This is a genomic window from Micromonospora sp. bgisy143, assembly GCF_057708145.1.
Genome location: NZ_JBYIRN010000022.1, coordinates 1 through 55139 on the forward strand (window position 1 = coordinate 1; position 55139 = coordinate 55139).

The 55139-nt window shown below is 71.9% G+C and carries 61 protein-coding genes and 1 riboswitch (1 of these 62 running past the window's edge); of the genes, 27 read left to right on the top strand and 34 right to left on the bottom strand.

Annotation, left to right across the window (positions count from 1 at the left end; all coding sequences use genetic code 11):
- Positions 1-268, bottom strand: a 268-nt coding sequence (locus AC3EN4_RS23065; RefSeq protein WP_435207781.1) for an NTP transferase domain-containing protein, incomplete at its 3' end; no start/stop codon positions are given.
- A 72-nt stretch (positions 269-340) separates the two neighbouring features.
- Complete coding sequence (locus AC3EN4_RS23070; protein WP_435207782.1) at positions 341-1075, bottom strand: SDR family oxidoreductase; 735 nt, start codon at positions 1073-1075, stop codon at positions 341-343.
- A 140-nt stretch (positions 1076-1215) separates the two neighbouring features.
- On the opposite strand from AC3EN4_RS23070, the gene AC3EN4_RS23075 reads away from it, so the two are divergent.
- Positions 1216-1701: an RrF2 family transcriptional regulator gene (locus AC3EN4_RS23075; RefSeq protein ID WP_435207783.1), complete on the top strand. Its 486-nt coding sequence runs from the start codon at positions 1216-1218 to the stop codon at positions 1699-1701.
- Between the two features lie 43 nt (positions 1702-1744).
- On the opposite strand, the gene AC3EN4_RS23080 is transcribed toward AC3EN4_RS23075, so the two are convergent.
- Complete coding sequence (locus AC3EN4_RS23080; protein WP_435207784.1) at positions 1745-3298, bottom strand: ArnT family glycosyltransferase; 1554 nt, start codon at positions 3296-3298, stop codon at positions 1745-1747.
- A 110-nt stretch (positions 3299-3408) separates the two neighbouring features.
- On the opposite strand from AC3EN4_RS23080, the gene AC3EN4_RS23085 reads away from it, so the two are divergent.
- The 3 genes from AC3EN4_RS23085 (at position 3409) to AC3EN4_RS23095 (ending at position 5688) form a co-directional block, all read left to right on the top strand.
- The gene (locus AC3EN4_RS23085; protein ID WP_435207785.1) at positions 3409-4431 is read left to right on the top strand and encodes an aldo/keto reductase; all 1023 of its coding nucleotides are present in this window, start codon (positions 3409-3411) and stop codon (positions 4429-4431) included.
- On the top strand, positions 4428-4934 hold the full coding sequence (locus AC3EN4_RS23090) for a mycothiol transferase (protein ID WP_435207786.1): 507 nt from the start codon (positions 4428-4430) through the stop codon (positions 4932-4934). The genes AC3EN4_RS23085 and AC3EN4_RS23090 overlap by 4 nt, the downstream gene beginning before the upstream one ends.
- Before the next feature lie 118 nt (positions 4935-5052).
- A complete protein-coding gene (locus tag AC3EN4_RS23095; RefSeq protein ID WP_435207787.1) occupies positions 5053-5688 on the top strand; it encodes a GNAT family N-acetyltransferase in 636 nt (211 codons plus the stop codon).
- Here AC3EN4_RS23095 and AC3EN4_RS23100 read toward each other — a convergent pair.
- Complete coding sequence (locus tag AC3EN4_RS23100; protein WP_435207788.1) at positions 5641-5904, bottom strand: flavin reductase; 264 nt, start codon at positions 5902-5904, stop codon at positions 5641-5643. The genes AC3EN4_RS23095 and AC3EN4_RS23100 overlap by 48 nt on opposite strands.
- 197 nt (positions 5905-6101) lie before the next feature.
- On the opposite strand from AC3EN4_RS23100, the gene AC3EN4_RS23105 reads away from it, so the two are divergent.
- Positions 6102-6872: a DUF5753 domain-containing protein gene (locus tag AC3EN4_RS23105; protein WP_435207789.1), complete on the top strand. Its 771-nt coding sequence runs from the start codon at positions 6102-6104 to the stop codon at positions 6870-6872.
- Complete coding sequence (locus AC3EN4_RS23110) at positions 6863-7054, top strand: DUF397 domain-containing protein (protein ID WP_435207790.1); 192 nt, start codon at positions 6863-6865, stop codon at positions 7052-7054. The genes AC3EN4_RS23105 and AC3EN4_RS23110 overlap by 10 nt, the downstream gene beginning before the upstream one ends.
- A gap of 23 nt (positions 7055-7077) precedes the next feature.
- On the opposite strand, the gene AC3EN4_RS23115 is transcribed toward AC3EN4_RS23110, so the two are convergent.
- Positions 7078-7278: a hypothetical protein gene (locus AC3EN4_RS23115; RefSeq protein WP_435207791.1), complete on the bottom strand. Its 201-nt coding sequence runs from the start codon at positions 7276-7278 to the stop codon at positions 7078-7080.
- Positions 7279-7292: 14 nt separating this feature from the next.
- Between AC3EN4_RS23115 and AC3EN4_RS23120 the strand changes: the two genes are divergently transcribed.
- On the top strand, positions 7293-7703 hold the full coding sequence (locus AC3EN4_RS23120) for a MarR family winged helix-turn-helix transcriptional regulator (protein ID WP_435207792.1): 411 nt from the start codon (positions 7293-7295) through the stop codon (positions 7701-7703).
- A 21-nt stretch (positions 7704-7724) separates the two neighbouring features.
- Here the strand turns inward: AC3EN4_RS23120 and AC3EN4_RS23125 are convergent, their stop codons facing one another.
- Positions 7725-9896: a HelD family protein gene (locus tag AC3EN4_RS23125; protein WP_435207793.1), complete on the bottom strand. Its 2172-nt coding sequence runs from the start codon at positions 9894-9896 to the stop codon at positions 7725-7727.
- A gap of 386 nt (positions 9897-10282) precedes the next feature.
- On the opposite strand from AC3EN4_RS23125, the gene AC3EN4_RS23130 reads away from it, so the two are divergent.
- The 5 genes from AC3EN4_RS23130 to AC3EN4_RS23150 all read left to right on the top strand — a co-directional run bounded on the left by AC3EN4_RS23130 (position 10283) and on the right by AC3EN4_RS23150 (position 13995).
- The gene (locus AC3EN4_RS23130) at positions 10283-10813 is read left to right on the top strand and encodes a DUF2087 domain-containing protein (RefSeq protein ID WP_435207794.1); all 531 of its coding nucleotides are present in this window, start codon (positions 10283-10285) and stop codon (positions 10811-10813) included.
- Positions 10810-11325 carry a GNAT family N-acetyltransferase gene (locus tag AC3EN4_RS23135; protein ID WP_435207795.1) on the top strand — a complete coding sequence of 172 codons (516 nt, stop codon included), beginning with the start codon at positions 10810-10812 and terminating at the stop codon, positions 11323-11325. The genes AC3EN4_RS23130 and AC3EN4_RS23135 overlap by 4 nt, the downstream gene beginning before the upstream one ends.
- 67 nt (positions 11326-11392) lie before the next feature.
- The gene (locus tag AC3EN4_RS23140; protein ID WP_435207867.1) at positions 11393-11818 is read left to right on the top strand and encodes an Hsp20/alpha crystallin family protein; all 426 of its coding nucleotides are present in this window, start codon (positions 11393-11395) and stop codon (positions 11816-11818) included.
- Between the two features lie 303 nt (positions 11819-12121).
- On the top strand, positions 12122-13120 hold the full coding sequence (locus tag AC3EN4_RS23145) for a tyrosine-type recombinase/integrase (protein ID WP_435207796.1): 999 nt from the start codon (positions 12122-12124) through the stop codon (positions 13118-13120).
- A 29-nt stretch (positions 13121-13149) separates the two neighbouring features.
- Positions 13150-13995 carry an LLM class flavin-dependent oxidoreductase gene (locus AC3EN4_RS23150; RefSeq protein ID WP_435207797.1) on the top strand — a complete coding sequence of 282 codons (846 nt, stop codon included), beginning with the start codon at positions 13150-13152 and terminating at the stop codon, positions 13993-13995.
- A 134-nt stretch (positions 13996-14129) separates the two neighbouring features.
- Here the strand turns inward: AC3EN4_RS23150 and AC3EN4_RS23155 are convergent, their stop codons facing one another.
- Together AC3EN4_RS23155 and AC3EN4_RS23160 are read right to left on the bottom strand one after the other, a co-directional pair.
- On the bottom strand, positions 14130-14498 hold the full coding sequence (locus AC3EN4_RS23155; protein WP_435207798.1) for a VOC family protein: 369 nt from the start codon (positions 14496-14498) through the stop codon (positions 14130-14132).
- Between the two features lie 44 nt (positions 14499-14542).
- A complete protein-coding gene (locus AC3EN4_RS23160) occupies positions 14543-16246 on the bottom strand; it encodes an acyl-CoA dehydrogenase family protein (RefSeq protein WP_435207799.1) in 1704 nt (567 codons plus the stop codon).
- A gap of 125 nt (positions 16247-16371) precedes the next feature.
- On the opposite strand from AC3EN4_RS23160, the gene AC3EN4_RS23165 reads away from it, so the two are divergent.
- From AC3EN4_RS23165 to AC3EN4_RS23175, 3 genes are read left to right on the top strand one after another with little or no spacing between them, the layout of a single operon-like run.
- Positions 16372-16830 carry an Rv0361 family membrane protein gene (locus tag AC3EN4_RS23165; protein ID WP_435207800.1) on the top strand — a complete coding sequence of 153 codons (459 nt, stop codon included), beginning with the start codon at positions 16372-16374 and terminating at the stop codon, positions 16828-16830.
- Positions 16817-18004, top strand: coding sequence for a low temperature requirement protein A (locus AC3EN4_RS23170; RefSeq protein ID WP_435207801.1), 1188 nt, complete (start codon positions 16817-16819; stop codon positions 18002-18004). Before AC3EN4_RS23165 ends, AC3EN4_RS23170 begins: the two co-directional genes overlap by 14 nt.
- A complete protein-coding gene (locus AC3EN4_RS23175; RefSeq protein WP_435207802.1) occupies positions 18001-19203 on the top strand; it encodes a low temperature requirement protein A in 1203 nt (400 codons plus the stop codon). Before AC3EN4_RS23170 ends, AC3EN4_RS23175 begins: the two co-directional genes overlap by 4 nt.
- Here AC3EN4_RS23175 and AC3EN4_RS23180 read toward each other — a convergent pair.
- The 5 genes from AC3EN4_RS23180 to AC3EN4_RS23200 all read right to left on the bottom strand — a co-directional run bounded on the left by AC3EN4_RS23180 (position 19170) and on the right by AC3EN4_RS23200 (position 23799).
- Positions 19170-19886, bottom strand: a complete 717-nt coding sequence (locus AC3EN4_RS23180) for a thymidine kinase (RefSeq protein ID WP_422740320.1) — start codon at positions 19884-19886, stop codon at positions 19170-19172. The two genes, AC3EN4_RS23175 and AC3EN4_RS23180, sit on opposite strands and share 34 nt — an antisense overlap.
- Positions 19887-19942: 56 nt before the next feature.
- A complete protein-coding gene (locus AC3EN4_RS23185; RefSeq protein WP_435207803.1) occupies positions 19943-21334 on the bottom strand; it encodes an MFS transporter in 1392 nt (463 codons plus the stop codon).
- A 21-nt stretch (positions 21335-21355) separates the two neighbouring features.
- Positions 21356-22123 (bottom strand): glycerophosphodiester phosphodiesterase family protein, encoded by a 768-nt coding sequence (locus AC3EN4_RS23190; protein WP_435207804.1) that lies wholly within the window; start codon positions 22121-22123, stop codon positions 21356-21358.
- Between the two features lie 113 nt (positions 22124-22236).
- Complete coding sequence (locus AC3EN4_RS23195) at positions 22237-22806, bottom strand: hypothetical protein (RefSeq protein ID WP_435207805.1); 570 nt, start codon at positions 22804-22806, stop codon at positions 22237-22239.
- Positions 22807-23034: 228 nt separating this feature from the next.
- Positions 23035-23799 carry a lysophospholipid acyltransferase family protein gene (locus tag AC3EN4_RS23200; RefSeq protein ID WP_435207806.1) on the bottom strand — a complete coding sequence of 255 codons (765 nt, stop codon included), beginning with the start codon at positions 23797-23799 and terminating at the stop codon, positions 23035-23037.
- Between the two features lie 164 nt (positions 23800-23963).
- Between AC3EN4_RS23200 and AC3EN4_RS23205 the strand changes: the two genes are divergently transcribed.
- From AC3EN4_RS23205 to AC3EN4_RS23220, 4 genes are all read left to right on the top strand, one after another.
- Entirely contained in the window at positions 23964-25379 is a 1416-nt protein-coding gene (locus AC3EN4_RS23205; RefSeq protein ID WP_435207807.1) for a cytochrome ubiquinol oxidase subunit I, read from the top strand.
- Positions 25380-25393: 14 nt separating this feature from the next.
- Positions 25394-26392, top strand: coding sequence for a cytochrome d ubiquinol oxidase subunit II (gene cydB, locus AC3EN4_RS23210; protein ID WP_422740314.1), 999 nt, complete (start codon positions 25394-25396; stop codon positions 26390-26392).
- Between the two features lie 170 nt (positions 26393-26562).
- Entirely contained in the window at positions 26563-27741 is a 1179-nt protein-coding gene (locus AC3EN4_RS23215) for a GNAT family N-acetyltransferase (RefSeq protein ID WP_435207808.1), read from the top strand.
- A 40-nt stretch (positions 27742-27781) separates the two neighbouring features.
- A complete protein-coding gene (locus tag AC3EN4_RS23220; RefSeq protein ID WP_435207809.1) occupies positions 27782-28969 on the top strand; it encodes a WD40 repeat domain-containing protein in 1188 nt (395 codons plus the stop codon).
- A 13-nt stretch (positions 28970-28982) separates the two neighbouring features.
- Here AC3EN4_RS23220 and AC3EN4_RS23225 read toward each other — a convergent pair whose 3' ends face one another.
- A complete protein-coding gene (locus tag AC3EN4_RS23225) occupies positions 28983-29414 on the bottom strand; it encodes a MarR family winged helix-turn-helix transcriptional regulator (RefSeq protein ID WP_435207810.1) in 432 nt (143 codons plus the stop codon).
- 95 nt (positions 29415-29509) lie between these two features.
- Here AC3EN4_RS23225 and AC3EN4_RS23230 point away from each other — a divergent pair, with 95 nt between their 5' ends.
- Positions 29510-29962: a MarR family winged helix-turn-helix transcriptional regulator gene (locus AC3EN4_RS23230; RefSeq protein ID WP_435207811.1), complete on the top strand. Its 453-nt coding sequence runs from the start codon at positions 29510-29512 to the stop codon at positions 29960-29962.
- Between the two features lie 60 nt (positions 29963-30022).
- Here AC3EN4_RS23230 and AC3EN4_RS23235 read toward each other — a convergent pair whose 3' ends face one another.
- Together AC3EN4_RS23235 and AC3EN4_RS23240 are read right to left on the bottom strand one after the other, a co-directional pair.
- A complete protein-coding gene (locus tag AC3EN4_RS23235) occupies positions 30023-30712 on the bottom strand; it encodes a hypothetical protein (RefSeq protein ID WP_435207812.1) in 690 nt (229 codons plus the stop codon).
- Between the two features lie 73 nt (positions 30713-30785).
- The gene (locus AC3EN4_RS23240; protein ID WP_435207813.1) at positions 30786-31247 is read right to left on the bottom strand and encodes a peroxiredoxin; all 462 of its coding nucleotides are present in this window, start codon (positions 31245-31247) and stop codon (positions 30786-30788) included.
- A gap of 162 nt (positions 31248-31409) precedes the next feature.
- On the opposite strand from AC3EN4_RS23240, the gene AC3EN4_RS23245 reads away from it, so the two are divergent.
- Positions 31410-32138, top strand: coding sequence for an SDR family NAD(P)-dependent oxidoreductase (locus tag AC3EN4_RS23245; protein WP_435207814.1), 729 nt, complete (start codon positions 31410-31412; stop codon positions 32136-32138).
- A 42-nt stretch (positions 32139-32180) separates the two neighbouring features.
- Here AC3EN4_RS23245 and AC3EN4_RS23250 read toward each other — a convergent pair whose 3' ends face one another.
- The 3 genes from AC3EN4_RS23250 to zwf form a co-directional block, all read right to left on the bottom strand.
- Positions 32181-32306 (bottom strand): MFS transporter small subunit, encoded by a 126-nt coding sequence (locus AC3EN4_RS23250; RefSeq protein ID WP_422740306.1) that lies wholly within the window; start codon positions 32304-32306, stop codon positions 32181-32183.
- Positions 32303-33709 carry an OFA family MFS transporter gene (locus tag AC3EN4_RS23255; protein WP_435207815.1) on the bottom strand — a complete coding sequence of 469 codons (1407 nt, stop codon included), beginning with the start codon at positions 33707-33709 and terminating at the stop codon, positions 32303-32305. Before AC3EN4_RS23255 ends, AC3EN4_RS23250 begins: the two co-directional genes overlap by 4 nt.
- A 128-nt stretch (positions 33710-33837) precedes the next feature.
- Positions 33838-35217, bottom strand: a complete 1380-nt coding sequence (zwf, locus tag AC3EN4_RS23260; protein ID WP_435207816.1) for a glucose-6-phosphate dehydrogenase — start codon at positions 35215-35217, stop codon at positions 33838-33840.
- Positions 35218-35387: 170 nt separating this feature from the next.
- Here zwf and AC3EN4_RS23265 point away from each other — a divergent pair, with 170 nt between their 5' ends.
- Positions 35388-36191 (top strand): alpha/beta fold hydrolase, encoded by an 804-nt coding sequence (locus tag AC3EN4_RS23265; RefSeq protein WP_435207817.1) that lies wholly within the window; start codon positions 35388-35390, stop codon positions 36189-36191.
- A 5-nt stretch (positions 36192-36196) separates the two neighbouring features.
- Positions 36197-36784, top strand: coding sequence for a DinB family protein (locus AC3EN4_RS23270; RefSeq protein WP_435207818.1), 588 nt, complete (start codon positions 36197-36199; stop codon positions 36782-36784).
- An 82-nt stretch (positions 36785-36866) separates the two neighbouring features.
- Here AC3EN4_RS23270 and AC3EN4_RS23275 read toward each other — a convergent pair whose 3' ends face one another.
- The gene (locus tag AC3EN4_RS23275; RefSeq protein WP_435207819.1) at positions 36867-37712 is read right to left on the bottom strand and encodes an SCO4651 family lipoprotein; all 846 of its coding nucleotides are present in this window, start codon (positions 37710-37712) and stop codon (positions 36867-36869) included.
- A 546-nt stretch (positions 37713-38258) separates the two neighbouring features.
- On the opposite strand from AC3EN4_RS23275, the gene AC3EN4_RS23280 reads away from it, so the two are divergent.
- Entirely contained in the window at positions 38259-39257 is a 999-nt protein-coding gene (locus AC3EN4_RS23280) for a tyrosine-type recombinase/integrase (RefSeq protein ID WP_435207820.1), read from the top strand.
- A 6-nt stretch (positions 39258-39263) separates the two neighbouring features.
- Here AC3EN4_RS23280 and AC3EN4_RS23285 read toward each other — a convergent pair whose 3' ends face one another.
- Positions 39264-40067 (bottom strand): MBL fold metallo-hydrolase, encoded by an 804-nt coding sequence (locus AC3EN4_RS23285; protein WP_435207821.1) that lies wholly within the window; start codon positions 40065-40067, stop codon positions 39264-39266.
- A gap of 15 nt (positions 40068-40082) precedes the next feature.
- Positions 40083-40862, bottom strand: coding sequence for an endonuclease/exonuclease/phosphatase family protein (locus AC3EN4_RS23290; protein ID WP_435207822.1), 780 nt, complete (start codon positions 40860-40862; stop codon positions 40083-40085).
- A 183-nt stretch (positions 40863-41045) separates the two neighbouring features.
- Here AC3EN4_RS23290 and AC3EN4_RS23295 point away from each other — a divergent pair, with 183 nt between their 5' ends.
- Entirely contained in the window at positions 41046-41819 is a 774-nt protein-coding gene (locus tag AC3EN4_RS23295; RefSeq protein WP_435207823.1) for a sulfite exporter TauE/SafE family protein, read from the top strand.
- Here the strand turns inward: AC3EN4_RS23295 and AC3EN4_RS23300 are convergent, their stop codons facing one another.
- The 5 genes from AC3EN4_RS23300 to AC3EN4_RS23320 all read right to left on the bottom strand — a co-directional run bounded on the left by AC3EN4_RS23300 (position 41820) and on the right by AC3EN4_RS23320 (position 45984).
- Complete coding sequence (locus AC3EN4_RS23300) at positions 41820-43385, bottom strand: serine hydrolase domain-containing protein (RefSeq protein ID WP_435207824.1); 1566 nt, start codon at positions 43383-43385, stop codon at positions 41820-41822.
- Between the two features lie 31 nt (positions 43386-43416).
- A complete protein-coding gene (locus tag AC3EN4_RS23305; protein WP_422740295.1) occupies positions 43417-43692 on the bottom strand; it encodes a hypothetical protein in 276 nt (91 codons plus the stop codon).
- A 3-nt stretch (positions 43693-43695) separates the two neighbouring features.
- Entirely contained in the window at positions 43696-44025 is a 330-nt protein-coding gene (locus tag AC3EN4_RS23310; protein ID WP_435207825.1) for an ArsR/SmtB family transcription factor, read from the bottom strand.
- Positions 44026-44222: 197 nt separating this feature from the next.
- Positions 44223-44732 (bottom strand): peptide deformylase, encoded by a 510-nt coding sequence (gene def / locus AC3EN4_RS23315; protein WP_435207826.1) that lies wholly within the window; start codon positions 44730-44732, stop codon positions 44223-44225.
- 31 nt (positions 44733-44763) lie between these two features.
- Positions 44764-45984 carry a chorismate-binding protein gene (locus tag AC3EN4_RS23320; protein ID WP_435207827.1) on the bottom strand — a complete coding sequence of 407 codons (1221 nt, stop codon included), beginning with the start codon at positions 45982-45984 and terminating at the stop codon, positions 44764-44766.
- 96 nt (positions 45985-46080) lie between these two features.
- Between AC3EN4_RS23320 and AC3EN4_RS23325 the strand changes: the two genes are divergently transcribed.
- Positions 46081-46281 carry a DUF5999 family protein gene (locus AC3EN4_RS23325; RefSeq protein WP_089000314.1) on the top strand — a complete coding sequence of 67 codons (201 nt, stop codon included), beginning with the start codon at positions 46081-46083 and terminating at the stop codon, positions 46279-46281.
- A gap of 93 nt (positions 46282-46374) precedes the next feature.
- On the opposite strand, the gene gcvP is transcribed toward AC3EN4_RS23325, so the two are convergent.
- Positions 46375-49197, bottom strand: coding sequence for an aminomethyl-transferring glycine dehydrogenase (gene gcvP / locus AC3EN4_RS23330; protein WP_435207828.1), 2823 nt, complete (start codon positions 49195-49197; stop codon positions 46375-46377).
- Between the two features lie 71 nt (positions 49198-49268).
- Positions 49269-49364, bottom strand: a riboswitch (glycine riboswitch).
- A 63-nt stretch (positions 49365-49427) separates the two neighbouring features.
- A complete protein-coding gene (locus AC3EN4_RS23335; RefSeq protein ID WP_435207829.1) occupies positions 49428-50273 on the bottom strand; it encodes an NAD-dependent protein deacetylase in 846 nt (281 codons plus the stop codon).
- A gap of 339 nt (positions 50274-50612) precedes the next feature.
- Here AC3EN4_RS23335 and AC3EN4_RS23340 point away from each other — a divergent pair, with 339 nt between their 5' ends.
- Positions 50613-51269, top strand: a complete 657-nt coding sequence (locus AC3EN4_RS23340; protein ID WP_435207830.1) for an NAD(P)H-binding protein — start codon at positions 50613-50615, stop codon at positions 51267-51269.
- Positions 51270-51319: 50 nt separating this feature from the next.
- Here AC3EN4_RS23340 and AC3EN4_RS23345 read toward each other — a convergent pair whose 3' ends face one another.
- The 5 genes from AC3EN4_RS23345 to AC3EN4_RS23365 all read right to left on the bottom strand — a co-directional run.
- Complete coding sequence (locus AC3EN4_RS23345; protein ID WP_435207831.1) at positions 51320-52015, bottom strand: DivIVA domain-containing protein; 696 nt, start codon at positions 52013-52015, stop codon at positions 51320-51322.
- On the bottom strand, positions 52012-53178 hold the full coding sequence (locus AC3EN4_RS23350) for a globin domain-containing protein (protein WP_435207832.1): 1167 nt from the start codon (positions 53176-53178) through the stop codon (positions 52012-52014). The genes AC3EN4_RS23345 and AC3EN4_RS23350 overlap by 4 nt, the downstream gene beginning before the upstream one ends.
- A 2-nt stretch (positions 53179-53180) precedes the next feature.
- On the bottom strand, positions 53181-53579 hold the full coding sequence (locus tag AC3EN4_RS23355; RefSeq protein ID WP_422740286.1) for a group I truncated hemoglobin: 399 nt from the start codon (positions 53577-53579) through the stop codon (positions 53181-53183).
- 364 nt (positions 53580-53943) lie between these two features.
- Positions 53944-54540 carry a MerR family transcriptional regulator gene (locus AC3EN4_RS23360; protein WP_435207833.1) on the bottom strand — a complete coding sequence of 199 codons (597 nt, stop codon included), beginning with the start codon at positions 54538-54540 and terminating at the stop codon, positions 53944-53946.
- A 192-nt stretch (positions 54541-54732) separates the two neighbouring features.
- Positions 54733-55139, bottom strand: the 3' portion of a protein-coding gene (locus tag AC3EN4_RS23365; protein WP_007460347.1) for a bifunctional nuclease family protein. 58 nt of this gene lie beyond the right edge of the window; only the last 407 of its 465 coding nucleotides appear in the window; its start codon lies beyond the right edge, outside the window — the gene reads right to left on this strand; its stop codon occupies positions 54733-54735.

The following is a 55139-nucleotide window of genomic DNA, read 5'->3' on the forward strand; positions in this document are numbered from 1 at the left end:
GGGGCGGGGGGCTCCCCACCCCGACCCGCAGCGACGAGCCCATGCCCGTCACCCAGTCGGCGTTGACCACCACGTCGGGTAGCCGGGCGCGGGCGCGGACCTCGTCGGCCCGCGCGCCGAGCACCACCAGCACCGGCCGGCAACCGGCGGTGGTGAGGATGTCGGCGGCGTGCTCCACGAGGAGGCGACCCCGGTACGGCAGCAGGGCCTTGGGGTGACCGAGCCGGCGGCCCGCGCCGGCCGCCAGGAGCAGACCGGCCGTGACCATGGCTCCGAGCGTAGTCCGGACGCCCGCATCCCGGGATGCCGAGCCGCAGGTCAGCACACCAGTAGAGCCGCGTCAGCGGGCCAGCCACTCCCGGTAGGAGGTGGGGGCGAGGACGGCGTCCTCCTTGCCGATGAGCACGTCACCGGGGGCTGCCGCGAACATGCCGGCGGTGTCGTCGGTGGTGACGGTCCGCTGGTCGCCGTGGGCGGCGAGGGTGATCCGGCCCAGGTCGTCGAGTCCGAACACGTCGGGGCCGGCGACGTTGCGGACGCCCTGAAGCGGCGCGCCAACGCTCACGTCGGCAACGGCCTGGGCGACGTCGGCCGCGGCCACCGGCTGTACGGGGGTGCTGGGCAGGCGTACGCCGGACTCGTCGGCGGTCCAGGAGATGACGGCGTCGATGAACTCGAAGAACTGGGTGGCGCGGACGATCGAGTACGGCACACCGCTGGCCTTGAGAATGTCCTCCTGGAGAACCTTCGCGCGGTAGTAGGCCAGGTCGGGCACCTGGTCGACGCCGACGATCGACAGCACCACCGCGTGCCCGACGCCGGCCTGCTTGGCGGCGGCCAGGAGGTTGTCCATGGTGGTCTGGAAGAAGGCGGGGGAGGCGTCGTCGAAGGTCGGCGAGTTGGTCAGGTTGACCACGACCTGGGCGTCCTTGAGCGCCTCGGGCAGACCCTGCCCGGTGAGGAGGTCGACTCCGGTGGACTGCGAGTGCCCGACCGCGTCGTGCCCGGCCGTACGCAGGATCTTCACGACCTGGGAGCCGATCAGGCCCGTTCCGCCCATCACAGCGATCTTCATGTCCGTTGCACCTTCCCTGTGGGATTTTGTCCCGTTCGTGGCGGCACTCCTGTCGGGGCCGCCAAACTCGGACCTCTTATGTCCGAGAACTATACTCGGATAAGAAGAGTCCGAGTATCAGGGGTGGCTAGGGTGAGGCGATGAAGATGTCCGGCGGGGTCGAGTGGGCGCTGCACTGCTGCGTCGTCCTCACCACCAGCAGCAGGCCCGTCCCGGCCGCCCGGCTCGCGGAACTGCACGACGTCTCCGGCAGCTACCTCGCCAAGCAGCTCCAGGCGCTGGCCCGCGCCGGGCTCATCCACTCCGTGCAGGGCAAATCCGGGGGCTACGCGCTGACCCGCGCGCCGCAGACCATCAGCGTGCTGGACGTGGTGCACGCCGTCGACGGGCCGGGCCCCGCCTTCGTGTGCACCGAGATCCGTCAGCGTGGCCCGCTGGCCACCCCACCCGGCGACTGCACCGGCGCGTGCCCGATCGCCCGCGCCATGTGGGCCGCCGAGACGGCGTGGCGCGACGCCCTCGCCGGCATCTCGATCGCCGACCTCGCCCGCGACGTGGACGTCGACTCCGGCCCCGAGGCCCTGGCCACCGTCCGCGCCTGGCTCACCGGCGACCCCACCGGCTGACCGGCCCCGCCGGCGGCGTCGATGCCGACTGGCGCAGCCAAGGTCAGCCGGTACGTCGTACCTCGGTGTCCCAGATCGCGGCCCACGGACGCCGCAACCCCCGGCACACGTAGATCGGGCCGCCGTTCTCGTCGTTGGCCACCTCGACCCGCTGGTCCACCCGCCCGGCCAGCTCGCACCGCGCGAACCAACCGTTGAGCGCGTCGGGGCGCTCCCAGCCGACCGCGATCACCACGTCCGCGTCGGCGGGCGGCCGACCGAAGTCGACCATGCTGTTGTGACCGGAGTAGGCCGGGGGCAGCTCCCGGGCCGGTCCGTAGCGCGCGACCGCCCCGGCCTCGCCGTAGTTGGCGGTGAGGATGACCGTCCGCGCGCGGTCCGACTCCGGCAGACCACGATGGATGGCGGCGAGCGAGTCGGCGAACGCCGGCCAGCCGATGGTCTCGCCGGCGTCGTAGTTGACATCGACCACGAAGGCCGGCAGCCGGTCGGCCGGCAGCACCGGCAGCAGCAGCACGAAGCTGGGCAGCAGGAACGGCACCGCGCCGACCGCGAGCACCGCCCGCCGCAGCCATGCCGCGCCACGCGACGCCCAGGCGGCGGTCACCACCGCGCCCGCCGCGGCGAGCACCAACAGCAGGGGAGCGTCGTAGTAACCCTTGCCGCCGGCCACCAGGACCACGCCGAACACGACGATCCAGGCCCAACCCATCGCACGGTACGACCGCCAGGCCGGCCAGCGCAGCAACGCGACGAGGCCGGCGATCCAGATCGGTACGGCGTACGGGCTGATGATGAGGAACTGGAGGGTGAACGCGTCGAGCCGGCCGCTGTAGGAGCTGTCCCCGTCGGCGATGGACGCGGCGACCCCGAGCTGCGGGAAACCGTGCGCCGCCTGCCAGATCAGGTTCGGCGCGGCCAGCACCAGGGCGATCCCGGCGGCGGCGAGCACCCACCTGTCGCGCAGCAGCCGACGCGGCCCCGCGATGTGCACCCCGGCGAGCAGGCCCACGGCCAGCAGCGCCGGCAACAGCTTGTTGAGCATGCCCACACCGAGCACCAGCCCCAGCACGAGCGCCCACCTGGTGTCACCGGTACGCAGCAACCGCACCGTGCACCACGCCACGGTGACCCAGACCAGCAGGTCGACGGTCGTGGTGCTGAGCAGGTGGCCGCTGGCGAGCACGATGCCGGAGAGCGCGGCCAGCACCGCCGCGAAGCTCTGCCCGCCCCGGCCGCCGCCCAGCTCCCGGGCGATGGCGGCGACCAGCAGGACCGCGCCGCCGGCCAGCAGCGCCGACGGCGTACGCAGCACCACCAGGTTGCCGGGCGCGATCTCGTCGAGCAGCCGGGCCAGCGCCGGGACCAGCGGACCCTGGTCGACGTAACCCCAGTCGAGGTGCCGGCCGCAGAGCAGGAAGTACAGCTCGTCGCGGTGGTAGCCGTACCGCCCGGCGAGCAGCAGCAGCGTCACCGTGGTGGCGGCGGCCACCAGCCACGGCCCCCAGGTACGCGGACCGGGCTGCGGCAGCTCGGTCGGTGTGGACGACCGGACCGGCGTCCGCGGTCGGTCGATGTCGGTGGCGGGCTCGCTCACCGGTTCATCATCGCGTGTGACGCCGTCGCGTGGGTGCCCGCACGACCTCCGGGTGCAGGTGCTCTGAGCAGGTGCGAAGATCAGTTTTGCGAATCGACCGGGAGGACGACATGCGATACCGCACTCTGGGCGCCACCGGCACGGTGGTGTCGACCCTGTGTCTGGGCACCATGACCTTCGGCGCGGAGACCGACGAGGAGGGCAGCTTCGCGCAGCTCGACCGGTTCGTCGAGGCCGGCGGCACCGTCCTCGACACCGCCGACGTCTACTCCCGGGGTGTCTCCGAGGAGATCGTCGGCCGCTGGCTGCGGGCCCGACCCGACGTGCGGGACCGCCTGGTCATCGCCACCAAGGGTCGCTTCCCGATGGGCCCGGGGGCGAACGACGCCGGACTGTCCCGGGTGCACCTGACCCGCGCCCTGGACGCGAGCCTGCGGCGGCTCGGCGTCGAGGCCGTCGACCTCTACCAGGCGCACGCGTGGGACCCGCTGACCCCGCTGCCCGAGACGCTGCGCTTCTTCGACGACGCGGTACGCGCCGGCAAGATCCGCTACGCCGGGGTCAGCAACTTCACCGGCTGGCAGTTGCAGAAGGCCGCCCTGCTCACCCAGCACCTCAACCTCACCCCGATCGTGACGCTGCAACCGCAGTACAACCTGCTGGCCCGGGAGATCGAGTTCGAGCTGGTGCCGGTCTGCGAGAACGAGGGCATCGGCATCCTGCCGTGGTCGCCGCTGGGCGGGGGCTGGCTGACCGGCAAGTACCGGCGGGACACCACGCCGACCGGCGCGACCCGGCTCGGGGAGAATCCGCAGCGTGGCGTCGAGGCGTACGCCGGTCGTAACGCGCAGGAGCGCACCTGGCAGGTGCTCGACGCGGTCGGCAAGGTCGCGCAGGACGTCGGCGCGTCCATGTCGGCGGTGTCGCTGGCCTGGCTGGCGGCCCGACCGGCGGTCACCTCGGTGATCCTCGGCGCGCGTACCACCGAGCAGCTCGACGACAACCTCACCGCCGCCGACCTCGTCCTGAGCGACGAGCAGATGCGGCTGCTGGACGAGGCGAGCGCGCCCCCGGTGGGCGACTACCCGTACGGCGGTGCCGGGGTCCGTCAGCGCGGCCGCGACCTGCCGTGACGGTCTTCCCCGAGCCCACCGGACCGGCCGGCGGCCGCACCGAGGTCTTCCTGCGCTACCTGGACTACTTCCGCGAGTCGGTGGTGGCGAAGGTGTCGGCGCTGGACGAGGCGGAGGTGCGGCGCAGCCGGTTGCCGTCCGGGTGGACGCCGCTGGAACTGCTCACCCACCTGCGGCACGTCGAGCTGCGCTGGATCGAGTGGGGCTTCGAGGGCCGGGACGTCGCCGAGCCGTGGGGTGACCGGCGGGCCGACCGCTGGTACGTCGCTCCGGAGGTGACCCGCGACGACCTGGTGGCGGCGCTGCGGGCGCAGGGCGCGCACACCACCGCCGTGGTGTCCGCGCACGACCTGGCCGAGCTCGGCGCGCCGGGTCCGCGCTGGGACGGCGCAAACCCGGCGTCGCTGGAACGGGTGCTGTTCCACCTGGTGCAGGAGTACGCCCGCCACCTCGGCCACCTCGACGTGGTCACCGAGCTGGCGGGCGGCCCGACCGGGGAGTGAGTGATGATCGCGCTCGAACATGGATGTAGTGGCCTCCTCGCGCAAGGGAGGCCACTACATCATGGATCGAGCGCGATCATCAGGAGGCGAGTGACGCTGCCGGCCCGATAATGGGCCGATGCCGCTGCTCGTCACCCCCGCCCTGCCACCCGGGAGTCTCGCCGCCCAGGAACAACCCCGTCTTGAGGTACGCCCCGGGCTGGCGCTGCGGCCGTGGCGCGACGACGACGCCCCGGTCGTACGCGCGGCGTTCGGTTGCCCGTCGATCCAGCGGTGGCACGTGCTCCGGCTCGACGACGACGCCGAGGCCAGGGCGTGGACGGCACAGTGGACCCGCCGCTGGCGGGCCGAGACGGCCGTGAGCTGGGCGATCGTCGAGGCCGACGACCGGCCGGTCGGTCAGACGGGGTTGCGGGAGATGCTGCTGACCGAGGGGTCGGCGCAGGTGTCGTACTGGCTGCTGCCCGACGCGCGCGGTCGCGGCATCGCCACCGAGGCGCTGGACGCGCTGACGCGGTGGAGTTTCACCCGGGCGGGTCTGCACCGGTTGGAGTTGAACCACTCGACCGCCAATGCGGCGTCGTGCCGGGTCGCCACGCGGGGCGGCTTCGGCGTGGAGGGTGTGGCACGCCAGTCGATGCGGCACGCCGACGGCTGGCACGACATGCACCAGCACGCACGACTGCGCACCGACGGGCCGACCGACTCACCGGGGCTGCGCCCAGCCGACGAAGCGCGGGGTCAGGTCGGGTAGTGCCACATCCGGGTTGAGCGCGGCGAGATCCGCCTCGGCGTCCTTCTGGACGGCCGCGAGGTGGGTCAACAGACCCGGGCGGTCCTCGCGGTACCGGCCGAGCAGACGCAGCTTCGCGGCCGAGCACGGCCAGAGGATGCCGCAGACCGGGCAGCGCCACGACGGGCGCAACGGGGAGTGCGTCGACCTCCTGGCCGATCCTTCGGTGTGTCGCACGGGCGTTCCTCCTGGGTCGGGTGGAGGCGGGGGCCGCTTCCGGTCGCGGAAGCGGCCCCCGCTACGAACGCGTCCGCCGGGTTCGGGTCCCTGCCGGCCGCGCCGTTGATACCCCACTTTCCCGGGAGTCGCTGGACAAGCACACAGCGTTACGTGTTCTCTTTTGCACAGCCCCTTTGCTCCCCGGAAGGAACGGTATGAACCACGCCTTTGTCGCCGCGCTCGCCGAGGCGGGTCACACGGCCGAGAGCCTCGCCGACCGGATCGGTGTGCACCCGAAGACCGTCGCCCGGTGGGCGAACCCGGGTCACGTTCCCCAGAGTCGTCATCGGGCGACCGTCGCCGAGCTGTTGGCCCGCGACGCCGAGGCACTGTGGCCGGACGCCCTGCGTCGCCGCGAACCGGTGTGGTTCCGACCGTGGGTCGACATCGAACGCGAGGCGGTGACGCTGCGGTCGTTCGAGTTGACGTGGGTGCCGGGGCTGCTCCAGACCGAGGCGTACGCGCGGGCGACCCTGGCCGGCGGTGTCCTCACGGCCGACGCGGTGGACGAGTTCACCGAGGCGCGGATGAGCCGGCAGTCGATTCTCGATCGGGACGGCGACGGGCCGCTGCTCATCGCCCTGCTCGACGAGGGGGTGCTGCGCCGTCGCGTCGGCGACGACCGGGCGTTGATGGCCGCACAGCTCACCCACCTGCTCGGCTACGTCGAGACGGACACGATCCAACTCCAGATCGTGCCGGCGGACGCGCCCAGCTACCCCGGGCTCGACGGCCCGTTCACCATCGCCGACCTGCGGGACGGCTCGCGCGTCGCGCACGTCGACAGTGCCGCGCAGGCGCAGATCCTCGATGCGCCGTCCGAGCTTGTTAGCCTGGAGCGGCGGTGGGAGCGGATTCGCGGCGAGGCGCTGCCCCGGGGACGTTCCCTGGACCTTCTCAGAGAAGCGGCGGGATCATGGACATGACCGGGGCGCGGTGGCGCACGAGCACGCGAAGCGGCGGCAACGGCGGCAACTGTGTCGAGGTCGCCGACAACCTCCCGGGCGTGGTGCTCGTGCGTGACTCGAAGGACCGCGACGGCGCAACGCTGGCCTTCGGCCCGGACGCCTGGCGCGGTTTCGTGGCGATGGCCCGCGCCGCCGGCTGACCGTCCACATCGGCACGGCCTGGTCAGCGCACGCCGGCGGGTTCGGCCGCTTGCGGCTCGCGGGCGGTCGGCCAGGTGAGCCGGCGTACGCCGGGCACGAGCGAGGTGCCGCCGCAGGAGGCGAGGACCAGCAGGCCGGCGACCGCCAGGGGTACGGCTGCGCCGAACGCGTCGGCGGCCAGCGGCGCGAGCGCGTAACCCAGCGGCATGGCGGCCAGTGACACCAGCCAGTCGTACGATGATCCGGCTGACCCGGCACCTGCGCGCGGTCAAGGAACGGGTCCTCGCCGACTTCGACCTGCCCCGGCACGAGTACGAGACCCTGCACGCCCTGGCCGGTCGACGCGGTCGCGCGGCCCCCTCCGACCTGGCCGCGGACCTGTCGGTGGCACCCGCCTCGATCACCGCCCGCGTCGACACCCTGCTGGCGCGGGGCTTCGTGCGGCGCATCCCGTCCACCGTCGACCGTCGTCGGGTGGACGTGGAACTCACCGACGCGGGCATGGAGGCCTGGCGCGCGGCGATGCAGATTCAGGGCGACGAGGAGCATCGACTCCTCGGTGCGCTGACCCCGGACGAGCGACGGGTGCTCTCCGACCTGCTACGCCGGGTGCTACTCGTCGCCGAACAACCCGCCGACGCGCCGTAGGCGAGGAGTCTGTGGCGATTGCTACGTGAGCACCAGCTGCCCGAGTTCCTGGGTGCATCGGGTGAGCGCGACGTAGAGGCCGTTCCAGCCGCGTGGTCCAGCGGCGATGCCCTGGGGGTCGATGAGTAGCGTCGCGTCCCATTCCAGTCCCTTGGACTGGGTCGCGGTGAGCACCGGCACATCGCTCAGCACGGCGAGGAGTTCGGCGATGCGCTCGGCGGGAGCGATGACGCCAACCGTACCGCCATGCCACCGTTGCTGCAGCTCTCGCACGGCTTGGGCGGCGGCGCCGGCAAGCTCGGCGGGCGTGGTCGTGCGGACCCAGGGGGCGATGCCGGAGGAGCGTACCGCCCGTGGTGGTGCGTTCTGGCTGCCAGCTTCCTTCAAGACGGGTTCGGTGAGGTCCATGACCTCACGCGGGGTCCGGTAGCAGATGGTCAGCTCCGCAGCGGCCCAGCGGTCTCTGAAAACAGCCTGCACCGCTTGTGCCCAACTGGTGTGCCGGTGTGCCGCCTCCGCCTGGTCGATATCGCCGACGGCGGTGATGGATCGACTGGGACAGCGCCGTAGGACCATGTGCCACTGCATCTCGGACAGCTCTTGCGCCTCGTCGATGACGACGTGGCCGTACACCCAGTCGCGCTGCCGGCGAGCGTGGTCGGCGACGAACTCGCCCTGTGGCTGCGGGGCTTCGGCATCGCCCAGCAGGTCGGCGAGGGCGTCGAGCAGGGGGATGTCGCTCGATGCCCACAGTGCGGGCTCGGCCGAGACGGCGGCGATCTCCTCCGTGGACAACTGCGGGGCAAACCGGGCGAGCAGGGCGCGGTCGGTCAGGAGATCAGACAGGAGGGTTTCGGCGTCGAGGGTGGGCCACCACGCCTCGATGAACCGGGCGATGGTGGCGTTCTCCGCGACCCGATGACGGAGATCCTCTACCTCTTCCTCGGAGAACAGTCCGTCTACGTGACTGCCGGTGGACCTCCCGCCGACATGGTGGTCATGCTGCATCGCCCGGTCAACGCGGGCGAGGATGTCCTCGAAGCCCTCCTCCATCTCGTGCATCAGAGCCTCACGCTGCTCGACCACGGCTTCGCCAAGGATGTGGTGCAACTGCTCGGCGAACGCCGTGCGGGCGCGGTGGTACGGGCGTCCGTGCACCGCCGAGGTGAGAGCCTGTGTCACTGTTTCGGCTGAGATGACGTAGAACTCGCCCTCCCAGCGCAGCTTCAGCTCACGGGGCCGGGGAAGCAGCGACGCGACGTAGTTCTCCAGCGCGGGTTGCCAGAGGGCGCGGCCCTTCATCTCGGCGAGAAGCCGGCTCTCGTCGCGGCCCACGCGGATCTCGGGCAGCAGAGTGTCGCAGGTCGCCGAGACGACGGCGGTCTCACCGAGCGCCGGCAGCACCTGGGCGATGTACTGGAGGAACCGCGGCGAGGGGCCGAGGACCAGGACCGCTTGCTCGGCCATCTTCGGGTGGGCGAACAGCAGGTAGGCGACGCGGTGCAGGGCGACCACGGTCTTGCCGGTGCCGGGACCGCCCTGAACGATCAGCGGGCCGGTTGCCTCGGCCCGGATGATGTCGTCCTGTTCGCGTTGCAGCGTGGGGATCGCCGTCGACATGTGACCGGTGCGCCGCTGGTCCAGGGCGGCCAATAGAGCGCCTTCACCGACGAGTTCCGCTGTTATGGTCCCGTCCAGTGGCTCGTCGTCCACCCCGACCACGGTCGATTCCGTCGTGCGTATGTGGCGGCGCCGCGCCTGACCTTGCGGGTCGACAGCCGTCGCGGTGTAGAACGGCCGAGCTGCGGGAGCGCGCCAGTCCACCAGCAGCGGCTCACTGTCCTCGCCCTCGTCGCGGAGACCGACACGGCCTATGTGTCGAACGGTGCCATCAAGGCCGTCGAGGCGGCCGAAGATCAGCCCTTCCCGGGCTCGCCGTAGCTCCTCGTACTGCTGGCGGAGCATGCGCCGCCGCGCCCGTTCCGACGCGTCCAGGGTCGCTGACGAGAGCTCAGCCTGTAGGTGGTCGGCAAGCCTGTCGCGCCGGGCCCTGGCCAAGTCGAGAAACTCCTGCTCCTCGGCAACCGCGGATCGACGGGCGATGCTTTCTGCGGTAGAGGTTGGCGGTTCACCGTCTGGTGTTACTTTGCTGACGCCAGCAGTGCCGTTGTGCAGAGCAGAATTCCGGCCCATTCGCAAATCCTTGCATTGGTGCTCTTCCTCGGCCCGGATGGACCACGGTGTATTCCGGCGGCAAGCATAGAGTTGGTTTCTCCTCGTCGGCCAGGAATCCTGTCGGCGGAGATGGTGATCTCAATGCCTTGCAGTTCGGAGTCGCTTGTGGCCCCACCCAATCCTGATTCGCCTATCCGCGATGGCGAGTAGTTCATCGGTGATCCGCCGGACGGCACGACGAACTTCGCCCAGTTGCAGCGGCGCTCCACCGCCGCCCGGTGGTCAATGCCCTTCGCCGCAGCCCGGCGGATCGGTGCCACATCGCCGGGCAACCGGCGGCGCGGTGGGGCGTACCCCGGAAAATTGCCTGGCGGCACGCGCACCCCGATGCGAGGGTGACCGGCATGACTGCGCACGCTCTGGCCGGGGCCCTGGCCGACGACGGACGGCGACGGATCTTCGCGGCGGTCGCGTTGGGGGCGAGAACCGTGCCCGAGGTCGTGCAGCGCTCGGGCTTGGCCGCGCGTGTCGTGCTCACCGGGCTGCGCCGGCTCGCCGACGCGGGCCTCGTCACCGGCGCTGACGGGGCGCTCGCGGTCGACGAGGAGTCGCTGCGGGCAGCGGCACGCGAGAGCCGCCCGACCGGCGACGCCGAACCGGCCGAGGACCCCGTGCTGCGCACCTTCCTGCGCGGGGACGTCCTGGTGGGCATGCCGGCGCAGCGCGGACGGCGGCGAACGCTGCTGGCACACATCGCCCAACGGTCGTTCACGGCGGGCACGCGCTATCCGGAACGGGCCGTCGACGACGCGCTCAAGCCGTGGTGCGCCGGCGGCGCGTCGGACCACGCCACCCTGCGCCGCTATCTCGTGGACGAGCGGTTGCTCACCCGGGAGCAGGGCGTCTACCAGCGGACCGCAGAGGACCACGCGTGACCACGGCCATCCGGTCGCAGTGGGTGACCGACGCCGTCCGTCCCGACCATCCGGACGCGACGGTGCTGCTGCGCGAGTACATGACGGAGATGGTGGTGCGCTACTACGGCCGTCCGGCCCGACCCGGCGAGGTCGACGCCGCGCTGGCCGAGATGCCCAGCGACGACCTGGCGTACCCGACCGGGGTGCTCCTGACCGCGCACCGCGGCGCGGACCTGGCCGGTTGCGCGGGGCTGCGCTGGCGGCCCGGTTTCGCCGAGCTGACCCGGGTGTACGTCCGACCCGCGCAGCGCGGCACCGGCGGCGGGGCCGCGCTGCTGGCCGCCGTCGAGGCGCAGGCCCTCGCCGCCGGAGCGGACCGGATCCGTCTGGACACCCGCTCCGACCTGGTCGAAGCCCGCGCGCTGTACGCCCGGCACGGCTACCGGGAGATCCCGGCGTACTCGCACGGCCCGTACGCGGAGCACTGGTTCGAGAAGGAGTTGACGGCCGGCCCGGGACGCGCTAAATAAGAAGAGGAAGTTGAGTCACCTCGACTCAACCATCACCTTCGGCCAGGAGAACCGAGGAGGCATGACCATGTTGATGCGTACCGACCCGTTCCGCGAGGTGGACCGGCTCGCCGAGCAGTTCTTCGGTACGGCAGCCCGTCCGGCGACCATGCAGCTCGACGCCTACCGCGACGGAGACTTCTTCTACGCCGCGTTCGACCTGCCCGGCGTCGACCCCGACACCATCGACTGCACCGTCGAGCGCAACGTCCTGACCGTCCGCGCCGAGCGCCGCCGACCGTCCGGGGAGGGCGTCGAACTGGTCGCCGCCGAACGTCCGATGGGCACCTTCACCCGACGGCTGTTCCTCGGCGACACCCTCGACACCGACAAGCTGGAAGCCGGCTACGAGCACGGGGTGCTGACGCTGCGCATCCCGGTCGCCGAGCGGGCCAAGCCCCGCCGGGTCACCATCACCGCCAACGGCAACGGCCGACGCCAGATCAACGCCTGACCCCCTGCCCCCGCCCGGCCCCGCCCCGCCCCGGCGATCATGAAGTTATTGCCACGACACGCCGAGCCAGGTGGCAATAACTTCATGATCGATGCGACTCGGACGGCGGGGGGAGGGGTCGGGCAGGGGCGGCGATCTTGCGCTTTGGGTTGTTGTGATGGGCCTGTATGTCCCTTATGTCGCCGCAGAAAGTGCAAGATCGACGGCTGACGCACCGCCTCGACGGCCGGCGCCCGCAGCGAGGGTGCCGGCCGTCGGCGCGCCTGCGTGGCAATCCCATCCGCTGCTGAGAACCTTTTTCACATGGTGTCCTCCGACGCGCCCGTGCTCGCCCGCCCCACCGCCCGCCCGGCCCTGCCGAGCGCGCCGATGGACGTCACCGAGGCGTGGCTGCGCAACCGTCGGCTCTCCGAGCACACCCGTGACGCGTACCGGCGCGACGTCGCCGCCTTCCTCGGCTGGTGCGCCGGGCACGACCTGGACCCGCTGCGGGCCACGTTCCTGCACGTCAACGAGTACGCCCGCACGCTGGAGTCCACACTCGTGGCCCGCAGCGGCCGACCGTTGACCCCGGCGACCGTGGCACGCCGGTTGTCTGCCCTGTCGAGCTGGTACGACTTCCTCGTCAAGCTCGGCGGCGTACCCGCCAACCCGGTCTCCGGCGCGGACCGGCCCCGCGTCGACCGGGACCACTCCGCCACCATCGGGCTCACCCCCGAAGAGGTGGACGCCCTGCTCACCGCCGCCGACGCCGAGACCGGCCCGACGGCGGCGCGCAGCCGGGCGGCGATCGCGCTCCTGGCCGACCTGGGCCTGCGGGTCGGGGAACTGGTCTCGCTGGACCTGACCGACCTCGGCGCCGAACGCGGACACCGCAGCGTCCGGTTCGTCGGCAAGGGCGGCAAGCAGCGCCGACGAGCCCTCACCCCGGGCACCGCGTACGCGGTCGACGCGTACCTGGCCCAGCGGGCCGCCGCCGCCGGCGTGCCGGTGACGCAGCTCAGCGGACCACTGTTGGTCACCGCCAGCGGCGCACGACTCGACCGGCACTCCGTCTTCCGGATGGTGCGCCGCCTCGCCCGGGCCGCCGGCATTCCGGCCTGGGCGCGACTGTCCCCGCACTCGCTGCGACACGCGTTCGCCACCACCGCCCGCTCCGAGGGCGTCCCCCTCGAAGACGTGCAGGACGCCATGGGCCACGCCGACCCGCGCACCACCCGCCGCTACGACCGGGACCGGCACAACCTCGACCGCGACCCGGCGTACGCGGTGTGGGCCGCGCGGTCGCGTCGGCGCGGCTGACCGTCGTACCCCCGCCCTACGGTCGGCGGATGAGACACGGTCTGGAGATCCCCTGTGGCGGCGACCAGCTCGCCGTCGCCACCCTCGTCGAGCTGTGTGAGCTGGCCGAGCGCGCCGGATGGGACGGGGTGTTCCTGGAGGACTACCTCATCCACTACCACGGCGACGACCCGTCCACCTACGACCCGTGGTTGGTGCTCACGGCGATCGCCGGGCGTACCGAGCGGATCCGGTTGGGCACCACCGTCACCGCGCTGCCCCGACGCCGCCCGGCGAAGCTGGCCCGCGAGGTGCTCACCCTCGACCAGCTCAGCGCCGGCCGGGCCACCGTCGCGGTGGGCGTCGGCGACCCGGGCGACCGGGGTCTGGCCGCGTTCGGTGAGCCGACCGAGGTGGCCGTCCGCGCCGCGATGCTCGACGAGGGCCTCGACCTGCTGACCGGCCTGCTCAGCGGGGAGCGGGTCGATCATCGGGGTGTCCACTACCGGGCCGAGAAGGTGGCACTGCGTCCACCGCCCGTGCAGTCACCCCGGGTGCCGGTCTGGGTCGGCGGCAGCACCCAGGCCGGAGCGGTGCGACGGCGTGCGGCCCGCGCCGACGGCGTCGTGCCGTACAAGCTGACCGACACCGACGGCTGGGCCGACTTCACCCCTGACGAGGTCCACGAGCTGGCCGCGGCGCTCCCGTCGACGAGGGCCGACGGTCAGCCGTTCGACGTGGCGATCGGCGGCCGGCGGCGCCGCCCGGACGAGCGCGCCGAACGGGCCTACCACCGCGAGCTGGCCGCCGCCGGGGCGACCTGGTGGCTGGAGTACGTCCCGGTCGGCGACCCGGCGGCGATGCGCGACGCGGTGACCCGCGGCCCGTTGCGCTGACCGCCCGCGCGTCAGCCCGGCGGTGGATCGGGTTCCGCCACCGGGCTGACCACCCCGGCGGTCGCCAACGCAGGCCGACCGCCAGCGGTGACCTGCGGCGCGCCGCGCATCAGCCCGGCCGGCTCGCCGGGCGCTCAGCCCTGCGGGCGACGGCAGAGGCAGAACGGCTGGCCGATCGGGTCCAGGAGCACCACCCACGTCTCGCCGGGCTGGAACTCCGGCTTCGACGCGCCCGCGGCCACGAACTCCTTCTCGGCCTGGTCCAGGTCGTCGACGTAGAGGTCGAGGTGGTAGCGCTTCTGCCCGGACGCATCCGGCCAGGCCGGCGGCGTGTAGCCCTCGACCAGGCCGAACCCGATGGACATGCCACCGCCGTTGATCATTGCGTACTCGGCCTGGCTGTGGGTGATCTCCCAGCCCAACACCCGGTGGTAGAAGGCCGCCTGCGCGGCCGGGTCGGAGCTGTCCAAATTGACCATGGCGAGGTCAGCGGTCGTCGTCATGGTGGCAGTCTGCCCGGCACCCCCGACAAATCCCGTCGACCTGCTCAGCAGAGCAGGTCCAGGTGGTGGTGGGCGTCCTCGGCGATGTCCTCGTGCCGCAGCCACCGCCGCGCCCACAGCCGGGCCGCCAGCTCTGCCTGCTCGTCACCCCAGGCGGCGTGCTCCACCAGCAGCGCGGCGGTCAGCGCGTACGCCAGCCGCAGCGCCAGGGCGCGGGCGCCCGCGACGACGCCGGCCGCGCCCGGGTCGGCGGTCACCGCGACGATGGTGTCGCGGAGCTGCCCGGTGACGGTGGCCAGGGTGTCGGCCAGCGCGGGCGACAGCGGCCGGGCCAGGTCGGCGGCGGCGGTCAGCCGACGCAGCAGCGGCGTCCCGGCGTCCTCCCGGGTCAACGCGCGCAGCACGTCCAGCGACAGCACGTTGGTGGTGCCCTCCCAGATCGGCAGCACCTGCGCGTCGCGCAGCAGCCGGGGCACCCCGGTGTCCACCACGTAACCGGCGCCGCCGAAGCTCTCCACGTACTCGCTGGCGGAGCTGACGGCGAGCCGGCCGGTGGCGAGCTTGGCCAGCGGCGCGACGATGCGCAGCTCGGCGACGGCCTCCGGGTCGGCGCCGACCTCCACCCGCCCGAGCAGCGCGAACGCGTGCCCCGCGAGGGCGAACGCGCCCGCCGCGTCGACCGCGAGGGTGCCCAGCGTGGCCCGGTGCAGCGGCGAGGAGGACAGCGGGCCGCCCGCGACGTGCCGGGCGTCGGCGAACGCGCGGGCGTAGGCGAGCCCACGGCGCATCCCGCCGGCCGCGGCGGCGGCGTTGTGCACCCGGGTCACCACGACCAGGGTCATCGCCCGGACCAGGCCGGGTACCGCCGGGTCGCCCAGCGGCACCGCGTACGCGTCGCGCAGCCCGATCTCCGCGGTCGGCAGCGCCCGGGTGCCGAGCTTGTCCTTGAGCCGGTGCACGACGACGCCCGGGGCGGGCGAGTCCGCCGCCGCGCCGGTGGACAGGGGCGAGTCGACCGCGTAGCGGGGGACCAGGAACGGGGCGAGCACCCGGCTGCCCCGCCCGGCGCCCTCCGGGCGGGCCAGCGCCACCGCCATCGCCGCGTCGGCGGCGGAGCAGAACCACTTCTCCCCGGTCAGCCGCCACGAACCGTCCGCGGCCGGTCGGCCGATGGTGCTGGACCGGCCCAGGTCCGAGCCGCCCTGCGACTCGGTCATCCACTGCCCGCTGGTGATCGCCGTGTCCGGATCGGTGGAGAGCAGCCGAGGCAGCCACGCGTCACGGACACCGGCGTCGACGTCGGGCAGGCTGAGCAGGGCCGCCGCGCCGTCGGCCATCGCCACCGGGCAGGAGAACGTGGCCGACTCGGGTCCGAACAGGTGCAGCAGCGCGTGCTGGACGACCCGCGCGGCGGCACCCCAGGTGCTCCGGGCGTCGGGCAGGTAGGGCAGCGCCACCACGGCGTGCCGGGCGGCGGCGGCCCGCTGCGTCTCCCACCCGGCGGACACCTCGATACGGTCGACGCGAGCGCCCCACGGGTCGTAGCGGACCAGCGTCGGCGGGTGCGCCTCGGCGTCGGCGTGCGCCGCGCGCAGCGGCCCGGCGACGTCGGCGGCCAGGTCGGCCAGGCGGCCCTTCGCGGCGGCGTGTCCGGCCGCGCCGAGGTGACGCTCCAGCCAGGACCGCAGCAGGGCATCACCGGCGTACGGGTCGGCGGGGGGTGGTACCGGCTGCACGAAGCGGCTCATCGATCGGCTCCCTGGCGCTACGGGGGTGTGCGCCGACGGTAGACGATGCGTCGCCGCGCCGAAAGAAGGCCCAGTTTTCGGCTTGCCGTGCCTCACCGCGACGGCGTTCTCTACGGTCGGTAGTCGTGGGTGCCGGCCAGTCGTGGAACCGACCGGCCCGGCGGCGCCGCCCGATGCGTGCCGGGCTGGCCTTCGCCGGGTTCGGCATGGCGCTGTGCTGCGTCGGGGTGGCCGGGTTGGGCGCGTGGAACCTGCAGACCGTACGACAGGCCGCCGGCCCGATCCGGGACACCGCCGACGGGTTCCTCAGCGAGGTGGCCCTCGGTGACAGCGACCGGGCGTACGACCGGCTGTGCGCGGACGCCCGTACCCGGTGGAGCGCGATCGGGTTCACCAGCTGGGTGCGGACCCCGCCCATGCTGACCGACTACGAGATCACCGACGTGTCGGTGGCCACCAAGGGTGGGCGTCCGCGTGGCACCGTGACGGTGCGGTTGACCCGCGACGGTGGCATCAGCGAGGAACGCCGCCTGCCGGTGGTCCGCGAGGGCGGCGACTGGCGGGTGTGCGGTGACCCCTTCTGAGCCGCCGGCCGTCGACCTGGCGCACCCCCGGCTGCTGCGTCGGCGTCAGGGCGTCGAGCCGACCACCTCGACCGAGTTGTTCTTCGACCTGGTCTTCATCTTCACGATCACCCAGGTGTCGCACTACCTGATCGCGCACCCGGACTGGCGGGGCGCCGCCCGTACCGCCCTGCTGCTGGCGCTGGTCTGGTTCGTCTGGGTCTACACCACCTGGGTGACCAACTGGCTGCAACCGGACCAGGGCCCGGTACGGGCGATGCTGATCGGGGTGACGCTGGGCAGCCTGCTGTTGTCGGCGACCATCCCGCAGGCGTTCGCCGGGATGGGTCTGCTCTTCGCGGTGGTCTACGTCAGCGTGCAGGTGGGCCGGACCGTGTTCGCGTTGTGGGCGGCGCAGGGCAACCCGTGGCTGGTCGACGGGTTCCAGAAGTCGCTGCCCTGGATCGCCGCCACGTCGGTGCTCGTGGTCGTCGGCGGCCTCGTCGGCAGTCCGGCCCGTGAGGTGGTGTGGGCGGCGGTGATCGTGTTCGAGGTGGTGGGCCTGTCGATCGGCTACCAACTGCCGGGGCGCGGACGCAGTCGCCCCGAGCGGTGGATGGTGGAGGGCGGGCACCTCGCGGAGCGCTGCGGGGCGTTCATCCTCATCGCGCTCGGCGAGTCGATCCTGGTCACCGGCAGCACCCTCACGTCACACGTGGACCGGGTACGCCTCGGCGCGTTCGGTGTGGCGTTCGCCGGCTCGGTGGCGCTGTGGTGGGTGTACTTCGCGCGGTCGGCCCCGGCCGCCGCCCAGGTCGTCGCCGGCGCGGGCACGCGTACCGGAGCGTTGAGCCGGCTCGCGTTCAACTACCTGCACCCGGTGATGGTCGCCGGCATCGTGGTGACCTCGGCGGGCGACGAACGGCTGCTGCACGCTCCGGGCGCGGCGGCCACCACGGTCACCGCCCTGTTCACCCTGGGCGGTCCGGCGCTGTTCCTCGCCGGGCACGCCGCCTACAAGGCGGTGCTGTGGCGGGGGTTGCCGACCAGCCGGGTCGTCGCGGTGGTGGTGCTGCTGGCGTTGATACCGGTCTGCGTGTGGCTGGGTGCCACGGTGGTGACCTGCGCGGCGCTGGCGACGGCGGCGACCGTCGCGGTGATCGTCACGGACCGGTTCCGGCGGGGCACGTCGTGACCGAACCCGTGCCCGCCCACCCGCAGTTGCTGCGTCCCCGTCGGGGCGTGGAGCGGACCACGTCCACCGAACTCTTCTTCGACCTGGTCTACGTCTTCACGATCACCCAGTTGTCCCACTACCTCAGCGGGAACCTCGACTGGCCGGGCGTGGGGCGTACCGCGGTGTTGCTGGGCATGGTCTGGCTGGTCTGGATCTACACCGTGTGGATGGGCAACTGGCTGCGCCCGGACCGGGCCCCGGTACGCGCCACGCTGCTGGTGGTGACGCTGGGCAGTCTGCTGCTCGCGGCGGCGTTGCCGACCGCGTTCGGCGGCGACGGCCTGCTCTTCGCCGGCGCGTACGCGGCGGTGCAGATCGGTCGGACGGTCTTCGCCATGTGGGCGATCCGTGGTCGGCGCTGGGTCGGTGACAGTTTCCGCCAGTGCCTCGTCTGGATCATCGCCACCGGACTGTTGGCCCTCGTCGGCGCCCTGGTGGACACTCCGGCCCGGGAGGTGATCTGGATCGGTGTGATCGCCGTCGACGCGCTCGGGTTGGCGACCGGGTTCCCGGTGCCGGGGTTGGGCCGCAGCACCCCCGAGCGCTGGGAGGTGGAGGGTGGGCACCTCGCCGAACGGTGCCAGGCGTTCGTCCTCATCGCGCTGGGAGAGTCGATTCTCGTCACCGGGGGGACGTTGACGCAGCGCCTGGACCGGGCGGGCATCTTCGCGTTCCTGCTCGCCTTCGCCGGATCGGTGGCCCTGTGGTGGGTGTACTTCGACCGGGCGGACACGGTCATGCGGGCCCTGGCCGAGGCGGGTGAGCGGGCCGGCCGACTGTCCCGGCTGGTGTTCAACTACCTGCACCCGGTGATGGTGGGCGGCATCGTGGTCACCGCGGTCGGCGACGAGCGGCTGCTGCACGCCCCCGGGCACGCGGTCGGGTGGGCGGACGCGCTCGTCGTACTCGGCGGCCCGGCGCTGTTCCTGGCCGGGCACGCCGGCTACCAGCTGGCGCTCGGTCACCCCGGGGTGGCGGGCCGGGTCACCGCGACGCTGCTGCTGCTCGCACTGATCCCCGGCGCGGTCACGCTGGGCGCGCCGGTCGCGGTCACCGCCGGGGCGGCGTTGCTGGTCACGGCCGCGGTGATCGTGGCCGACCTGGTGTCGGACCGGCGGGTGCCTCAGTCGCGGGGACCGAGGTCGCCGCTGCGGTAGTGCCGGCGGCAGAGCACCTGGTAGCGCACCTCGGCGGTCTCGACGGTGTCGCCGATGACGACCTGCGCGCCCTCGCGGACCACCCGCCCGTCGACGACCCGGGCGTTGAGCAGCCCTTCCCGGCCGCACCAGCACAGCACCTCGACCTGGATGCGGGCCACCTCGTCGGCCAACTCGAACAGGCGCTGCGCGGCGGGGAACAGGCAGGACCGGAAGTCGGTGGCGAGGCCGAACGCGAACACGTCCACGTCGTAGCTGTCCACCAGCTCGGCCATCTGCTCGACGTGCTCGACCGTGTAGAAGCACGCCTCGTCGCAGATCAGGTAGTCGACACGTACCCCGTCGGCCCAGCGGCCGCGCACGAGCGCCCGCAGGTCCAGGTCGTCGGTGACCTCGATGGCCTCGTGCGCCAGGCCGATGCGCGTGGTGACCTGCGGGCCCAGCGACCGGTCGATGCGGGTGGTGACGAGCCCACGGCGGCCCTGGCGGGCGTGGTTGTAGTTCATCTGCAACGCCATCGTGGACTTCCCGCAGTCCATCGGCCCCCAGAAGAACTTCAGGGCCGCGGCGTGCACCGGCCGCCCGTCGAGCCCGCGCGCGGCCGCGCAGCCGGCGGGAGAGTGCGGCTCGCCGGGGAACGGGTGGGCCAGGCAGACGGGGGTGGCAGCGGCGTCGTCGGTCACGGTCGGGCAGCCTAGCCGATCGACCGCCCCGGATCGGTCAGGTGCGTCGCAGGTGCTCAGAGCACCCGGGGCGGCGTGTTACCGGCGGCGATGATGGCCCGGCGCATCGGCACCGCCAACAGCAGCACGAACCCGACCACGAAGAAGCCCACCAGTGAGATCAGGCCCACCCGGTAGGAGGCGGTGAGTTGGAACACGATGCCGAACGCGAGCGGGCCGAGCCAGCTCGTGCCCTTGTCGCTGATCTCGTAGAAACCGTAGTACTCGCCCTCCTTGCCGGCGGGGATGAGCTGGCTGAACAGGGACCGGCTCAGCGCCTGACTGCCACCCAGGACCAGGCCGATGCAGGCGCCGAGCGCCATGAACGGCACCGGCGCCTCGGCGGGCAGCCAGAACACGCCAAGGATCACACCGGTCCAGAGCACCAGACTGATCAGCACCGTCTTGCGCGCGCCGATGCGCCGGGCCAGCGCGCCGAGGAGCAACGCGCCGCCGAAGGCGAGGAACTGCACCAGCAGGATCGTGACGATCAGGGTGCTCTGCTCCAACCGCAACTCCTCGGTGCCGTACTGGCTGGCCATCGTGATGACGGTCTGGATGCCGTCGTTGAAGACCAGGAACGCGAGCAGGAAGAACAACGTCAGCGGGTACGCCCTGACCTCGCGCAGGGTGTGCCCGAGCTGCCGGAACCCGTCGGTGAGCACGTTGCCCCGCGCGGCCAGGGCCGCCGTCACGGGACGGTCGCGCAGCCAGCGCAGCGGCACCAGGGTGAACACCGCCCACCACACGCCGGCGGACACGATCGACCAGCGGGCCAGGTCCAGGGTGCGCTGCGGGTTGTCGTCCTCGCTCAGCAGCGAGACCGCGGCCAGGTTCAGCGCCAGCAACAGGCCACCACCGAGGTAGCCCAGCGCCCAGCCGCGGCTGGAGATGCCGTCGCGCTCGTCCGGGCCGCCGAGCTGCGGCAGGAACGAGTTGTAGACCACGATCGCGGCGCCGAAGGAGATGTTGGCGATCAGGAACAACACGCCGCCGAGCAGGTACCGGTCGCCGGTGACGAAGGCCATCGCGATGGTCGCCCCGGCGCCGGTGAACGCGGCCCCGCCGAGCAGGCGCTTCTTGTGCGGCGACCGGTCGGCGATCGCCCCGATGACCGGCAGCACGAACACGGTCAGGAACACCGACAACGAGATCAGGTACGGGTAGTACGACCCGGCCGCCACCCGGATGCCCAGCGGGTGCACGTACCCGTCGCAGCTGTCCGCGCCCAGCTCGCAGCCGGCGGCCGTCTCGGCGACGGTGGTCAGGAACGGGCCGAGGAACACGGTGATCACCGTGGACTGGAAGGCGGAGTTCGCCCAGTCGTAGAGGTACCAGCCGCGGCGTTCGCGGGGGGTGCTCGCCGGGGGCGGGGTGTCGGTCACCGTGGGGGTCACGGTCTCGGCCATCGGGGGTTCCTTCGGTGCTGTTCAGGCGGTCCAGTGGCCGCGGCTGCGGTAGACGTCGCGCAGCACGCCGACGTGATCGGTCATGATGCCATCCACGCCACGATCCAGTAAGTCGTGCATCTGGTCCGGTTCGTCGATCGTCCAGACGTGCACCTGAAGGCCGAGCCGGTGGCAGTAGTCGACGAACCGGCGGTCCACCACCGGCACCCGCCCGTACCGGGGCGGCACCTGCGCGGCGACCACCGACGGGGGCAGTCGCAGCGGCCGACCGTGCAGGGAGGCCAGTCGCAGCCGCGCCACCGCCCGCATGCCGAGGCTGGTGGCGACGCGTCCCCCGGTGAGCGCCCGCAGCCGGGCCAGTCGGGCGTCGCTGAACGAGGCGAGCAGCACCCGGTCGGCGGCGCCCACCCGGGTCAGGGTGGCGACGGTCGGCGCGACGCCGCCGTCGGCCTTCACGTCAATGTTGAAGCGGACCTGCGGCCAGGCGTCCAGCACCTCGTCGAGCCGGGGTACGACGGCGGCGCCGCCGACGCGTACCGAGGCGAGGTCGGCCCAGCTCAGGTCGGCGAGGCGCCCCGCCTCACCGGTGACCCGCGTGAGCGTCGCGTCGTGGAAGATCACCGGGACTCCGTCGGCGGTGGCGTGCACGTCGGTCTCCACGTACCGGTAACCGAGCCCGATGGCCCGGGCGAACGCCGTGGTGGTGTTCTCGTCGCCCTCGGCGGCCCCGCCGCGGTGGGCGAACGCCAGCGGCGCGGGCGCGTCGAGGTAGGCGCATCGGTTGAGCACGCGACGCAGTATGCCCGCGCCCGGTGGAGGGCAGGTGGCCTGGCGGCGACATTCGTCCGCCCGCGGGGCCCTGGCGCCCCCGTCACCCCCGTGAGACGGGAGCGCCAGGGGGCCTACGGGTGGGGACCGCCGCGTACCACGTACCCGCCGGCGAGGATCGGGTAGCGGGGGCGTGCGGGCGCCTCCGGGGGCAGTTCCGTCTCGGGGTCGAGGCAGCCGGTGGGTGGCGGCTCGGTCCCGTTCTGGGTCTGGGCGTCGACGATCACGTCGGGCTGCCGCCCACCGTCAATGATCTTGACGTAGTAGCCGTGGTTACGGACCGGGTCGAGGCCGTCGGGGACGATCGCCGTGAACACCGCGACGTTCCCGACGACCCGCAGGCAGGTCACGTCGGCCCGTCCCCGCGCGACCTCGGTGCCGTCCGGCAGCGCGTGCCGGTAACGGAACTCGCCACGCGTCGACCCGTCGACGGTCGTGACCGCGGCGACGCCGAACCAGATCCGGTGCCCCACCATGTTCGGCTCGTCGTACACGAAGTGCCCCGCCCCGGCGACCATGGCGGGCGTGCTCGGCGGCGACGTGCCGCTGGGTGCGGTGGGCTGCGCCCACGCCGTCGACGACCCCACCGCGACCAGCGCCACTGCCCCCGCCGCTGCCGTCCCGACCCGCGCGTACCTGACCATTGAAGAACCCCCCAGTGTCGGTGATGTTGACGAGTCCAGCCTCGTCGCAGTCCCGACCGCGCTGATCCCCACCCCGAGCCAACCGCCTCCCCCACCCGAGGGAGCCCGCGCCGCACGGTCACGCCGATCTTGCGCTTTGTGTCGTCGTTATGGCCGCCTTTGACCCGTTATGTCGCGACAGAAAGTGCAAGATCGCGGGGGCGGGGTCGGGATGGGACGGGGGCGGGGTTAGGGGGTGCGGCGGTGGGTGCGGGAGGTGTCGGTGGGGCGGCCGGGGTCGACGTGTCGGGGTGCGTCGGGCTCGTCGGGGCGTAGGGGGGCGAGGGTGTCGGTAAGGGCGTCGACGATGCGGTCGGTGGCCCGGCGGGCCGCGCCGGGCGTGCTGGCGCTGGACTCGCCGAGGTCGACGGGTGCGCCGAAGTGGACCCGGATCACCGGCCGACGCCACAGCGCGCGGGCGATGCCGCGCAGCATGCCCTTGGGCGCCCGGTACGGCAGCACCTCGTGGGCGCCCCACTGGGCGACCGGGACGACGGGAGCGCCGCAGGCCAGCGCGAGCCGGGCGACGCCGGTCTTGCCGCGCTCGGGCCACATGCCGGGGTCCAGGCCGATGCGCCCCTCGGGGTAGATGAGGATCACCGAGCCCGCCGCGACGGCCTCGGCCGCGTCGTCCAGGGCCTGATGGACGGCGCTGGTGCCCCGGTCGACCCGGATGTGCCCGACGTGGCGCATGGCGGCCCCGAGCACGGGGGTGCGGAACAGTCCGGCGGTCGCCATGATCCGTGGGGCGATGCCCCGCTCCCGGCAGGCGGCGATCATGACCAGGGGGTCGAACGGGCTGATGTGGTTGGCGGCCAGCACGAGCGGTCCCTGGCGCAGGTGCGCGGGGACGTCGCCGGTGACATCGAGGCGGGCGAGCAGACCCACCAGGGCGCGGGCCAGCAGAAGTGCGGCCCGCCAGAGCAGTGGTGGCTGCCAGGTCGTCGTGTCCATCAGCGCGCCATCCTCGCACGAGGCGACGGGGCCGCGAGGGCGAGCGGCCCGAGTGATCAGGGTCATTGGTCCCGGGCCGGTTCGGGCCGCCCGGCCCTGCCCCTTTCTCTACGACGAGCAGTAGTATTTACTACGTCTCGTAGTACGCATAGTTGGGGGTCCAGGTGGACGCGTTGGACGTCGCCCGGTGGCAGTTCGGTGTCACGACCGTCTACCACTTCCTGTTCGTGCCGCTGACCATCGGCCTGTCCGTGCTGGTGGCGATCCTGCAGACGATGTGGCACCGCACGGGCAACGAGCGCTACCTCAAGCTGACCAAGTTCTACGGCAAGCTGTTCCTGATCAACTTCGCCATGGGCGTGGTCACCGGCATCGTGCAGGAGTTCCAGTTCGGCATGAACTGGAGCGACTACTCCCGCTTCGTGGGCGACATCTTCGGCGCGCCGCTGGCCATCGAGGCGCTCGTCGCGTTCTTCCTCGAGTCCACCTTCATCGGCCTGTGGATCTTCGGCTGGGACCGGCTGCCCAAGCGCGCGCACCTGGCCAGCATCTGGGCCGCCGCCATCGGCACGAACCTGTCCGCGTACTTCATCCTCGCCGCGAACTCGTTCATGCAGAACCCGGTCGGCTACCGGATCAACCCGGACAGCGGACGCGCCGAACTGACCGACTTCCCGGCCGTGCTGACCAACAAGGTCGCCCTGATCACCTTCCCGCACACCCTGGCCGGCTCGTTCCTGGTCGCCGGGTCGCTGATCGTGGCCGTCGGCCTGTGGCACGTGATCCGCAACCGGGACTCCGCCGACACCGGCGCGTACCGCTTCGCCACGAAGTTCGGCTCCTGGGTGGTCCTGGTCGCCTCGGCGGCCGTGCTGTTCACCGGCGACATCCAAGGCAAGATCATGACGGACGTGCAGCCCATGAAGATGGCCGCCGCCGAGGGTCTCTACACCACCGAGAGCCCCGCCTCGTTCTCCGTGCTCACCATCGGCAGCCTCGACGGCAGCCGCGAGGTGTTCGCCCTGAAGATCCCGTACCTGCTGTCGTACCTGGGCACCGGCGACCCGAACGGCACCGTGCACGGCATCAACGACCTGCAGGCCCAGTACGCCTCCCAGTACGGCGCGGGCAGCTACACCCCGATCATCCCGGTCACCTACTGGAGCTTCCGCTTCATGGTCGGCTTCGGGTTGGCGGCCGGGGCCATCGCCCTGCTGGTGCTGTGGAGCCAGCGCAAGGGCCGTACCCCGCGCAGCAGGTGGCTGCTGCGCGCCGGCCTGGCCATGCCGGTGCTGCCGCTGCTGGCCAACTCGTTCGGCTGGATCTTCACCGAGATGGGCCGCCAGCCCTGGATCGTCTTCGGCGAGATGCTCACCCGCAACGGCGTCTCCCGCAGCGTCTCGCTGACCGAGGTGCTGACCTCGTTCACCGCCTTCACGCTGATCTACGCCACCCTCGCCGTGATCGAGGTCAAGTTGCTGCTGCGCTACGCCAGGGCCGGCGTACCCGACGTCAGCGAACAGCCCCCCGCCGACGACACCCACGACGACGCCGAGCGCCCGCTCGCCTTCGCCTACTGAACCCGGAGCCCATAGTGGACCTGACCACCATCTGGTTTCTCCTCGTCGCCGTGCTGTTCACCGGCTACTTCATCCTGGAGGGCTTCGACTTCGGCGTGGGCATGCTGCTGCCGGTGCTCGGCCGGAACGACCGCGAACGCCGCGTCCTGATCAACACCATCGGGCCGGTCTGGGACGGCAACGAGGTGTGGCTGATCACCGCCGGCGGGGCGATGTTCGCCGCGTTCCCCGAGTGGTACGCCACCCTGTTCTCCGGCTTCTACCTGCCGCTGCTGCTCATCCTGCTGGCCCTGATCGCCCGCGGGGTGGCCTTCGAGTACCGGCACAAGCGCCCCGAGGCGTCGTGGAAGCGCCGCTGGGACGCCGCGATCTTCTTCGGCTCGCTGCTGCCGGCGATCCTGTGGGGCGTCGCCTTCGCCAACATCCTGCGGGGTGTGCCGCTGGACGCCGACCACGAGTACGTCGGTGGCCTGCTCGACCTGCTCAACCCGTACGCCCTGCTCGGTGGCGCGACCACGCTCGCGCTGTTCCTCACCCACGGCGCGGTGTTCCTGGCCCTGAAGACCACCGGCGACATCCGCGAGCGCGCCGGCGCCCTCGCGGTGCGCCTGGGCGTCGGGGCCGCCGTGCTCGCGGTGGGCTTCCTGAGCTGGACGTTGAGCATCCGTTCCAGCGCGGTCGCCGTCGTGCTCGCCGTCGGCGCGGCCCTCGCGCTGCTCGGTGGCCTGGCCGCCGCCCGGGTACGCCGGGAGGGCTGGGCGTTCACCGGCACCGCCGTGGCGATCGGCCTGGCCGTGGCGACCCTGTTCGCGGCGCTGTTCCCGAACGTGCTGCCGTCGACTCTCGACGCGGCGGGCACGCTCACCGCCACCAACGCGGCCTCCACCCCGTACACGCTGAAGATCATGACCTGGGTGGCGGTGATCTTCACCCCGGTCGTGCTGGCCTACCAGGCGTGGACGTACTGGGTCTTCCGCAAGCGCATCGGCGTGGCCAACATCCCGCAACACTGACCGTCATCGGGGGCCGGCGTGGCCCTCAGCGCTGCCGATCATGGACTTGTGGTGACCGAACTGGGCCGTCGAGGGTGCTTTGTCACCCACCACAACTCCATGATCGGCGGGGTTCGTGCGGGCGGGTATATCGGCTGGGCGGTGGGGGAAGGGGCCGCTACGGTGTGCCGATGCGCGTACGTGAACTCACCGTCGACGACCTCGACGCGGCCTGGGAATTGGGCCGGTTGGCGTTCGGCTCCACCCAGGAGCGTGCCCCCAGCACCACCGTCGAGGTGCCGGGCATGACGCGCTGGGGCGCGTTCGACGACACGGGTCGGCTCGTCGGCAAGGCCGTCGACCTGCACCACGACCAGTGGTGGTCCGGCCGGGCCGTCCCGGCGGCCGACATCGCCGGGGTGGCGGTCGCCCCCGAGGCCCGGGGCCGGGGCGTGGCCCGGGCCCTGCTCACCGCCCTGCTGGCCGGCGCCCGCGACCGTGGCGCGGCGGTCAGCGCCCTGTACCCGACCATCGCTGCCCCGTACCGCGCCTGCGGGTGGGAGGCGGCCGGTGTGCTGCGTACCGTCAACCTGGCCACCGCCGCGCTGCCCCGGCACCGGCCCGCGTCGCACCTGACCGTCCGCGCCGGCACGCCCGCCGACCTGGCCGCCGTCGCCGACCTGTACGAGCGGGTCGCCCGTCATCGCAACGGCATGTTGACGCGCCAGGGCACGCTGTTCGACTTCTTCACCGCCGACGCGAAGCTGCCCGGTGACGGGCTCACCCTCGTCGAGGACGACGGCGACCTGGTCGGCTACGCCACCTGGGAGCGCGGTCGCGGGTACGGGGCCGACTCGGTGTTGACCGTCGACGAGGCCCTGGCCACCACCGCCGACGCGGCCCGGGAACTCGTCGGGGTCCTCGGCAGTTGGGCCAGCGTCGCGCCGACCCTGCGACTGTGCCCGCTCGACGGTGACGCCGTCAGCACCGTCCTGCCGCTGGAGGCCGCCCGTGACCACGAGCGGGACCTGTGGATGCACCGCCCGGTCGACGTCGTACGGGCGGTCCGTGCCCGGGGGTGGCCCGCGCACGCCCGAGGTGTCGTCGACTTCCACCTCACCGACCCGCTCGCCGAGTGGAACACCGGCACCTGGCGGTTGACCGTCGCCGACGGCGACGCCGAGCTGGCCCGGATCGACGCCGAGGCGGACCTGCGGCTGGACGTGCGCGGGTTCGCGCTGCTCTACGCCGGGGCGGCCGGTGCCCGCGCGGTGGCCCAGGCCGGTCTGCTGCACACCGCCGGCGTCGCGCCGGACGCCCTGGACCTGCTGGGCGCCGGCGGACCGGCACAACTGCTCGACTACTTCTGACGGCCCCGTCGGGGACGGGCGGCGCCGGTACGGTGTGCCGGTGGAGATCCTGGCTCGCGTCCATTCTGGAGTGACGGCGCAGCGGCTGCTGGCGCATCCGCGCCTTGCGTTGGTGGCGGCGTGGGACGCCGACCGTCCCGCGATCCGGATCTGGGAGTACGGCGACGGGCACCTGCGCGAGCGCGGCACCCTCGGCGTGGGCTCGGCCGGCTACGCCCAGGACACCGACGATGAGCGGACGCCGTCGGCCGCCTGGCATCCCGACGACCCGCTGTTGGCGGTGGCGGACGCCGAGAGCGTCGTGGCCTGGACACCCTCGGGCACCTCGCCGGTCGACGGCGTGACGCGCACCGAGTACCAGCGGGAGGTGGCATTCAGCCCGGACGGTCGGACGCTCTGGTTGTCGCCCGCCGAGGGGCCGGACGGCTGGGAGCACTCGGTCGCGCTCGACCTCGCATCCGGAACGACAGTGCGCGGTCCCCGGTGGGACACCGGGGTGGTGGCGCATCCGGCGGGCGGTCTCGTCTGCACCCTGGAGAGCGACCAGGGCGCCACGCTGGTGCTCTTCGCGGTGGACACCGGGCCGGTGCTGCGGCCGTTGCGCCGGGCGCTGGTCCTGGACTGCGACGGGTACGAGGCGCCGATCTTCAGCGCGGACGGCCGGCACTTCGCGGTACGGGGCAACGCGTACGACAACTCGCTGGAGGTGTTCGAGTTCCCCTCGCTCCGGCGGGTCCTGGGCATGACGCTGGGGGAGCCGAGCCCCGGGTATCCGTACCCGCAGGAGTGGTTGGACGAGATGAACGTCTGGTCTCGGCACAACGTCGCGTTCGGTTCGTCGCCGCAGGTCCTCTGGATCGGGACGCCCGACGGCGTGGTCGTCGAGCTGGACATCGACGAGGGTCGGATGGTCGAGCACGAGGTGCTGCCCGAGGTGGCGGTGACCGCGTTGGCGGCCACCGCCACCGGTGAGCTTGTCGTCGCCGGCGCCGACGGCACGCTTCTGCTGCTGTCGGTGGGCACGGCCGATCCGGGCGAGGCAGCCGGGGCCCCGGTGACCGCGTTCCTCGCCAGCACCACCGAGGCGTCGGTGGTCGACATGGACCATCTCGACCTCACCGACGGCACGCGGGTCTGGCAGTCCGGCGACCTGGCGGCGGTCACCGACACCTCCGCGGCCGACCCGTCCTGGCTGAGGATCCGGGCGGCCATGAACCGGCGCGGCTGAGCCCTGTCCCGGGTCAGGCGACCCCCGCCAGCTCGTCGTTGGCCCGCTCGGTGACGAGCGCGAGGACGCGGGCGGCGACGTCGGCCTCGGCGGGCGGGATGTCCCCGTACAGCCGGGCGGTGATCCCACCGACGGCCTCGGCGATGCGGGCCTGCGTGGCGTGGCCGGCGTCGGTGAGCCGTACCCGCGTCTCGGTGGTGTCGTCGAGCCGCGCCAGGCCGGCGTCGACGAGGCGGTCGATCACCTCGTGCACGGCCGACTCGTCGACCTTGCGGGCGTTCGCGAGGCGCCGCACGAGAGGAGTGCGGGCGACCGGGCCGGCGGTGAGGGCGTTGAGCGCGAGGACCTGGCCGAAGTCGACGCCCAGGGGAGCGACGGCGCGGTCGAGCAGGGCGCGGGTGGCGAAGTGGGCCTGGCCGATGACCTGGCCGTTGAGAGTGGACACGATGCCTCCTTCGAAACGTTGGCTTGACCAACGTTGGTAGAGCCAACGTAGCACGCTTTGTGGGTCACGCCAACGATTGCTGTTAGGCTGCCGCCATGGACGCCACCGCCCCGCAGTCACCCGCCGGGCTGCGGACCACCCCCAGCTGGCTGCTCAACCAGGCCGCCACCCACGCCGGCCGGCTCATCAGCGCCGGCTTCGCCGCGCACGACCTCCGCGGATACCACTACCGGCTGCTCGCCGCGCTGACCGAGAACGGCCCCGCGAGCCAAGCCGACCTGGGACGTCGCTGCGGCATCGACCGCAGCGACGTCGTAGCCGCCGTCAACGACCTGGTCGGTCGGGGACTCGTGGTACGCGCCCCCGACCCGGCCGACCGCCGCCGCAACGTCATCAGCCTCACCGAGGCCGGCGCCGACGAAGCCCACCGGATGGCCGACACCGTCGCCCGCGTGCAGGACGACCTGCTCGCACCCCTGACGAGCGCCGAACGCGACCAGCTGACCCGCCTGCTCACCCGACTGCTCGAGCACCACGGCGGCTCCTGACCCCGCCAGCGCGGCCCGCCCCGACGAGCGGCGGACCGCGCCACAGCGCGTCGGCGTCGCTCAGCCGGCCTCGCGCAGCTCCGCCAACCGGGCCTCGATCTCGGCCAGCTCCGCGCGCAGCTTCTCCGCCTGCTGCTCCGCCTCGGCCCGCTCGGCGCCCAGGATCTGCTCCACCGCCTCCTGCACACCCGGCACGTCCACCAGCGCCACCATCTTCAACGCCTCGGCCGGCTTCACCACGTACGGCTTCGCGAGGGCCTTGCTGCCCTGCTGCGCGGCGACCGTCCACTCGCCGTCGGCGTACGCCAGCGTCACCGTCAGACCCGCGGGCCCCTTGGGCTTCGCGGCCTTGACCGCCCGCCGCGCCGGCGGCTTCTCGGCCTGGCTCACCTTCGGCTCCTCCGGTCGCTGCGCGGGCACCCGCGGCGTGTCCAACACGAACTCCGGCGCGGCCGGCGCGGGCGTCGCCTCCGGCTCCGGCTCCGCCTTCGGCTCGGCGGCCACCCGCCGGCCCGCGCCCTTGGGCGCGACCGCCAGATCGGCGGGGGAGAACGGCAACTCGTCACGACCGAAGCGCACCACGACGAACTCGTCGGACACGTCCGGATCGGTCAGGTCGACCACCTGGCCGACCTGACCGGCGATCTGCCCCGCCGCCGCGGTGAACACCACCCTCGGCTTACGGCCGGCCGCCAACGCCTCCCGGATGCTCTGCACCTCGTCAGTGGACAAACCCTGGCCGGCATCCATCACAACCCTCTTCCGTACACCTGTTTGATTGCTGTCTTGATACCAGCTCACTGCGACACCCGCCGCACGGGGTTCAGCCGCCGAGGGCCCGCAACGCCCGATCCGCGTGGTCGTTCATGCTGACCTCGCTGTGGATCACCTCGATGATCCGCCGGTCCGTGCCGATCACGAACGTCATCCGCTTCGTGCTCAGCGCCTCCAACGGCACCCGCCGCCGCACGCCGAACGCCCGCGCGACCGTCCCGTCCACGTCGGACAGCAGCGGGTAGTCGAAGCCGTGCAGCTGCGAGAACTCCGCCTGCTTGGCCACCTCGTCGCGGCTGATCCCCACCCGCGACGCCCCCAACGCCGTGAACTCCGCCGCCAGGTCCCGGAAGTGACAGCTCTCCGCCGTACACCCCCGCGTCATCGCCCCGGGATAGAAGAACAGCACCACCGGCCCCGACGCCAGGAACTCCGACAGCCGACGCGGCGTGCCCGTCTCGTCCGGCAACTCGAAATCGTCCACCACATCGCCGACACCCACACCCGCCACCGCGCACCTCCGTTGTCCGACCGACCGCGCGGGAAGCGTAAGCGATCACCCCCGCAACGCCCCGTGCGCCACCAGAGCCGCGTGTGACCCTCCTTACGGCGACCCGCCCGCGCCGGTCACGGTAGCGTCGGCGCAACCCCACCGACACCCAGTGGAGGCGCCATGACACCCGTCACCGTCATCACCGGCGGTGGCCGCGGCATCGGTGCGGCCACCGCCCGCCGCCTCGCCAAAGCCGGCCACCACATCGCCCTGTGCTACCGCCGCGACGACGCCGCCGCCGCGAGCGTCCTGGCCGACCTGCACGCCACCGGCGTCCAGGCCATCGCCGTACGCGCCGACACCACCGACCCCGACCAGGTCACCGCCCTGTTCGACGCCGCCGCGCAACTCGGCCCCCTCACCGGCCTGGTCAACAACGCCGGCGTCACCAGCCTCATCGGCCCGTTCACCGACCTGCGCGTGGACGACCTGCGCCGCGTCGTCGACGTCAACCTCATCGGGTACGTCCTCTGCGCCCAGCAGGCCGCCCGCCGCCTCACCGACGGCGGGGCCATCGTCAACGTCTCCTCCGCCGCCGCGACCCTCGGCAGCCCGGGGGAGTACGTGCACTACGCCGCCGTCAAGGCCGCCACCGACACGCTCACCGTCGGCCTGGCCAAGGAACTCGCCCCGCGCGGCATCCGCGTCAACGGCGTCGCCCCCGGCCTCGTGCGCACCGACATCCACGCCGACTCCGGCGTACCCGACCGCCCCGACAGCGCCGCCCACCGGGTCCCGTTGGGCCGCGCCGGCGAACCCGACGAGATCGCCGCCGCCATCGCCTGGCTGCTCAGCCCGGAGGCCTCCTACGCCGCCGGCGCGGTGCTGCGGGTCTCCGGCGCCCTGTGAACGGCTGGGCCGGGACGCGGTCCGCGCCCCGGCCCCACGCTCTCAGTGCGTGAACAGCTTCGCCGCCGTGATCACCGTCTGTACGACCCCGTAGCCCAACAACACCGCCACCACCAGCCAGGAAATCCACAACCGGGCCTGCTGCCCGTACCGGCCGTCGTCACTCATCGCGTCCCGCTCCTTCCCGCCGTGACCTCGTCCACGTCCTGCTCCGCCGGCTCGTGGTACCGCTGCGGCACCGGCCGCACCAGCAGGTTCGCCACGAAGCCCACCGCGAGCACACCCACCATCGTGAACAGCGCCGGCCGGTACGCCGCCGCCGTCAACGTGCCCGGCTTGCCCTGCGCGTCGAGGAACCCGTTCACGATCAGCGGACCCGCGACACCCGCCGCCGACCAGGCCGTCAACAACCGGCCGTGGATCGCCCCCACCTGGTACGTGCCGAACAGGTCCCGCAGGTACGCCGGCACGGTCGCGAACCCACCGCCGTAGAACGACAGGATCACGCACGCGAACAACACGAACAACGCCGTCGCCGTGTGCCCGAACAGGGCCAACAGCGCGTACATGACCATGCCCACACCGAGATACACCAGGTAGATCGGCTTACGACCGATGACGTCCGACGTCGACGACCACACGAACCGGCCCGCCATGTTGAACAGCGACAGCAGACCCACGAACCCACCGGCCGCCGCCACCGACACCGCCGACGTCCCGTTGTCCCGGAAGAAGTCCTGGATCATCGGGCTGGCCTGCTCCAGGATCCCGATACCGGCCGTCACGTTGCAGAACAACACCACCCACAACAGCCAGAACGACCGGGTCTTCACCGCGTTCGCCGCCGACACGTTCGCCGTGGTGACCAACGGCTTCGCCGCCACCGACGCCGGGTCGAAGCCCGCCGGCCGCCACCCCTCGGCCGGCACCCGTACGTTCGCCACCCCGAACATCATGATCACGAAGTAGCCCAGGCCCAGCGTCACGAACAACCACACCAGCGCGCTGCCCGACGCCGTCGAACCCGCGTTCGACGGGTCGTAACCCGGGTCGTAGAACGACAGCAACTGCCGCGACAGGGGAGAGGCCACCATCGCCCCACCACCGAACCCCATGATCGCCAAACCGGTCGCCAGACCCGGCCGGTCCGGGAACCACTTGATCAACGTGGACACGGGGGAGATGTAACCGATACCCAGGCCGATGCCGCCCAGCAGCCCGTACCCCAGGTACAGCAGCCACAACTGCTTCGTGGCGATGCCCAACGACCCGACGAGGAAACCCGCCGCCCAGAAACAGGCCGACACGAACATCGCCTTACGCGGCCCGTTCGCCTCCACCCACGTCCCGGCCACCGCGGCCGACAACCCCAGCATCACGATCGCGATACTGAAGATCACCCCGATCGCGGTCTGACCCGTGTCGAAGTGGGCGATCAAGGAATTCTTGTAGACGCTCGTGGCGTAGACCTGACCGATACACAGGTGGATGGCCAACGCCGCCGGGGGAATGAGCCACCGGCTGTAGCCGGGCGGCGCGACGGTGTGCCGACGATCGAGTGCGGACAGCATGCGCTGCTTCCTCTCCGAGGCGGACGAAACGTGGCCCCAACGTGCCCACCCCGCCCCCGAGGAGCAAACCTCACCGTCGCCGGACGGTCCCTCCCGTGAGCTGAGCGGTCACTCAGCCCACGCCGGGACTACCCCAGGTCCGGCGCGTGCCAGCCACCGGCGAGGGCATCCGCGTCCGCCGGACCCCAACTGCCCTTGTCGTACGACAGCACCGGCGCCGCCAGATCCAGGATCGGCTCCACGATCCGCCACTCCTGCCGAATCGTCTCCGCCCGCGCGAACCGCAGATGCTGCCCGTTCATCGCGTCGTCGAGCAACCGCTCGTACGCCTCCTGACGCCGACCCAGAGCCGCACCGAAGTCCACCGACAGGTTCACCGGCCGACTCGCCACCTCCGCGCCCGGACTCTTCGCCTGGATCGACATCGTGATGCCGTCCCCACGACCCAACCGGAACCGCAACAGGTTCGCCGGCGCCACGGCGCCACCCTCGGCCGGGATCAACGACCGCTGCGGCCGCTTGAACTCCACCACCACCTCCGTCGCCGTCCCCGGCAACGACTTACCCGTCCGCAGATAGAACGGCACACCCGCCCACCGGGGCGAATCCACCGTCAACCGCGTCGCCACGAACGTCTCCGTGTTCGAACCCGGCGCGACACCCGGCTCGTCCCGGTATCCCGCGTACTGCCCCCGCACCGTCGACTCCGGCGCCAACGGCACGACCTGCCGCAGCACCGCCGCCTCCGCCTCACGGAACGCGTCAACGTCGTCACGCACCGGCGCGTCCATCGCGATCAACGCCACGACCTGCAAAATGTGGTTCTGCAACACGTCCCGCGTCGCACCCACCGTGTCGTAGAAACCGGCCCGACCCTGCGTACCGAAACCCTCGGCGAGCGTCACCTGCACGTTGTCGATGTGCTCACGGTTCCACAACGGCTCGAACAGCCGGTTCGCGAACCGGAACGCGTACAAACCCTCCACCGCCTCCTTGCCGAGGTAGTGGTCGATCCGGAACACCCGACTCGCGTCGAACGCCGCCCCCAGCGTCCGATCCAAATCCTGCGACGACGCCAGGTCACGCCCGAACGGCTTCTCCACGATCACCCGACCACGATCGGCCAACCCGACCGCCGCCAGGCCCCGCACCACCGAACCGAACACCATCGGCGGAATCGCCAGGTAGAAGATCGGCCGCCGCGCGTCGCGCAGACGCTCCGCCAGCCGCTCGTACGTCGCCGGATCCGCGTAATCCCCGGAGATCATCGACAGGTTGTCCGCCAACGCGTCGAACGTCCCGTCGTCCACCTCGTCGGTCGCCTCCGCCACCGACCTACGGGCGGTCGTCACCAACTGCTGATCATCCCAGGGGGAGCGGGCCACCCCGATCACCGGAACGTCGAGACGTCCCCGCCGGGTCAACTCGTACAACGCCGGAAACAGCTTCTTCGAGACAAGATCACCTGTCACGCCGAACAGCACAACCGCGTCTGAGCGCACGCGCATGGCACTTCCATCCGATCATGAGAACCTGATCTTCCGAACGGACAACGGCGCGTCCCGCCAGCGGAATTCCCAGCGAACGGCCCACAGTGAGGTCGGCGACACCCCCACCCGCCCATCCGCCACGACGGAAGATGACGCGGTAACACCCCCACGCCCCGAGAGGGACCAGCATGCCCCTGGCAGCCGACCGCTCACCGCAAGCCGGCCCCGACATCGTGTGCCTACCGATGTTCGGCACCACCCGCGCCGCCACCGCCGCCGCCTTCCACCCCGCCCTCGCCGACACCGGCCTGCGCGAGACATACCTGGACCTGCCCGGCCACGGCGACACCCCACCCACCTGCCCGCCCACCTCCCAGGCGCTGCTGACCACCATCTGCGCCTGGCTCGACCACCACATCGACGCCCCGGCCCTGCTGGCCGGCGCCTCCTACGGCGCCTACCTCGCCGCCGGCATCGCCCGCCAACGCCCCGACCTCGTCCGCGGCCTGCTCCTCGTCTGCCCCGGCATCACCATCGCACCGGCCAGCCGCACCCTGCCCGAGCACCGTCCGCCCCCCGGACCCACCGGCTGGCTCGACGCCGCCCCCACCGACCTGCGCCCACACCTCGACACCGCGCTGGGCCACCGCACCCCAACCGTCGTCGCCACCGTCGTACACGCCCTCAACACCGGCGGCCCCGGCGACCACACCTTCCAGCAGGAACTGCGAACAGGACCCGGATACGCGCTCCCCGACGAGACCGCCGACACCCCCTTCCACGGGCCGGTCACCGTACTCACCGGCCGCCAGGACGGCATCGTCGGCTACGCCGACCAGTTCCACGCCATGCGCCGCTACCCCCGAGGCACCTACACCACCCTCGACGAGGCCGGGCACTACCTGCCCTTCGAACAACCCGCCCTGCTCCGCGCCCACACCCGGGCCTGGCTCCACCGAACCGGACAGCGTCAGACCCGTACGCCACAATGACCGCCATGGCTGACCTGGGCGACACCAAGGCCGCGATGCACTACTACCTCCAGAGGAGCCGCGACGACCTGATCTGGAAACTCGACGGCATCGGCGAACGCGACGCCCGAACGCCCCGCACCACCACAGGCAACAACATGCTGGGAGTCGTCAAACACTGCCTCAACGTCGAGGCCGCCTACTTCGGGCCCACCTTCGGCCGCGAGTTCCCGACCCCGGCGGAACTGGTCCCACTCACCGCCTTCGACGACGACCCCCAGGCGGACTGGTACGCGACCGAGACCGAGACCAAGGACGGCCTCATCGACCTGTACCGCCGCGTCGGCGCCTTCGCGGACGAGACGATCAACCAGCTACCGCTCGACGCGCCGGGGCAGGTGCCCTGGTGGCAGCCCGGCCGGCAGGACGTGACACTGGCCCGGGTCATCATGCACGTCACCGGCGACCTCGCCCGGCACGCCGGCCAGCTGGACATCATGCGCGAGCAGCACGACGGAGCGATCGGGTGGCGGCAGGACGGCACCGCCATCCCCGACTACGACTGGCCGGCGTACGTCGACAAGCTGCGCAAACTGGCCGACCAGTTCGACTGACCGAGCTGGGGGAGCGGGCGGCGAAAACGGCGCTGCCCGGCCGACACGTCTCCGCGTCGGCCGGGCAGCCACACCGCGCCGATCAGTTCTCGGCGGCCAGGCCCTTCAGCCCCTGCAACATCTCGGCGAAGTCGGTGGTCTCCGCCGCCGGCGGCGTCTCGATGCTGACCGGCTTGCCGTAGTCGGTGTAGTCGACCAGCACGTCGCCCATCGCGCCCATGTTCGTGCCCGCCCGACGCGGCCGGTACTGCTCATCGACCCACAGGTCGACCTTGACCTCCTTGACGCCCGCCGCGGCGAACTGCTTCTCCACACCGGCCCGCAGCTTGGCGTCGACCTGAGCCAACTGCGTGGCCACCGGAGTGGTGACGGTGTAGTGGACCGTCTTCGCCCCGTTGACGGTCTCCTCACCGACGACCGTCACACCCTCGGACGCGAGCAGCGTCTTGACCTGCTTGGTCGGGTCGATGTCCTCGAACTGCTTGCTGAAGTCCATCCCGGCCTGCTGGCCGATGCTGCCCATGTCCATCTTCAGCCAGCGCTTACCGCCCATGTTGGCGCGGTCCTTCGCCGGCACCTCGACGTAGAACGCCGTCCCGATCAGCCGGACGACGGTCGGGCCGTCCTTCGCGTCCGCCATCGTCATCTCGGCCTTGACCGGGTCACCCAGGTCCAGGACACCCTGCATCGAGATCTTCTCGCCACCGGCGGTGCCCGTCATCGTCAGGGTCACCGAGTCGCTCTTGTCGGTGGTGTCCATCGTCTTCTGCAGCGACCCCTTGAGGTCGCTGGCGAGCAGTTCAAGGACGCTGGTCTGCTTCGGTGCGTCGGACGAACCCGACGAGCCGGTCGCCACTGCGCAGGCGGAGGCGGCGAGTGCGGTGAGCGCCGAGACCGCGACGAGCGCGGTCTTCTTCCACAAAGACACGTAGTTGCTTCTTTCCCTACAAGGCTGCGGGGAATCTCCCCAGTAGATCGACGACACGCTAGCCCACCGGGTCCATCCCCGGGTGCCGCTCCACATTCGATAATGCACATTATGTAAAGTAAACCGTGGAAGGCCCACCCCCGACCTGCCCCGCACCCGTGGCCGCACACCCATCGGGAGCGGGTGCACACCGTCGAGATCGTGCACGAACCGTGAAGTAGTGGCCTCCACCGCGCGCCGAGACCACTCGATCCTGGATCGAGCACGATCATGGGCGCATCTCGTGGATCGAGAGCGTCGGGTCACGCCGCTTCGGGCGGATGGCACGCCTCGGGCGTCCCGCGCAGCATTGCCGCGGCTCCACCCTCGAACGTCAGCGCGTCGCCCTCGCCTCGCCTCGCCTCGAACGTCAACGTGCTGCGCGCGCAGCAGCAGCCCCGCTGGGCTGCCGGTCGCCCGGTGACCGGGTTGGCGAGTCCGGTGTCGTCCGCGCTCCCCCTCTCCCCTCCCTGTCGGGCAACGCGAGAATCATGCATAATATGGCTTATGCATGACAAACAGGACGAATCGCTCAAGGTGCTGATCGAGGAGTTCCTGACGGCCCGGGCCACTCGCAAGCCCTCCCCCCACACCCTGGCGGCCTACCGACGGGATCTGTACGCGGTCGCTGCCCTGGTGGCCGACTGTGCCGCCACTCCCCTCCCCCTCGACGAGCTGACGATCGCCGACCTGTCCCCCCGGGTGCTGCGGGCGGCGTTCGCCCGGTTCGCCGCTCCCCGGGCCCCCGCGTCGGTGCACCGCGCCTGGTCCACCTGGAACAGCTTCTTCACGTTCCTGGTGACCGACGGTGTGGTGGCGGGCAACCCGATGCCGGCGGTCGACCGGCCCCGGGCCGTCCTGCCCGAGCCGAAGCCGCTGCGCGGCGCGGACACGCCCGAGGTGCTGCTGGCGTCGGTGGCGCGTGACGACGGGCGGCAGCGGGATCCGTGGCCGGAGCGGGACGTGGCGGTGCTGGCGGTGGCGCTCTGCGCCGGGCTGCGCCTGTCGGAGCTGCTGGCGTTGCGGGTGGGGTCGCTGGGTGGGCGTCCGGGTGAGCGGCGGGTGGAGGTGGCCGGCAAGGGTGGGCGGCCCCGGGTGGTGCCGATCGAGGCGGATCTGGACCGGGTGCTGGCGGACTACCTGGCCAGTCGGGCGCGGCGTTTCGGGTCGCGGTCGGTACGCCCGGACTCGGCGTTGCTGGTGGATCGGCGGGGTGAGCCGTTGCGCCGGGGTGGTCTGCAGTATCTGGTCGAGTCGTGTTACCGGCGGGCGGGTATCGGTGACCGGGTGCCGAAGGGGGCGCGGTTGCACGCGTTGCGGCACACGTTCGCGACCCGGTTGGCGGAGGACGGGGCGAGCGCGGCGGAGATCATGCGGTTGCTGGGGCACGCGTCGTTGGCGTCGTCGCAGACGTACATCGAGGTGACGGCCGGGCAGCAGCGTGAGGCGATCCGCGCGAGTCGTACCCATCGGGTGTTGGCTGCTCTGGTGGCGGACCGGGGATGAGCGCGGTCAGACGGCGATCGTGGTGGGCTCCCCCGGTGGGAGCCAGCGGAGGCTGTCGCACACGGCGGGTGGTGCGGTGGTGAACGTCCGTTCGATGACGTCGCGGGGTTCCTGGAAGTGCTGCCAGCCTTCGTAGTGCACGGGGATCGTGGTGTGCGGGCGCAGTGTGGCGCACAGGCGTACCGCATGTCGGGCGGTCATGGAGTAGCGCAGTGGGCCGGTGATGGGGAACCTGACGCCGCCGAGGTGCAGCAGGACGGTGCCGACGCGGATGCGGGTGGGTACCTGGCGTACGCGGCGGGTCAGCACGGTGTCGCCGGTGATCCACAGTGCGCCGTGGTGTTGGCCGGGCCAGCGCAGTGCGAAGCCGATGACGTCGCCGACGAGGGGGCGGCTCAGTGGTGGGCCGTGTCGGCAGGGGGTGGCGGTGACGTCGATGGTGGGGCAGCCGGGGCGTACCAGACGGGTGGTCTGCCAGGGGCGTAGGCCGTGGGTGTGGTGGCCGAGGCGGCGTGCGCCGGCGGTGGTGGTGAGGACGGTGCCGGCGGTGGTGAGCAGCGCGCGGCCGGTGTCGTCGAGGTTGTCGCCGTGGTGGTCGTGGCTGAGCAGGACGGCGTCGATGGGGCCGAGGTCGGTGGCGGCGATGGCGGGGCCGGTGGTCTTGCGTGACGCGGTGCCCCAGCCGAAGGTGTAGCGGCGTCCGGGTGGGTCGAAGGTGGGGTCGGTGAGGATGCGCCAGCCGGCGACCTCGATGAGGGTGGTGGGTCCGCCGATGTGGGTGATCCGGGTTGCCGGTGACGGTGTGCTCACGGTGGTCCGTGCCGTTCAGCCGAGGTCGACGAGCAGGGGTCGGTGGTCGGAGATGGTGGACGCCGGGGTGGTGACGGCCCGGACGGGTGGGAGCGCGTCGAGGGCGTGTCGGTCGGCGAGGATGTGGTCGAGTTGGACGCGGGGTTGTCCGGCGGGGTAGGTGGGGCGTCGGCCGAGTGGCTGCCAGCGGGACACGAGGCGGGCCGGGCCGGCGGGGAGGTTGAGGTCGCCGAGCAGGACGCGGGGGCCGGGTAGGGCGCGCAGGGCGCGCACGGTCTGGCGGAGTTGGCGGGCGTTCCAGCCGGGTACGAAGGACAGGTGGGTCGCGGCGACGGTGAGGGGGCCGTGCGGGGTGTCCAGGATGGCGGCGAGGACGACGCGGGGTTCGTCGTCGAGGAGGATGAGGCCGCCGCCGGGGCCGGGGACGTAGACGGGTGAGCGTACGGGCGCGGGTTTGAGTCGGGTGATGTGCCAGCTGCGTACGGGGTGGCGGCTGATGAGGCCGATGCCGTAGCAGGGTTCGCCGTGGCCGTCGTCGTCGTGGCGCAGGGGGCGGAACCGTTCGCCGGGGGTGCCGACGACGGCGGCGGCGAAGCGGTGGTGTGGCGCGTCGAGGGCGCGGGCGGCGATGGCGGTGAGGTCGAGGTTGCCGCTGCGGTGTTGGTCGCGGTCGACCTCCTGCAGGGCGAGGACGTCGGCGTCGAGGGCGTGTACGGCGGCGGCGAGTCGGTCGGCGTCGACGAGGCCGTCGGTGAGGGATCGTCCGTGCAGCAGGTTGAAGGTGGCCAGGCGCACTCCTGCACCTTACGTCCCCGTGGCAGGGTTGCCGGGTGGTGAAGGTGTTGCTGTGTTCGATGCTGGTGTTCGTGGCGGTCGGGGCGTGGGGGGTGTGGTTACGGCGTCGGCGTGGCCGGTGAGCGGTGAGTCGTGCCACTTCACGGGCTGCTTACGCGGGTCGGGTGGGGAGAATTGCCGCCCGTGGACGTCGTATCGCTGAGTACCCTGCTGGCCGCCGCGGCGATGGCCGGGTGGGTGGATGCCGTGGTCGGTGGTGGTGGGTTGCTGCTGCTGCCGGCGTTGTTGGTGGCCGCGCCGGGGGTGCCGGTGGCCACCGCATTGGGCACGAACAAGTTGGCGGCGATCTTCGGGACGGCGACGGCGGCGGCGACGTACGCGCGGCGCACGAAGGTGGACTGGCGGCTGGCGGGGCCGGCGGCGGGTGTGGCGGTGCTCAGCGCGGGGGTGGGCGCGGCGTTGGCCGGGGCGGTGCCGGCGTCGGCGTACCGGCCGGTGGTGTTGGTGGTTCTGGTGGCGGTGGCGGTGTTCGTGCTGCTGCGTCCCCGGTTGGGGGTGGTGGCGGTGCCGGCGCGGCGGACCCGGGTGCGGGTGGTGGCGGCGGTCGGTGTGGCCGGGGTGGGTATCGCGCTGTACGACGGGTTGATCGGGCCGGGTACGGGCACGTTCCTGGTGTTGGCGTTCACGGCGTTGGTGGGTGCGGACTTCGTGCACGGGTCGGCGATGGCGAAGGTCGTCAACGCCGGGACGAACCTGGGCGCGTTGGTGGTGTTCGCGCTGACCGGGCACGTGTGGTGGTGGTTGGGCGCGGCGATGGCGGTGTGCAACATCGCGGGTGCGGTGGTGGGTGCGCGGATGGCGTTGCGCCGCGGGTCGGGGTTCGTGCGGGTGGTGTTGCTGGTGGTGGTGCTGGCGTTGGTGGCGAAGCTGGGTTACGACCAGTGGGTGGCTGGCTGATCACCCTTGGCGGGTCAGCGGGCGTGGGTGGCCTGCGATGCGCTGGCGGGGGCGTCGGGTCGTCATCGTGTGGATGCCGATGGCGAGGCGGGTCAGGGCGAGGGCGGCCGACAGGGCGATGACGAGGGCGATGGCGTGACCGATGTCGGGTGCCCATAGAGATAGTTTGGCCAGGTCGGCGCCTTGGAAGAGGCGGGGCAACTGCCGGGCGGCGGCTATGGCGACGGTGGCGCAGCCGGCGAGCCAGAGGAGGGTGACGGTGGTCGTCCGGGCCGGCGTGCGGGGGTCCTGCCGCCGGGTGCGGCGGGCGCGGATGAGGGACCATCCGAGGGTGCTGAGCAGCGCGGTGGCGACGGCGAGGAGTCCGGCCAGGGTCCAGTTGTGGACGGGGTCGGCGGTGGCGGTGGCGGTGGCGGGGGTGCCGCCGTGCAGGATGCGGGCCAGGTTGAACGCTGCGGCGCTCAGTGGCGCGTCCATCGCCAGGCCGTAGACGTTCGTCATGACGACCACGCCGAGGTTTGTCTCGGGGGCGAGCACGATGTGGGTGAAGTAGTCGGGGGTTGCGCCGGCGTGCCAGACGATGGGTGCGCCGACGCCGTCGAGGGTGCTGTTCTGCCAGCCGAGGCCGTAGGTGCCGTGGCCGGTGTCGACGGTGCCGGTGTGCAGCTGGCGTATGCCCTGTGGGCTCAGGAGCGTGTTCTGGGCGTAGCGGCCGTCGTCGAGGTGGGCGATGGCGTAGTGGGTGAGGTCGTCGAGGCTGGCGGCGAGGAAGCCGTAGGGCACTCCGGCGGTGTCGAACGGTGCGGCGAAGCGTTGTGGCCGACCGAGGTAGTACCGGTGTCCGGGCGGGAGGGCGGCGGCGCGGGCTTCGTCGGCGGTGGCGGCGGAGTGTGTCATGGCCAGCGGGTCGAGCACGTTGCGGCGCAGGTAGCGGCCGAAGGTGTCGCCGGTGACGTTCTCGACGAGCGCGCCGAGGATCATGTAGTTGGCGTCGCTGTACCGGTAGGTCTCTCCGACGCCGGCGATGGGCCGCACTGTCGTGAGGTCGCGTACCGATCGGGTCAGGCCGCCGGGCTCGTTGTCGTAGCGGTCGGTCAGGTCGGTGCTCCAGACCTGGGGCAGGCCGCTGGTGTGGGTCAGGAGGTGCCGGACGGTGACGGTCCGGGTGGTGGCCGGGTCGGCCAGGCGCAGCCAGGGTAGGTAGGTGGCGACAGTGGTGTCCAGGTTGATCTGGCCGGACTCGGCAAGCTGGGTCACGGCGAGCGCGGTGAACGATTTGCTGGTGGAGCCGAGCAGGAACGGCGTCTGGGTGGTCATGGGCCGTCCGTTGCCGTCGACGCCCCACGCGCCGCGTTGGATCACCTGGGTGCCGCGTATCACCGCGTATGCCAGGCCGGGCGCCCGGGTCTGCTGTTGGTAGGTGTGCAGGTAGCGTTCGCTGGTGGTCAGCTCGTCCGGGGTCGTGGGGCTGGCGATGGCGGGTCCGGGCGTCGTGGTCAGGGCGAGCACGCAGGCGGCTGCGGCGAGGAGGCGGCAGGTCCGCGTCGGTGACGTACGGGTGTCCATGGTGGTTGCCCTCCTGCGTTGTCGGCTGCCGTCAGCCGATCTGGCTCAGCAGTTTCTCGAGCGCGGCCAGTCGCTGCTGGACCTCGCCGAGTTCGTCGCGGACGCCCTTGAGCGCGGCTGCGGTGGCCTGGGCGCTGTCGGTGCCGCGTTCGGCGAGGGAGCGGTAGCTCTCCTCGCGGGCTGCCGCGTAGCGGGCGCGGTAGATGCCGGTCGTGATGAGGCCGGCGACAGTGACCGCCGCGAGGACGATCGCCGTCACGGCGAGGGTGGAGGTCTGCGCCACGTCCAGTGCCAGTTGGGGGGTCATCGCTCACGTCTCCTTGTCTGTGGTGCCGGTCAGGCTCTGTGCGGCCAGCACGATCGCGGTCAGGTCCAGGGCGAGGGTGAACGGCACGGCCTGGACGTACTTCACCGAGCTGCCGTCGGGCGCGGTGACCAGTTCGCCGGTCACCAGGCCGGCGGCTTCCAGCTTTTGCAGGTGCATGTAGAGCAGGGGTCGGTTCATGTGCAGTTGGCGTGCGAGGTCGCTGACGTAGGTGCGTTGCCGCGCCAGGGCGGCGAGGATTCGTAGCCGGTGTGGGCTGGCCAGCGCGGCCAGCAGTGGTACGAGTTCGTCACCGGTCGGCAAGGTGCCGCTCATCGTCGTTCCCTCTCCGCCCAGCACCCTGTCAGATTTACCTGACAGGCGGTGTCATAGAAGTCTGACAGGGGTGGCGTGGGGGTGTCAACGCTGTGGAGCGTCGTCGTGCGAACGTGCGGTGGTCTCCCCCGCTGGCAGCGCCGGCGACGGCCTGGGTCTTCGGGCGCGTGGTCCGCGTACCGCCTCCGAAAGGAGGATCAGCCGCGGCGGCTAGGTGAGTCGAAGCGGCCGGCGCGGATCTCGCGCAGGGCCCGGCGGCGGACGTCGCCGCGCAGCGTGTCGACGTAGAGGGTGCCGCGCAGGTGGTCGGTCTCGTGTTGCAGGGCGCGGGCGAGGAATCCGCTGCCGCTGATGGTCAGCGGCTCGCCGTGCTGGTCGACGCCGTGGGCGGTGGCGTGCAGGGCCCGCACGGTCGGGAAGTACAGCCCGGGGATGGACAGGCAGCCCTCCTCGTCGTCCTGCGTCTCCTCGGAGAGCTCGAGGGTGGGGTTGATGAGGTGGCCGCGGTGGCCGTCGGCGTCGTAGACGAACACCTGGGCGTCGACGCCGATCTGGGGTGCGGCGACGCCGGCGCGGCCGGGCTCGCCGAGCAGGGTGTCCATCAGGTCGGTGACCAGGGCGCGCAGCTCGGCGTCGAAGGTGGTGACCGGCTCGCACTCGGTGCGCAGGACGGGGTCGCCGATGATCCGGATGGGCCGCATGGTCATGCCGGTCAGCCTATCGCCGCCGGTGGTGGTGTCAGTGTCCGGCCAGGGCGGCGCGTACCGGTGCGGTCTTCGCGGCGGCCTCGGCGACCTCGGCGGTGGGGTCGCTGTCCCAGGTGATGCCGCCGCCGGCCCAGGTGTGCAGGGTGTCGCCGTCGGCGGCGGCGGTGCGGATGGTCAGGCCGAGGTCGATGCGGCCGGGCGCGACCCAGCCGAGGGCGCCCATGCTGGCGCCCCGGCCGACGGGTTCGGCGGCGGCGATGTGGGTGAGGGCGGCGAGTTTCGGTGCGCCGGTGACGGAGCCGCCGGGGCAGGTGGCGCGGAGCAGGTCGGCGAGGCCGAGGCCGTCGGCGGCCCGCGCGCGGACGGTGGACTCGGCCTGCCACAGGTCGCACCAGCGGCGCACGGCGAACAGGTCGTCGACGGTGACGGTGCCGGTGCGGGCGATCCGGGCCAGGTCGTTGCGTTCCAGGTCGACGATCATGATGTGTTCGGCGCGTTCCTTGGCGCTGGTGAGCAGTTCGGCGCGGCCGGTGGCGGTGGCGGGGCGGGTGCCCTTGATGGGGCGGGTGATGAGGTGCCCGTCGTGCAGCTCGACGAGGGTTTCCGGGGACGCGCAGCCGATGGCCCAGCCGTCGCCGGTCAGGACGCCGCCGTAGCGGGCGCCGGGTAGCGCGCCGAGGCGACGCAGGGCCGGCAGCGGGTCGCCGGTGTAGGGGGCGGCGGCGTGCCCGACGAGGTTGCTCTGGTAGACGTCGCCGCGGCCGATGGCGGCGCGGACGGCCTCGACGGCGGCGGCGTGCTGCGCGGGTGTCCAACTCTCGGTCCACGGGCCGAGCCACCACGGTGTGGCCGGGTCGGTGGGGGCGACGCGGGCGGGTCCGTGGTGGTAGACGACGACGGCGAGGTCGGGCAGGGCCGGCGCCGGCTCCGGCGCGCCGACCGGTGCGCCGGCGAGCAGCGCGCCGGCGGCGGCGGACAGGTAGAGCGCCGCGCCGCAGGCGCCGCCGTCCGGGTGGGCGGGCGCGGGTCGGTTCAGGTCGGACAGGTCCAGGCCGTGCCCGGCCAGGAACTCCTGGGCGAGGGCGGCGGGGTCGCCGCCGTCGGTGCGGCGCCACTGCAGGCGGGCCCGTTCGACGAGGGTGTCGCGGCATCCGGGCGGTGCGGCGGGCACATCGACCAGCACCTGTGGGAGCGGTTCCACGCCGTATGGTCCGATCTTCCTCATCCGTTCAGTGGATTTCCCGTGCGCCAACCCGACACCTGCTCGATGCTGGACACTTTCGCTTGGTACTGTGCGTCACTGGTCATGTGAACCATGACACAGTGCCCCCACAGTCCGGAGAACCCGATGTGCCAGCACCAACCGACCTGCCCCTCCGCTGAAGCCACCGACCGGGAAGCCGCCCGGGTCCTCGCCTGCTTCCCTGAGCAGGGCTGGAGCCTGCTCTGCAATGGTGTCATCGTCTTCGAGGACACCGGCGAGCTGCTCCCCGACGGCAGCAGCATCGCACCCCACCGCGGTCCCGCCCGCCACGCCCTCGTGGCCTGAACGACCACCCAGCGTCACCACACCGAGTCGCTGCCCATCCGCGCAGCGGCTGCCGGGACGGGCCGAAACCCGCCCGCCCCGGCGTGCCCCACGTCAGTCCTCGAACGCCTCCGGCGACGGGCACGAGCAGACCAGGTTCCGGTCGCCGTACGCGCCGTCGATCCGCCGCACCGGCGGCCAGTACTTCCCGGCCCGGTCCACGCCCGCCGGGTACGCGCCCACCGACCGCGGGTACGGGTGCGGCCACTCGTCACCGCTGACCATCGCCGCGGTGTGCGGCGCGTTCGCCAGGGGGTTGTCCCCCGCCGGCCACTGCCCCGAGCCGACCTGCTCGATCTCCGCACGGATGGCGATCATCGCGTCGCAGAACCGGTCCAGCTCGGCCAGGTCCTCGCTCTCGGTCGGCTCCACCATCAGCGTCCCCGCGACGGGGAACGACATCGTCGGCGCGTGGAAGCCGTAGTCGATGAGTCGCTTCGCCACGTCGTCCACGCTCACGCCGGTCGCCTTCGTCAACGGACGCAGGTCGAGGATGCACTCGTGCGCGACGAGGCCCTTGTTGCCCGTGTACAGCACCGGGTAGTGCTCACGCAGCCGCGCCGCCACGTAGTTCGCCGCGAGGACCGCCACGCCGGTGGCCCGGGTCAGCCCCTCGGCGCCCATCATCCGCAGGTACGCCCACGGGATCGGCAGGATGCCCGCCGACCCGTACTTCGCCGCCGAGATCGCCGGCGTGGCGTCGACGTGCGCGCCGAGCGGGTCGCCGGGCAGGAACGGCGCCAGGTGCGCGCGGACCGCCACCGGGCCGACGCCGGGGCCGCCGCCGCCGTGCGGGATGCAGAACGTCTTGTGCAGGTTCAGGTGCGACACGTCCGCGCCGAACTTGCCGGGCTTGGCGTACCCGACGAGCGCGTTGAGGTTCGCCCCGTCGACGTACACCTGACCGCCGGCGTCGTGGACCTTCGCGCACAGCGACGCGATGCCCGTCTCGTACACACCGTGCGTCGACGGGTACGTCACCATGATCGCGGCGAGCGCGTCCCGGTGCTTGTCGATCTTCGCGTCGAGGTCGACGAGGTCGACGTTGCCGTCGTCGTCGCAGGCCACCACGACGACCCGCATGCCGGCCATCACCGCGCTGGCCGCGTTCGTGCCGTGCGCCGACGACGGGATCAGGCACACGTCGCGGTGCGACTCGCCCCGCGACGCGTGGTACGAGCGGATCGCCAGCAGCCCGGCCAGCTCACCCTGCGACCCGGCGTTCGGTTGCACGCTGACCGCGTCGTAGCCGGTCACCTCGGCCAGCCACGACTCCACCTGGCCGATCATCTCCCGGTACCCGACGGTCTGGTCGTCCGGCGCGAACGGGTGGAGGTTTGCGAACTCCGCCCAGCTGACCGGCTCCATCTCGGTGGTCGCGTTCAGCTTCATCGTGCACGAACCGAGGGGGATCATGCCCCGGTCCAGGGCGTAGTCGAAGTCCGACAGCCGCCGCAGGTAGCGCAGCATCGCCGTCTCAGAGTGGTGGCTGCGGAACACCGGGTGGGTCAGGAAGTCGGTCGTCCGGGCCAGGTCGCCGGGCAGGGCCGCGTCGGCGTCACCGTCGAACGCGGGCACCCCGAACGCCGCCCACACCTCGCGCAGGTGCGCGTCGGTGGTCGTCTCGTCGCAGGACATCCCCACCCGGTCGGCGTCGACGAGGCGCAGGTTCACACCCCGCTCGGCGGCGGCCGCTACGACCCGCGCCGCGCCGCCCGGCACGGTCGCGGTGACGGTGTCGAAGAACGCGACGTCCGCGACGTCCACGCCCCCGGCGCGCAGGCCGGCCGCGAGCCGCGCCGCCATGGCGTGGGTACGCGCCGCGATGTCCCGCAGCCCGTCCGGGCCGTGGTAGACGGCGTACATGCCGGCCATCACCGCGAGCAGCACCTGCGCGGTGCAGATGTTGCTGGTGGCCTTCTCCCGCCGGATGTGCTGCTCGCGGGTCTGCAACGCCAGCCGGTACGCCGGGTTGCCGTCCGCGTCACGGGACACCCCGACCAGGCGCCCGGGCAGCATCCGCTCCAGGCCCGCGCGCACCGCCAGGTAACCGGCGTGCGGCCCACCGAAGCCCATGGGTACGCCGAACCGCTGGGTGGTGCCGGCGGCGATGTCCGCGCCGATCTCCCCCGGCGCCCGCAGCAACGTCAACGCCAGCAGGTCCGCCGCGACGGTCACCAGGGCACCCGCGGCGTGCGCCGCCGTCACGAGGGCGGAGTGGTCACGGACCGCACCGGACGCCCCCGGGTACTGCAGGTGCAGGCCGAAGAACTCGGCCGGCAACTCGTCGCGCGCGACGTCGACGACCCGCACGTCGATGCCGAGCGGCACCGCCCGGCTGGTGATCACCGCGATGGTCTGCGGCAGGGCGTCGGCGTCGACGACGTACACGCTGCTTTTGCTCTTGGACGCGCGGCGCGCGAGGGTCATCGCCTCCGCCGCGGCGGTGCCCTCGTCGAGCATCGAGGCGTTCGCGGTGGCCAGGCCGGTCAGGTCGGTCACCATGGTCTGGAAGTTCAGCAGCGCCTCCAGGCGCCCCTGGCTGATCTCCGGCTGGTACGGCGTGTACGCCGTGTACCAGGCCGGGTCTTCGAGGACGTTACGGCGGATCACCGCCGGGGTGTGCGTACCGTGGTACCCCAGTCCGATCATCGAGACGGCGACGGTGTTGCGGGCCGCCAGGGCCCGCAGCTCGGCGATGGCCTCGGCTTCGGTGGCCGCCGCCGGCAGGTCGAGGGTGCCGTGCCAGCGGATCACCTCGGGGATCGCGGCGTCCATCAGCTCGTCGATGCATTCGTGGCCGACGACCTCCAACATGCGGCGCTCGTCGTCGGGGCCGGGGCCGATGTGACGGGTGGCGAACTGCTCTAGGGACATCAGGGGCGCTCCCGGGCGAGGTCGACGGGTCGGCCTCCCCCTCTGTCACACCCCACGGGCGCTCCACAGTGCCTGCCCACGAGGTCCTTTTGCCTGAGAGGTTCCGGGGAGGATTTGCCCCTTCGGCGCCGCCCGAACTGCCGGGCGGTCTCTCCCACGTGGGTGGTACCGGCATGGTCAACGCTACCAGCGCCGGTGTTTCCGGCAGATGTCCTACCCGGGGACGACTGTCACACCGGCACCGCCGACGCGCCGGTGACCCGCTCGGCGAGCGCCGGCAGCACCTCCCCCAGCGGCGCGTCGACGCGCACCGTGGCGTACCCGTCACCCCGGGTCGGCCCCTGGTTGACGATCGCCACCGCAATGCCCTGCTTCGCGGCCCGGATCACGAACCGGCGGCCCGACATGACGGTCAACGACGACCCGAGCACCACCACCGCCCGGGCCTGCTCCACCAGCGCGAAACACCGCGCCACCCGCTGCGGCGGCACCGTCTCGCCGAAGAACACCACGTCCGGTTTCAGCATCCCCGTCCCGCAGATCCCGCAGTCCACCGGCCGGAACTGCGCCACCTGCTCGTCAGGGAGATCAACATCACCGTCCGGGTTGACCGCGGCCACCCGGGCCACGAAGTCGGGGTTCGCCTCGCGCAGCCGCCGGTCCACCTCCTCGCGGGAGGTCAGGTTGCCGCAGTCCAGGCAGGTCACCTCGTCCAGGCGACCGTGCAACTCCACCACCCGGTCACTGCCCGCCGCGCCGTGCAACCCGTCCACGTTCTGCGTGATCACCGCGTCGACCAGGCCGGCGTCCTGCAACCGGGCCACCGCCCGATGCCCCGCGTTCGGCGTCGCCCGCGCGATCAACCGCCACCCGAGGTGGCTACGCGCCCAGTACCGCCGCCGGGCGACGGGGTCACGGGTGAACGCCTGGTACGTCATCGGGGTGTGCCGCCGGGCCACCCCGGAGGGCCCCCGATAGTCCGGGATGCCCGACTCGGTGGACAGGCCCGCCCCGCTGAGCACGACCACCTGACCACCGGCCACCAGCTCGGCCAGCTCCTGCACGCTCGTTGTCACCTCTTCATGCTGCCTCAGCGCACCCCCCGACGCCGAACACCCGCCGGGAGGCCACCCGCCGGCGGTGATGCTGGCGGGTGGCGGCGAGGGTGGTGCGCGGATCCTTTGGAGCTGATGTCGTCAACGAATCAGACGGTCACGACCGACCTGGGAGGGATGCGGTGCCCCTGCTGATCGGCCGCTCCGTGGCGCACGGGCACAGCCGGCACAGCTGACCGATGTCGCAGACGAGTCAGCTCCAAAGGAAGCCAGGAGCACACGGCCCACCGTGGCGGCCGCCCGTCCGACAGCGGCGAGCTACACCGCGACCCACGCCGACGCCGCCGGTAGGTTGGGCACATGCGTGTTGTCATCGCCGGAGGCCACGGCAAGATCGCCCTGCTCGTGCAACGGCGCCTCGCCGAGCGCGGCGACACCGCCGTCGGCCTGATCCGCAACCCCGACCAGGTCGACGACCTGCGTGCCGTCGGCGCCACCGCCGTCGTCTGCGACCTGGAACGCGCCGACGTCGACGAGGTCGCCGCGCACCTGCACGACGCCGACGCGGTCATCTTCGCCGCCGGCGCGGGACCCGGCAGCGGCGCCGCCCGCAAGGACACCGTCGACCGGGCCGCCGCCGCGCTGCTCGCCGACGCCGCCACCCGCGCCGGCGTGCACCGCTACCTGCTGGTTTCCTCGATGGGCGTGGACCGGCCACCCGCCGCCGGCACCGACGACGTGTGGGCCGCCTACCTGCGCGCCAAACGCGCCGCCGAAGACGACCTGCGCGCCCGCGACCTGGCCTGGACGATCCTGCGGCCCGGCCGCCTCACCGACGACGAACCCACCGGCCACGTCACCCTCACCCCACACGCCGGCCGAGGGGCCGTCAGCCGCGCCGACGTCGCCCTGGTCCTCGCCGCGCTCCTGGACGAACCCCGCACCGCCGGCGCGACCCTGGAACTCGTCGACGGACCCACCCCGATCGCCGACGCGGTCCACGCCGCCACCACCTGAACCACCACCGGGGTGCGGCCCCACGTCGAGGGCCCCACCCCGGTGGCTGTTCAGCGCTGGTGGTGACGCGGCAACGCCGTCTGCGCCGCCGCACCGCCCACGAACGGCGCCCCCGGCGTCTCCTTCGCGATCCGGTCCATCGTGCGCGCCAACTGCTCACTGCCGTCGTCGAGATGCCGCGCCGCCGCCTGCATGTGCGACACCATCATCTCGCCGAAGATCCGCAACGCCTCCCGGGTCGCCACCGTGTCGTCGAAGCTCGACCCGGCCGAACTGCGGTACTCCGCCACCGCCCGCTCAGCCTCCTGCTTCGCCTCCTCCGCCGCCGCCCGCATGTAACTCTCGTACTGCACCCGGGCGTACTCCGCGACCCGCCGCGCGTAGTCGTGCGCCTGCGCGATGATCTGCTCGGCCTCGCGCTGCGCCGCCGACAGCAGGTTCACCTCCTTGGCCGCCGGCACCTTCGCCGCCGCCCCCGCGCTCGGGATCACCCCGTGGCGGTGCAACTCCACCCGATCGGTCAGCCGCTCGTTCTCCGCCCGCAGATGCGCGATCTGCGTCGCCAACAGATCCAACTCGTCGGCGACCTGCACCCGGAACCGATCCACGTCCGCGTGGTCGTAGCCCCGCCGCGCGAATGGCGCCGTACCGAACTCCCACCGCCGAACCCGGTCGGAGGTCATCCGCACCTGCACACCACCGGAGACCTGAATCCCGTCGTACCGGCTGATCGGGCTCGCGCTCACTGGTCACCCCCTGCACTCGACTGCTGGACCGCCGTACGCCACGCCGGGCCGTACCACTGCTTGCCCAGACCCTCGTGATGCACCTGACCGTCGTGGAAACCCGCCCGCGCCAACGTCTGCGCCGCGTGCGACACCATCTCGTCCGACCCGCACACGTACACGTGCCGCGAACGCCAGTCACCGTCGGCCAACGCCCGGTCCACCGCGTGCACGAACTCACCCGGCCGGTTCGCGTCCGCACCCACCACGTACGTCACCGTCAGCCACGGAAACGACGACGCCATCTTGTCGATCGCGTCGCTGTCGTAGAACTCGCTGCGCGACCGCGCACCCACGTACAGGTCCACCCGACGACGGGAACCCTCCGCGGCCACCTGCTCCACCAACGCCTTCATCGGCGCCCAACCCGTGCCCGACGTCAACACCAACAGGTCACTGGAGCCCGCCGACCACAACGCCAGCCGCTCCCCGACCGGCGCGGCCAGGTTGATGCGGTCCCCCACCGCCGAGCCGTACACCAACCGCGACGACACCGCGCCACCCGGCGCGGCCCGCACATGCAACTCCAACGTGCCGTCCGCACGCGGCGCGTTCGCCGGCGAGTAGTACCGCCACGACCGCACCGCCGGATGCGACACCCCGATCGACTGACCCGGGGTGAACGGCAACAGGTACTGCGGACGCACTGTCAACACCGCCACGTCGAACGCCCGCCGCTCGTGAGCGACGATCTCCGCCACCCACCACGGCGGGTTCACCGCCTCCGCGGCCTGCGCGGCCTCCGTCATCACCTGCGCGATCAACCCGTACGCGGCCGCCCAGTCCTGGGCCAGCTCGTCGGTCCACTGCTCGGCCAGGAAATGCTGCAACGTCGCCAACAGCGCCTCACCGACCGCCGGGTAGTGCTCGGCGCGCACCGCGAACTTACGGTGATCCGCGCCCAGGTCCTGGAGGAAACCCACCAGCCGATCCACCTGGTCCACATGCGACACGATGTGCCCCAACGCGGTGACCAGACGATCCCGCTGCCCCGCCATGTTCGTCGGGAACATCTGCCGCGTCTCGGGATGGGCCAGGAACAACGTCGAATAGAAGTAGAGCGGCACCTCGTCGCCGTGCGCGGCGACGAGGGACCAGCTCTGCTTGAGTCGGGCCGCGTCCACGCTCAGACGCCCGGACGCTCTCCGGTGGACACCACCTGGTCCTGCACCTGCCCCAGCACTGTGCGTACGTGCTCGAGGACGTCGGCCGGCACACCCAGCTCGGTCAGCGTCGTGACCAGGTGCACGCCCACCTTCGCGTAGTGCTCCGCCGGAATACCCAACGGCTGGTGCGCCTCGGCCAGACCGCGACCCGCGTACTCGTTCGGGCCGCCCAACACCACCGTCAACATCAACGCCAGGTGCCGACGCTGGGTCGGCATGTCCACAGTGGCGAAATAGCCCGCCAACTCGGGATCGGCGAGGACCTTGTCGTAGAACAGCTCGACGGCCGCCTTCACCGAACTCGCGCCGCCGATGCGGTCGTAATGCGAGGCGGCAGCGGTCTCTTCCGTAACCGTCACGGTCGTTCCTTCCGGGGTGAAAGGTCGCGCGCGCGGTGACGCGCAGGGGCTACGGCCACCGACGCGACACCCGCGTGCCACGGGCACCACGGCGGGGACCGTGACGGACCATAGCGTGCCCGCGACGTCCGGTCAGGGCCCCCCTATCCGATTCCCGACAACTGGTGGACACGGATCGTCACCAGAACCCGTCCGAGAATTCACCCACGGCAACCGACACACCACGGAACGTGCCCACGATGGATTCATCGACCGGGGAACGGTCACCCGACCTCGATTGCCCTGACCCACAGTCACCGAACGGGCGCGTCCAAAAAAGTCACCCGCACCGACGGACCGCGCACCCACCGACGCGCAGCGCTACTCAACCCGCGCGCCGCCGCGCCCGCCGCGCCGCCAACTCGTCACCCACCGGATCCGACGAGGAAGCCACCACCGGCTCCGCCGGGCCGCTCGCCGCCGGCTCCGCCGGCAGATGCGACAACGACCCCTGAATCTCCTTGAACGCCCCACCGATAGCGATCCCGAACACGCCCTGCCCACCCTGCAACAGGTCGACCACCTCCTCCGGGGACCGGCACTCGTACACCGTCGTCCCGTCAGAGATCAGCGTGATCCCCGCCAGATCCTCCACACCACGCGACCGCAACGCCTCGATCGCCTTGCGGATGTTCTGCAGGGACACCCCCGCATCCAACAACCGCTTTACGACCTTCAACACCACCAGATCGCGGAACGAATACAACCGCTGCGTCCCCGAACCCGACGCGTCCCGAACGCTCGGCACCACCAACGTCGTCCGCGCCCAGTAATCCAACTGCCGATAACTGATGCCCACCGCGTGGCACGCCGTCACACCGCGGTAGCCCACCGAGCCGTCACCGTCAGTCGCCACACCCGGCGACGACGCACCCGGCTCGTTCACCTGTGTACCCGGATCGGAATCCTGCGGCTCGTGCATCCGGACAACCTCCCCGTCAGTGCGGCGACGCATCGTGTCCTCCGACGCGCACCCCTCGACACGGCAACCCTAACGCCACCTTCAGGGGTTACCACGGAGGAACCGACGCGACACGCCGCGCAGCCACCGAGAAAGATCACCAACCACGCACCGACGTCACCCACCGTGACGCCAGCCGGGAGCCCGAACCACTCAGCCCGCGAAGTCCTCCGGACGCACCTGCTCCAGGAACTCGCGGAACTTCTCCACCTCATCCTCCTGCTCGTCAGGGATAACGATCCCCGCCTCGCTGAGGACCTGCTCGGCACAACGAATCGGCGCACCAACCCGCAACGCCAACGCGATCGAATCGCTCGGCCGCGCCGACACCCGCACCCCGTCACCGATCAACAAATCGGCGTAGAACACGTTCTCCTTGAGCTCGGTGATCTCCACCGCCTGCAACGGCGCCTGCAACGCCGCCAGCACATCCCGCAAAAGATCATGCGTCAACGGCCGGGCCGGCTTGACCCCCTGCTGCTCATAAGCGATGGCCGTGGCCTCGACCGCACCGATCCAGATCGGCAGATAGCGGTCGCCCTCGACCTCCCTGAGCAGGA

Coding starts and splice junctions, on each gene's coding strand:
- AC3EN4_RS23070 (WP_435207782.1), bottom strand. CDS start 1,075: ATGAAGATCGCTGTGATGGGCGGAACGGGCCTGATCGGCTCCCAGGTC.
- AC3EN4_RS23075 (WP_435207783.1), top strand. CDS start 1,216: ATGAAGATGTCCGGCGGGGTCGAGTGGGCGCTGCACTGCTGCGTCGTC.
- AC3EN4_RS23085 (WP_435207785.1), top strand. CDS start 3,409: ATGCGATACCGCACTCTGGGCGCCACCGGCACGGTGGTGTCGACCCTG.
- AC3EN4_RS23095 (WP_435207787.1), top strand. CDS start 5,053: ATGCCGCTGCTCGTCACCCCCGCCCTGCCACCCGGGAGTCTCGCCGCC.
- AC3EN4_RS23105 (WP_435207789.1), top strand. CDS start 6,102: ATGAACCACGCCTTTGTCGCCGCGCTCGCCGAGGCGGGTCACACGGCC.
- AC3EN4_RS23110 (WP_435207790.1), top strand. CDS start 6,863: ATGGACATGACCGGGGCGCGGTGGCGCACGAGCACGCGAAGCGGCGGC.
- AC3EN4_RS23120 (WP_435207792.1), top strand. CDS start 7,293: ATGATCCGGCTGACCCGGCACCTGCGCGCGGTCAAGGAACGGGTCCTC.
- AC3EN4_RS23125 (WP_435207793.1), bottom strand. CDS start 9,896: ATGGGCCGGAATTCTGCTCTGCACAACGGCACTGCTGGCGTCAGCAAA.
- AC3EN4_RS23130 (WP_435207794.1), top strand. CDS start 10,283: ATGACTGCGCACGCTCTGGCCGGGGCCCTGGCCGACGACGGACGGCGA.
- AC3EN4_RS23140 (WP_435207867.1), top strand. CDS start 11,393: ATGTTGATGCGTACCGACCCGTTCCGCGAGGTGGACCGGCTCGCCGAG.
- AC3EN4_RS23145 (WP_435207796.1), top strand. CDS start 12,122: ATGGTGTCCTCCGACGCGCCCGTGCTCGCCCGCCCCACCGCCCGCCCG.
- AC3EN4_RS23150 (WP_435207797.1), top strand. CDS start 13,150: ATGAGACACGGTCTGGAGATCCCCTGTGGCGGCGACCAGCTCGCCGTC.
- AC3EN4_RS23155 (WP_435207798.1), bottom strand. CDS start 14,498: ATGACGACGACCGCTGACCTCGCCATGGTCAATTTGGACAGCTCCGAC.
- AC3EN4_RS23160 (WP_435207799.1), bottom strand. CDS start 16,246: ATGAGCCGCTTCGTGCAGCCGGTACCACCCCCCGCCGACCCGTACGCC.
- AC3EN4_RS23185 (WP_435207803.1), bottom strand. CDS start 21,334: ATGGCCGAGACCGTGACCCCCACGGTGACCGACACCCCGCCCCCGGCG.
- AC3EN4_RS23195 (WP_435207805.1), bottom strand. CDS start 22,806: ATGGTCAGGTACGCGCGGGTCGGGACGGCAGCGGCGGGGGCAGTGGCG.
- AC3EN4_RS23200 (WP_435207806.1), bottom strand. CDS start 23,799: ATGGACACGACGACCTGGCAGCCACCACTGCTCTGGCGGGCCGCACTT.
- AC3EN4_RS23215 (WP_435207808.1), top strand. CDS start 26,563: ATGCGCGTACGTGAACTCACCGTCGACGACCTCGACGCGGCCTGGGAA.
- AC3EN4_RS23230 (WP_435207811.1), top strand. CDS start 29,510: ATGGACGCCACCGCCCCGCAGTCACCCGCCGGGCTGCGGACCACCCCC.
- AC3EN4_RS23235 (WP_435207812.1), bottom strand. CDS start 30,712: ATGGATGCCGGCCAGGGTTTGTCCACTGACGAGGTGCAGAGCATCCGG.
- AC3EN4_RS23245 (WP_435207814.1), top strand. CDS start 31,410: ATGACACCCGTCACCGTCATCACCGGCGGTGGCCGCGGCATCGGTGCG.
- AC3EN4_RS23250 (WP_422740306.1), bottom strand. CDS start 32,306: ATGAGTGACGACGGCCGGTACGGGCAGCAGGCCCGGTTGTGGATTTCC.
- AC3EN4_RS23255 (WP_435207815.1), bottom strand. CDS start 33,709: ATGCTGTCCGCACTCGATCGTCGGCACACCGTCGCGCCGCCCGGCTAC.
- zwf (WP_435207816.1), bottom strand. CDS start 35,217: ATGCGCGTGCGCTCAGACGCGGTTGTGCTGTTCGGCGTGACAGGTGAT.
- AC3EN4_RS23265 (WP_435207817.1), top strand. CDS start 35,388: ATGCCCCTGGCAGCCGACCGCTCACCGCAAGCCGGCCCCGACATCGTG.
- AC3EN4_RS23270 (WP_435207818.1), top strand. CDS start 36,197: ATGGCTGACCTGGGCGACACCAAGGCCGCGATGCACTACTACCTCCAG.
- AC3EN4_RS23280 (WP_435207820.1), top strand. CDS start 38,259: ATGCATGACAAACAGGACGAATCGCTCAAGGTGCTGATCGAGGAGTTC.
- AC3EN4_RS23300 (WP_435207824.1), bottom strand. CDS start 43,385: ATGGACACCCGTACGTCACCGACGCGGACCTGCCGCCTCCTCGCCGCA.
- AC3EN4_RS23305 (WP_422740295.1), bottom strand. CDS start 43,692: ATGACCCCCCAACTGGCACTGGACGTGGCGCAGACCTCCACCCTCGCC.
- AC3EN4_RS23310 (WP_435207825.1), bottom strand. CDS start 44,025: ATGAGCGGCACCTTGCCGACCGGTGACGAACTCGTACCACTGCTGGCC.
- def (WP_435207826.1), bottom strand. CDS start 44,732: ATGACCATGCGGCCCATCCGGATCATCGGCGACCCCGTCCTGCGCACC.
- AC3EN4_RS23325 (WP_089000314.1), top strand. CDS start 46,081: ATGTGCCAGCACCAACCGACCTGCCCCTCCGCTGAAGCCACCGACCGG.
- gcvP (WP_435207828.1), bottom strand. CDS start 49,197: ATGTCCCTAGAGCAGTTCGCCACCCGTCACATCGGCCCCGGCCCCGAC.
- AC3EN4_RS23340 (WP_435207830.1), top strand. CDS start 50,613: ATGCGTGTTGTCATCGCCGGAGGCCACGGCAAGATCGCCCTGCTCGTG.
- AC3EN4_RS23360 (WP_435207833.1), bottom strand. CDS start 54,540: ATGCACGAGCCGCAGGATTCCGATCCGGGTACACAGGTGAACGAGCCG.